General features: G+C 64.3%; 31 protein-coding genes. 17 read left to right on the top strand and 14 right to left on the bottom strand.

What is annotated here, in order from left to right:
- The first annotated feature begins 244 nt into the window (after positions 1-244).
- Both F2P45_RS29005 and F2P45_RS29000 read left to right on the top strand, forming a co-directional pair.
- Positions 245-874 (top strand): 2-hydroxychromene-2-carboxylate isomerase, encoded by a 630-nt coding sequence (locus F2P45_RS29005; RefSeq protein ID WP_166881684.1) that lies wholly within the window; start codon positions 245-247, stop codon positions 872-874.
- 38 nt (positions 875-912) lie between these two features.
- Complete coding sequence (locus tag F2P45_RS29000) at positions 913-1,425, top strand: hypothetical protein (protein ID WP_229505365.1); 513 nt, start codon at positions 913-915, stop codon at positions 1,423-1,425.
- Between the two features lie 58 nt (positions 1,426-1,483).
- On the opposite strand, the gene F2P45_RS28995 is transcribed toward F2P45_RS29000, so the two are convergent.
- The gene (locus tag F2P45_RS28995; protein WP_166881683.1) at positions 1,484-3,328 is read right to left on the bottom strand and encodes a glucokinase; all 1,845 of its coding nucleotides are present in this window, start codon (positions 3,326-3,328) and stop codon (positions 1,484-1,486) included.
- Positions 3,325-4,968, bottom strand: a complete 1,644-nt coding sequence (locus tag F2P45_RS28990; protein ID WP_166881682.1) for an alpha-amylase family glycosyl hydrolase — start codon at positions 4,966-4,968, stop codon at positions 3,325-3,327. The genes F2P45_RS28995 and F2P45_RS28990 overlap by 4 nt, the downstream gene beginning before the upstream one ends.
- Positions 4,969-5,313: 345 nt before the next feature.
- Here F2P45_RS28990 and F2P45_RS28985 point away from each other — a divergent pair, with 345 nt between their 5' ends.
- The 8 genes from F2P45_RS28985 (at position 5,314) to F2P45_RS28950 (ending at position 16,205) form a co-directional block, all read left to right on the top strand.
- Positions 5,314-6,876: a POT-type proton-dependent oligopeptide transporter gene (locus F2P45_RS28985; protein WP_166881681.1), complete on the top strand. Its 1,563-nt coding sequence runs from the start codon at positions 5,314-5,316 to the stop codon at positions 6,874-6,876.
- A gap of 66 nt (positions 6,877-6,942) precedes the next feature.
- Entirely contained in the window at positions 6,943-7,404 is a 462-nt protein-coding gene (locus F2P45_RS28980) for a cache domain-containing protein (RefSeq protein WP_166881680.1), read from the top strand.
- 202 nt (positions 7,405-7,606) lie between these two features.
- A complete protein-coding gene (locus tag F2P45_RS28975) occupies positions 7,607-8,575 on the top strand; it encodes an ABC transporter substrate-binding protein (protein ID WP_166881679.1) in 969 nt (322 codons plus the stop codon).
- Positions 8,576-8,588: 13 nt separating this feature from the next.
- On the top strand, positions 8,589-9,410 hold the full coding sequence (locus F2P45_RS28970; protein ID WP_166881678.1) for an ABC transporter permease: 822 nt from the start codon (positions 8,589-8,591) through the stop codon (positions 9,408-9,410).
- A gap of 1 nt (position 9,411) precedes the next feature.
- Positions 9,412-10,209 carry an ABC transporter ATP-binding protein gene (locus F2P45_RS28965; protein WP_166881677.1) on the top strand — a complete coding sequence of 266 codons (798 nt, stop codon included), beginning with the start codon at positions 9,412-9,414 and terminating at the stop codon, positions 10,207-10,209.
- A gap of 43 nt (positions 10,210-10,252) precedes the next feature.
- Positions 10,253-12,037 (top strand): sensor histidine kinase, encoded by a 1,785-nt coding sequence (locus tag F2P45_RS28960; protein WP_166881676.1) that lies wholly within the window; start codon positions 10,253-10,255, stop codon positions 12,035-12,037.
- Complete coding sequence (locus F2P45_RS28955; protein ID WP_370663324.1) at positions 12,034-13,374, top strand: sigma-54-dependent transcriptional regulator; 1,341 nt, start codon at positions 12,034-12,036, stop codon at positions 13,372-13,374. Before F2P45_RS28960 ends, F2P45_RS28955 begins: the two co-directional genes overlap by 4 nt.
- A 113-nt stretch (positions 13,375-13,487) precedes the next feature.
- Positions 13,488-16,205 (top strand): alpha-1,6-glucosidase domain-containing protein, encoded by a 2,718-nt coding sequence (locus tag F2P45_RS28950; RefSeq protein ID WP_166881675.1) that lies wholly within the window; start codon positions 13,488-13,490, stop codon positions 16,203-16,205.
- A gap of 7 nt (positions 16,206-16,212) precedes the next feature.
- Here the strand turns inward: F2P45_RS28950 and F2P45_RS28945 are convergent, their stop codons facing one another.
- The 4 genes from F2P45_RS28945 to F2P45_RS28930 all read right to left on the bottom strand — a co-directional run bounded on the left by F2P45_RS28945 (position 16,213) and on the right by F2P45_RS28930 (position 22,857).
- Positions 16,213-18,066: a glucokinase gene (locus F2P45_RS28945; protein ID WP_166881674.1), complete on the bottom strand. Its 1,854-nt coding sequence runs from the start codon at positions 18,064-18,066 to the stop codon at positions 16,213-16,215.
- A 93-nt stretch (positions 18,067-18,159) separates the two neighbouring features.
- Positions 18,160-19,812 carry an alpha-amylase family glycosyl hydrolase gene (locus tag F2P45_RS28940; protein WP_166881673.1) on the bottom strand — a complete coding sequence of 551 codons (1,653 nt, stop codon included), beginning with the start codon at positions 19,810-19,812 and terminating at the stop codon, positions 18,160-18,162.
- A 24-nt stretch (positions 19,813-19,836) separates the two neighbouring features.
- The gene (locus tag F2P45_RS28935) at positions 19,837-21,468 is read right to left on the bottom strand and encodes an alpha-D-glucose phosphate-specific phosphoglucomutase (RefSeq protein WP_166881672.1); all 1,632 of its coding nucleotides are present in this window, start codon (positions 21,466-21,468) and stop codon (positions 19,837-19,839) included.
- Positions 21,469-21,525: 57 nt separating this feature from the next.
- Positions 21,526-22,857 carry an MFS transporter gene (locus F2P45_RS28930; RefSeq protein WP_223164850.1) on the bottom strand — a complete coding sequence of 444 codons (1,332 nt, stop codon included), beginning with the start codon at positions 22,855-22,857 and terminating at the stop codon, positions 21,526-21,528.
- A gap of 166 nt (positions 22,858-23,023) precedes the next feature.
- Between F2P45_RS28930 and F2P45_RS28925 the strand changes: the two genes are divergently transcribed.
- Genes F2P45_RS28925 through F2P45_RS28915 form a run of 3 tightly spaced genes read left to right on the top strand, consistent with a single transcriptional unit; the run spans position 23,024 to position 25,311 of the window.
- Positions 23,024-24,301 carry an MFS transporter gene (locus F2P45_RS28925; RefSeq protein WP_229505364.1) on the top strand — a complete coding sequence of 426 codons (1,278 nt, stop codon included), beginning with the start codon at positions 23,024-23,026 and terminating at the stop codon, positions 24,299-24,301.
- A gap of 25 nt (positions 24,302-24,326) precedes the next feature.
- The gene (locus F2P45_RS28920) at positions 24,327-24,752 is read left to right on the top strand and encodes a hypothetical protein (RefSeq protein WP_166881671.1); all 426 of its coding nucleotides are present in this window, start codon (positions 24,327-24,329) and stop codon (positions 24,750-24,752) included.
- Between the two features lie 49 nt (positions 24,753-24,801).
- Complete coding sequence (locus F2P45_RS28915; protein ID WP_166881670.1) at positions 24,802-25,311, top strand: hypothetical protein; 510 nt, start codon at positions 24,802-24,804, stop codon at positions 25,309-25,311.
- Between the two features lie 137 nt (positions 25,312-25,448).
- Here F2P45_RS28915 and F2P45_RS28910 read toward each other — a convergent pair whose 3' ends face one another.
- Positions 25,449-27,293, bottom strand: a complete 1,845-nt coding sequence (locus F2P45_RS28910) for a DEAD/DEAH box helicase (RefSeq protein ID WP_166881669.1) — start codon at positions 27,291-27,293, stop codon at positions 25,449-25,451.
- Positions 27,294-27,535: 242 nt separating this feature from the next.
- Positions 27,536-30,271, bottom strand: coding sequence for a TonB-dependent receptor (locus F2P45_RS28905; RefSeq protein ID WP_166881668.1), 2,736 nt, complete (start codon positions 30,269-30,271; stop codon positions 27,536-27,538).
- A 614-nt stretch (positions 30,272-30,885) separates the two neighbouring features.
- Here F2P45_RS28905 and F2P45_RS28900 point away from each other — a divergent pair.
- From F2P45_RS28900 to F2P45_RS28885, 4 genes are read left to right on the top strand one after another with little or no spacing between them, the layout of a single operon-like run.
- The gene (locus tag F2P45_RS28900; protein ID WP_166881667.1) at positions 30,886-32,766 is read left to right on the top strand and encodes a glycoside hydrolase family 13 protein; all 1,881 of its coding nucleotides are present in this window, start codon (positions 30,886-30,888) and stop codon (positions 32,764-32,766) included.
- Positions 32,763-35,069 (top strand): amylo-alpha-1,6-glucosidase, encoded by a 2,307-nt coding sequence (locus tag F2P45_RS28895; protein ID WP_166881666.1) that lies wholly within the window; start codon positions 32,763-32,765, stop codon positions 35,067-35,069. The genes F2P45_RS28900 and F2P45_RS28895 overlap by 4 nt, the downstream gene beginning before the upstream one ends.
- Positions 35,069-37,915, top strand: a complete 2,847-nt coding sequence (locus F2P45_RS28890; RefSeq protein ID WP_229505363.1) for an early set domain-containing protein — start codon at positions 35,069-35,071, stop codon at positions 37,913-37,915. The genes F2P45_RS28895 and F2P45_RS28890 overlap by 1 nt, the downstream gene beginning before the upstream one ends.
- A gap of 13 nt (positions 37,916-37,928) precedes the next feature.
- The gene (locus F2P45_RS28885) at positions 37,929-38,987 is read left to right on the top strand and encodes an alpha/beta hydrolase (RefSeq protein ID WP_166881665.1); all 1,059 of its coding nucleotides are present in this window, start codon (positions 37,929-37,931) and stop codon (positions 38,985-38,987) included.
- A 7-nt stretch (positions 38,988-38,994) separates the two neighbouring features.
- Here F2P45_RS28885 and F2P45_RS28880 read toward each other — a convergent pair whose 3' ends face one another.
- From F2P45_RS28880 to F2P45_RS28855, 6 genes are read right to left on the bottom strand one after another with little or no spacing between them, the layout of a single operon-like run.
- The gene (locus F2P45_RS28880; protein WP_229505362.1) at positions 38,995-40,515 is read right to left on the bottom strand and encodes an ATP-binding response regulator; all 1,521 of its coding nucleotides are present in this window, start codon (positions 40,513-40,515) and stop codon (positions 38,995-38,997) included.
- 8 nt (positions 40,516-40,523) lie between these two features.
- Entirely contained in the window at positions 40,524-41,915 is a 1,392-nt protein-coding gene (locus F2P45_RS28875) for an ATP-binding protein (RefSeq protein WP_166881664.1), read from the bottom strand.
- Complete coding sequence (locus F2P45_RS28870; protein ID WP_308613833.1) at positions 41,915-42,931, bottom strand: ATP-binding protein; 1,017 nt, start codon at positions 42,929-42,931, stop codon at positions 41,915-41,917. Before F2P45_RS28870 ends, F2P45_RS28875 begins: the two co-directional genes overlap by 1 nt.
- Complete coding sequence (locus F2P45_RS28865; RefSeq protein ID WP_370663323.1) at positions 42,928-43,344, bottom strand: anti-sigma regulatory factor; 417 nt, start codon at positions 43,342-43,344, stop codon at positions 42,928-42,930. The genes F2P45_RS28870 and F2P45_RS28865 overlap by 4 nt, the downstream gene beginning before the upstream one ends.
- Positions 43,345-43,372: 28 nt before the next feature.
- Complete coding sequence (locus F2P45_RS28860) at positions 43,373-43,729, bottom strand: STAS domain-containing protein (protein ID WP_099875418.1); 357 nt, start codon at positions 43,727-43,729, stop codon at positions 43,373-43,375.
- Between the two features lie 3 nt (positions 43,730-43,732).
- A complete protein-coding gene (locus tag F2P45_RS28855) occupies positions 43,733-44,599 on the bottom strand; it encodes an STAS domain-containing protein (RefSeq protein WP_166881661.1) in 867 nt (288 codons plus the stop codon).
- Between the last annotated feature and the right edge of the window lie 334 nt (positions 44,600-44,933).

The raw sequence follows: 44,933 nt of genomic DNA, 5'->3' as shown, positions 1-44,933 counted from the left end.
CCACGCGCCCTCCTCCCCCCCCCCCCGTGGTCCGGGCTGCCACCCGCCCCCGCGCGCGGCCGCCGCCGGCGCGGGCGCATGTGCATAGCAGAGGCCGTGTCCGAATGTCAGACCTGACACCGGCGGGAAGCAGGCGACTGCGCATGTGCATAGCAGAGGCCGTGTCCGAATGTCAGACCTGACACCGGCGGGACACCGGCGCGACACGCTGGGGCACCGGCGACGACAAGACAAGGAGACGTCCATGACGAGCAATGTTCCGCAGATCGAATTCTGGTTCGATTTCGGCAGCAATTACAGCTACCTGAGCACCATGCGCATCGAGGCGCTGGCCGCCGCACACGGCGTGCGCGTGCTGTGGAAGCCGTTTTTGCTGGGACCGATCTTCAAGGCCTTCGGCTGGAGCTCGTCGCCCTTCGTGCTGCAAAAGGAAAAAGGCGCCTACGTGTGGCGCGACATGCAGCGACAGTGCGATAAATACGCCTTGCCTTGGACACAGCCGAGCGCGTTTCCCCGGCGCGCGCTGCTGCCGCTGCGGGTGGCCCTGCTCGGCGCCGCCGAACCATGGATCGGCGCCTTCTGCCAGCGCATCATGCATTGCAATTTCGCCCTCGACCGCGAAATCGACGACCCGCTCCTGGTCGGCGACGTCCTCACCGCGCTCGGCCTCGATGCAAGCGCCCTGCTGGCCGCCGCCAACACCGAACAGAACAAACTGGCCATGCGCGCCCAGGGTGAGCAAGCCCTGCGGCGCGGCATTTTCGGGGCGCCGATGTTCTTCGCCGGCGACGACATGTTCTGGGGAAATGACCGGCTGGAGGATGCCGTGGCCTGGGCCGCTGGCCGTGTTGCCGCACGTATAGATTTGGCGTAGTATGGCCGCATCATCCACTTGCTTTGCCGCCTACAACCATGACCGGATCGTCGAAAAAACTCGTGCTGTTGCTTGCCATGGTCGCCTTTGTCGCCGCCGGGGCCGCGCTGTACCACAACCATCACGAAGAGAACCTGGCGCCAGCCGCGTCCAGGACTGCGGGCACGCCCAAGGCGGCGCAGGCGGCGCGCACCAAAGCACAGGCAATCGACGCCCTGATGGCGCTGCCGGAGCTGAAAGCCTGGTCAGCGCACATCGACAAGGCCTCGGGCGGCAAAGCCCACGGCGCGGTGCTCGACGATGAGGAGGATGGCACGAAGCTCATCGGCGGCAAAAACTACTGGAGCCTGTCCTTCGTCGAAAACGGCGACGAGGCCGCGCACCGCTGGGAGACCTTCCTGGTCGCCACCAGCGGCGACGAGATCCTGGTCGACGACACCAACGACGACCGGCAACTGACCCTGGCCCAATGGCGCGCCGAAAAGCGCCCGCTCGAACGCATCGTCAAACAAGCCGACAGCGCGCCGGCCGCAGCCGCCCCGCCGCCATAACGATACGGGACGGGCGTCCCGTAAGGGCGTTCCGTAAGGGCGTCCCGTACGGGCGTACCTACCCGCCCAGATGCGAAATCTGCGTGTGCGCGCTGGCCCCATCGGGCTGGCCATCGGCGCCCAGCGAAATCCCGACCGACAGAATATCGATCAGCAGCAGCTGCATGATCCGCGAGATCATCGACAGGAAGCTGGTGCTGTCCTCGGCATGGTCGACCGCCAGGCACACCGTGGCCTTCTTGGCCAGGGGCGTGCCGCTGCCGGTCATCGCAATCACGTCCGCCCCGGCCGCGCGCGCCGCGTCCACCGCCGCCAGCAGTTCGGGCAAGCGCCCGGAATTGGAAATCGCAATGACCACATCGCCCGGCTTGAGCAGTTCGGCGGCCAGGGTGAACAGGTGCGAGTCGCCGTACGACGCGGTCGGAATGCGGAAGCGGAAAAACTTGTGCTGGCCATCCAGCGCCACCACCCGCGAATTGCCCATCGCGTAAAACTCGACCCGGTGCGCGCGGGTCAGCAGCTCGATGGCGCGGTCGAGCGCGCGCACGTCGAGCTGGTCGCGGAATTTGAGGATCGCCGACACGGTATTGTCGATCACCTTGGCCGAGACATCGTGCGTGCTGTCGCCGCCGCGCACCTGGCTGTGGCGCACGGGGATGGCGCCGGTCAGGCTGCTGGCAAAGCGCAGCTTGAAGTCGGCCAGGCCCAAAAACCCGAGCGAGCGGCAGAAGCGGATCACGGTCGGCTGGCTCACTTCGGCCAGGCGCGCGATGTCGGCAATCGGTTCGCCCAGCACGAGGCGCGGCTGCTCCAGCACCAGGCTGGCCACGCGCTGCTCGGCGGGCGTGAGTTCATGCTGCAGGTGCTGGACCCGCTCCATCAGGGTATTGGCGCCGCTGCGTCCGCGCAGGTGCTCCGACAAGATCGTCGCCACGCCGTGAAAGGCTGGATTGGGCGTGGTGATGACGTAGGTGGGAATGTCGGCCAGGTAGGTCGAGAAGCGCCCCTTGGCTTCGAAGCGGCTGCGAAAGGGCGATGCGGCAAACAGCTCGCCGATGCGCGGCACGATGCCGCCGCCGATAAAGATGCCGCCGAACGCGCCCAGGGTCACCGCCAGGTTGGCCGCGGCCCCGCCCAGCATGCCGCAGAAGCACTCGATCACCTCCAGGCACAGCGCATCCTTGTCGTCGAGCGCGCCGGCGATGATGTCGGGCGAGCTGCGTGGCGCGCCGGCGACGCCGTTGCGCAGCGCCAGCGCGCGGTAGATGATTTCCATGCCGGGCCCTGAGATCAGGCGTTCGTTCGAGACGTGCGGCCACTCCGTCCAGGCGAACCGCAGGATCGCAAATTCGCGCTCGTCGGCCGGCGCGAAATTGACGTGCCCTCCTTCGCTGCCGAGCGTGACAAAACCATCGAGCGTGGGAATCACGCCCGACACACCCAGGCCGGTGCCGGGACCGAGCACGCCGATCACCGCGTTGGCGGCGGCCTTGCCGGGGCCGACCTGCATCAGGTCGTCGGGCTTGAGGCCCGGCAGCGCCATCGCCAGTGCGGTGAAGTCGTTGACGATCAGGAGCGTGTGCAGCCCCAGTTCGCGCCGCACCGCATCGGTGGAAAACTCCCAGTCGCGGTTGGTCATGCGCACCTGGTCGCCGTTGACCGGATTGGCCACCGCCAGCGCGGCGTGGTTGAGGGTCATGCCGGCGTGGTCTGCCAGGTAGAAACGCAGCAGCGGAACGATGCCTTCGAAGTCGTCGCACTTGAGCACCCGCACCGAACGGAACACGCCCGGCGCGGTCTGCAGCGCGAAGCGCGCATGCGTGGCGCCGATGTCGGCCAGCAGGCGCGGGCCGTCGGCAAAGGCCGTGCGGCCGGATTTTTCGGCGTCGGGCTGGTCGTTCATCCGCGCTTGGTGCCGAACCAGGCGCCGTAGGCCGGCAGGGTGACTGTGCCTTCTTCGGCGTTGCCATGCAGGCCGTGGCCGATCATCGGTACCGCATCGACCGCGTCGGCGAATGCGTACGTCACCGGCTCGGGGCCAAGGTTGAATACGGCCAGCACGCTGGGGTGGCCGGCCAGGTCGCGCCGCAGCGCCAGCACCGGTTCGGGCGCATCGAAGAAGACGATGTCGCCGCGCGTGAGCTGCGGCTGCTGGCGGCGCCAGGCAAGGATGCGGCGCGCAAAATTGAGCGGGGAGTCGGTGTCGGTTTCCTGCGCGCTGGCGGCCGAGGCGATGTGCTCTTCGGCCACCGGCAGCCATGGGGTGCCGGTGGTAAAACCGGCGTTGGGCAGTTCGGCGGTCCAGGGAATCGGCGTGCGGCAGCCGTCGCGGCCCTTGAACTCGGGCCAGAAGGTGATGCCGTACGGGTCCTGCAGCAGTTCGAACGGCACGTTTGCCTCGGTCAGCGCCAGTTCGTCGCCCTGGTACAGGCACGGCGTGCCCTTGAGCGAGAGCTGCATCGCCAGCACCAGCTTGGCCAGCGCATGGGTCGGCGCGGCGCCGCCCCAGCGCGTCATGACGCGGATGCTGTCGTGATTACCGACCGACCAGGAAGCCCAGCCGCCCTTGACGCGCGCTTCGAATTGTTCGACCTGGCGGCGCACGTGGCCCGCCGAAAATTCGGGCGTGAGCAGGTTGAAGCTGTACGCCATGTGCAGCTTGTCGCCGTCGGCGGTGTAGTCGGCCATGACGCCGAGCGCATCGTCCGCGCCCACTTCGCCGATGGCGACCGCGCCGAATTCGTCGAGCAGCACGCGGATCTTCTGCAGGAAGGCGATGTTCTCGGGACGCGTCTTGTCGTACACGTGCGCCTGCATGCCGTACGGGTTCACATCGGTGACGGTGGAGGTGTCGCGGCTGGTGGCGGCCGGATTGCTGCGCAGTTCGGGATCGTGGAAGTGGAAATTGCAGGCGTCCATGCGCACGCCGTCGACGCCGCGCGCCAGCCAGAAACGCAGGTTGTCCAGGTGCGCCTGCTGCACGTCCGGATGGTGGAAGTTCATGTCCGGCTGGCTGACCAGGAAGTTGTGCAGGTAGTACTGCTTGCGCCGGCTGTCCCACTGCCACGACGAGCCGCCGAAGACCGACAGCCAGTTATTCGGCGGATTGCCGTCCGCCAGCGGATCGGCCCACACGTACCAGTCGGCCTTGGGATTGTCGCGGCTCTTGCGGCTCTCGACGAACCAGGGATGGATGTCGGCCGTGTGCGAGAGCACCTGGTCGATCATGATCTTCAGGCCAAGGCTGTGGGCTTTGGCGACCAGCGCGTCGAAGTCGTCCAGGGTGCCGAACATGGGATCGACGCCGCAGTAATCGGCCACGTCGTAGCCGAAGTCCTTCATCGGCGACGTGAAGAACGGCGAGATCCAGACGATGTCGGCGCCGAGTTGCGCGATGTAGTCGAGTTTTTCGGTGATACCCGGCAGGTCGCCGATTCCGTCGCCGTTCGTATCACGGAAACTGCGCGGATAAACCTGATAAATGATGGCCTCGCGCCACCATGGCGTATTTTGTTCGGAGTGCAGCGAAATATCGTTGTTCATGATGGGCGTCCAGGTTAGATTTTGTACATAATATACATCAATTTAATCGATTTTACAATTTGGCGCAAAGCCCCGCGAACAGGCTAAAATCGTCTATTTTTCAATAACTTACATACCAAACGAGAATATGCTTCCCACTATCTCGGTAGTCAAACTACAGACATAATCGCAAACACGCCTGCCTGTCCATACACGCCGGCGCCGCGGCCGCCGTGCCGGCGCGGGTTGTACCGTCCATCCTGAATATACCTATTGCCAGCCCCGGGCCTTGGGCTTAGCATCCCATCTGTTTAAATAGCAGGAGTACCCATGTCGCAGTTGGATAAAGAAAGCGGAAACGGGCCAATGCCCCGACAGATTCCGTACATCGTGGGCACCGAAGGATGCGAGCGATTCAGTTTTTACGGGATGCGCAACATCCTCACCCCTTTTTTGATCAGCACCCTGCTGCTGTTCATGCCGGTCGCCGACCGCGCCGGCGAAGCCAAGCACATATTCCACACCTTCGTCATCGGGGTGTACTTTTTCCCGCTGCTGGGCGGCTGGCTGGCCGACCGCTTCTTCGGCAAATACGACACCATCTTCTGGCTCAGTCTCGTGTACTGCGCGGGCCACGCCTGCCTGGCGATCTTCGAAGATAGCCTCAAGGGCTTTTACTTCGGCCTGTTCCTGATCGCGCTCGGCTCGGGCGGCATCAAGCCCTTGATCTCGTCGTTCGTGGGCGACCAGTTCGACCAGACCAACAAGAACAAGGCCAAAGTCGTCTACGACGTGTTCTACTGGATGATCAACTTCGGGTCCTTCTTCGCCTCGCTGCTGATGCCTTACTTCCTGGCCAAGCACGGACCGGCGATCGCCTTCGGCATTCCGGGCATCCTGATGTTCGTGGCGACCGTCGTGTTCTGGCTCGGGCGCAAAAAGTACATCCATGTACCGCCAGCCCCGCCGGACCCGGACTCGTTTACGCGCGTGGCGCGCAGCGCCCTGCTGGCGCACAAACCGGGCCAGGCCCGCACCGGTCTGGCGGTCGCCCTGTTCGGCGTGGCCGGCGCGGTCGCTTCGCTGGCCATGTCGCTGCAGTGGGGCTTCGTGATCGCCGCCTGCACGGCGCTGGTCCTGCTGCTCGCTTTTGGGGGCATCGGCACCTCGATGCAGCTCGAACGCGCGCGCGGCGTGCATTCCGATGTGGCGGTCGACGGCGTGCGCGCCGTGCTGCGCATCCTGATCGTGTTCGCGCTGGTGACGCCGTTCCACTCGCTGTTCGACCAGAAGGCGTCGACCTGGATCGTGCAGGCCAATTCGATGGTCCCGCCGACCCTCAATATCTTCGGCAACGAATTCTCCTTCGTGGCGGCGCAGATGCAGGCCCTCAACCCGCTGCTGGTGATGATCCTGATCCCGTTTAACAACCTGGTGCTGTACCCGGCCCTGCGCAAAATAGGCGTGGAGCCGACGCCGCTGCGCCGCATGACGACCGGGATCGTGTTCTCGGCGCTGTCGTGGATCGTGATCGGCACCCTGCAAGTGCAGATGGATGGCGGCACCCCGACCTCGATGCTGTGGCAGGTCCTGCCGTATGCGCTGCTGACCTTCGGCGAAGTGCTGGTCGCGGCCACCGGGCTCGAATTTGCCTACAGCCAGTCGCCGCCGTCGATGAAGGGCGTGATCATGGCCTTCTGGTTCCTGTCCATCACCGTGGGCAGCCTGTGGGTCCTGATCGTCAACGCCAGCATCAAGAACGATGCGGTGATCTCGAATATCGCCACCAGCGGCTTTAGCGTCATCGCGTTCCAGATGTACTTCTTCGCCGGCTTTGCGTTCGTGGCCGCCGCCGTCTTCGGCTGGTATGCGACGCGCTACAAGATGATGGATAACTACCGTTCCGACGCCGCACCGGCCAAGGCGTAAAACCGGCCGCACCAAAGGCGGGGAAGCAGCCAGCTTTCCCGCCCCCACAACGATAAGGGGATCATCATGCGTAAATTGTTCCAGATAGCGTTAATGTGCTGCGCCGCCGTATTTTGCACCAGCAGTTTCGCCGCCAGCGACCATGGCAGCGCCGAGGAAGCCAAGGCGCTGGTGCAGAAGGTGATCGCCTACATGAAAGCGAATGGGCGCGAGAAAACCATCGCCGAAATCAACGACATGCAAAGCACGCGCTTTCGCGACCGCGACCTGTACGTGACCATCAACGACATGACCATGAGGAACCTGGCCCATGGCGCCAACGCCAAAATGCAGGGCAAGGAGCTGATTGACCTGAAGGACGCCGACGGCAAACCGTTCATGCGCGAACGCCTCGCCCTGCTCAAGACCAAAAACAACGGATGGCAGGACTACAAATTCGTCAACCCGGTCACCAAGCAGATCGAACCGAAGTCGATGTACTTCGAAAAATACGAAGACCTGGTCATCAACTGCGGCATCTACAAGTAAGTACGCCATCCGGGCGCCGCAAGCGCGGCGCCTGTTCCCCTCCTCTTCGCGCGGTTTTCCGCACGCCGCAACGGCTCTATTCCGGTTTTCCGCCATTTTTCATCCTCCTGCCAGCCCCTTTGCCCCTGCGCGCGGCGCCAGCGGCGCTGGCACGAAAGATGCAATGAGCATGGTGTAGTTAAACCATAACGGAGACCGTCGCATGAAAACCATCCACCACCTCGTCCTGGCGGCTGCCGCCCTGTCCGCGTCCGCCCAGGCGGCCGACAATGTCGTCAGGCTCGGCAACCTCAAATTCGCCCACTACGGCGCCGTTTCGTACATCAAGGAGATCGCGCCCAAGTGCGGCATCAAGGTCGAAGAAAACATGTTCGCCAAAGGCCCGGACGTGATGCAGGCGATCCTGTCGGGCGACCTCGATGTCGGCGCCACCGCATCGGAAGCGGCCATCTCCGGCCGCGCCAACGGTGCGCCGATCTACATCGTGGCCGGTTTCGCCAAGGGTGGCGCGCGCCTGGTCGCGCGCCCCGACGGCGGCATCAAGTCGGTCAAGGACCTCAAGGGCAAGAAGGTCGGCGTGACGCGCGGCGGCATCCATGAAGTTCTGCTGTACGCGCAGCTGGCCAGGCATGGCCTCTCCTGGTCCGATTCCGCCGGCAAGGACGTGCATGTCATCTACCTCGCCTTTGCGGACCTGAACCAGGCGCTGCTCGGCAAGAACCTGGACGCGATCATGCAAAGCGAGCCGCAATCGTCGCAGGCGATCAACAAGGGCTTCGGGATGGAAGTGATGAAGCCCTACGACACCCCGATCGGCGAGCCGGTACGCACCCTGGTCATGAGCGAAAAATTCTACAAGGAGAACCGCGCCACCGCCGCCAAGTTCATGAACTGCTTCGTGCAGGCCACCAAGCTGTTCATCGATAACAAGGCCGCCGGCGAAAAATACGTGCGCGAGTCGATGTTCAAGAACCAGATCACCAAGGACGACTTCGAGGACGCGATCGCCAACTCGCCCTACACCTACGACGTGACCATCGAGCATATCCAGACCACCACCGACGTGATGGCCAAGACCGGCACCGGCAAGATGCGCGTGCCGCCGGTGGCCAAGGACTGGGTCAAGACCGACCTGCTGGAGCAGGCCAAGAAGTCCCTGTCGGTTCAATAAGCGGAGGGCCTTCATGACTCAAGCTAAGTGGCGCGAAAGCGCCGTTGGATTCGTCGCGCCGGTCGTCATCATCGCCCTGTGGCAGGCTGGCGCCATGCTCGGATTGATCAATCCGCAGGTACTGCCATCGCCCTGGGCGGTGCTGCTCAAGTGGATCGAATACGCCCTGCCGCTCACCGCGTTCGACCCGGCCGCCGGTTCGCGCCTGGCATGGATGTTTTCCGGCGAACTGCTGATCGACACTGCCGGCAGCATGTACCGCGTGGTGGTCGGCTTTGTCATCGGCGCCGGACTGGCCCTGCCGCTCGGGCTGGCCATGGGATCGAGCCGCACCATGTACAACTGGCTCAACCCCCTGATGCAGGTGCTGCGCCCGATTCCGCCGATCGCCTACATTCCGCTGGCGATCCTGTGGTTCGGGCTTGGCAATGCGCCGGCCGTGTTCCTGATCGCCATCGGCGCGTTCTTCCCGGTGCTGATGAATACCATCGCCGGCGTGCGCCAGGTCGACAGCATCTACATCCGCGCCGCGCGCAACCTGGGCGCCAGCCAGAGCACCATGTTCCTGCGCGTGATGCTGCCGGCCGCCGTGCCGTACATCCTGTCCGGCGTGCGGATCGGGATCGGTACCGCCTTCATCGTCGTCATCGTCTCCGAAATGATCGCCGTGAACAACGGGCTCGGTTTCCGCATCCTGGAGGCGCGCGAATACTTCTGGTCCGACAAAATCGTCGCCGGCATGATCAGCATTGGCCTGCTCGGCCTGGCCATCGACATCGGCATGAATAAACTGAACAACCATTTGCTGCGCTGGCACCGCGGCCTGGAGACCTGAGATGACTTCCTCCCACATCGACGTTGCGAACGTCAGCAAAATCTTCAACGCGGGCGAGCGCGAAGTGACCGCCCTGCGCGACATCAACCTGCACATCCCCGACGGCCAGTTCGTCTGCCTGCTGGGGCCCTCGGGCTGCGGCAAGTCGACCCTGCTCAATGCGATTGCCGGCTTCTCGCTGCCATCGACCGGGACCATCGAAGCCAATGGCAAGCTGGTGACCAGTCCCGGACCGGATCGCGGCATGGTGTTCCAGGAGTACGCGCTGTTCCCCTGGATGACGGTCGAGAAAAACATCGGCTTCGGCCTCGGCATCAAGGGCATGCAGGCGGCGGAGATCGACAAGCGCGTCGGCGCCCTGCTCGAGATGCTGTCGCTGTCGGACTTCCGCCAACGGTTTCCGAAGGATCTGTCGGGCGGCATGCGCCAGCGCGTGGCGATCGCGCGCGTGCTGGCGCTCGACTCGCCCATCATGCTGATGGACGAACCGTTCGGCGCACTCGACGCGCTCACCCGGCGCAACCTGCAGGACGAGCTGCTGCGCATCTGGGCCGAGCTGAAAAAGACCATCGTGTTCGTCACCCACAGCATCGAAGAGGCGATCTACCTGGCCGACCGCATCATCGTGATGACCTACCGGCCCGGCACCGTCAAGCGCGACATCATCGTCGAACTGCCGCGCATGCGCGATCCCTCGTCGGCCGCCTTCAATGAGCTCAAGCGCGAGCTCGGGGCGCTGGTCATGGAAGAGCAGCAGCGCCACCACAACGACGAAATCCGGATGGCGGCTGTCGATTAAGAGCCTGTGCAGTAGAATCGACGCCACTCACCGTGGACCGCTCATGCACGTAAAACGACAACTCGCCTGGCTCCTCGCGCTGCTCGCCAGCGCGGGGCTGATTGCGGCCGCCTACCAGGTAGCGATGCGCCAGGGCGGAGCCGACGAACTCGAACGCGGCGCGCGCCAGTTGCAGCTGATGGCGCCCGAACTGGAGTCGGCGCTCGACAAGTTCGAGACCCTGCCCTACGTCGTCGGCCTGCAGGAGAACGTGGCCGCGCTCTTGACGCAACCGGGCGAGCGCGCGCGCATCGACCAGGTCAACCGCAGCTTGCAGGCGATCGCGCGCCAGTCGCGGGTCGGCGCGATCTATCTGATGGACCGCGACGGCAACACGCTCGCCGCCAGCAACTGGGACCTGCCGCTCACCTTCATGGGCCGCAACTTCGGCTACCGTCCGTATTTTCGCGAAGCGCTGGCCGGGCGCGCCGGCCGCTTCTACGGCATCGGCAGCACCACCAGCGAACCAGGTTACTTCATCGCCCAGCCGGTGATGCGGGGCGCGCGCGTGCTGGGCGTGGTCGCGGTCAAGATCAGCCTCGACGAATTCGCCCGGAACTGGGCCGGCAGCGAAGACACGATCGTGCTGGCCGACAGCGCCGACGTGGTGTTCCTGTCCAACCGGCCGCAATGGACGTACCGCAGCCTGCGCGCGCTCTCCGCCACCACCCAGCGCGAACTGGCCAGCACAGATCAATACGCGCGCCGTCCGATCGCGCCCATCGACGGCCAGGTGCCGCCGCATGCGGCGCGCCGGACCGGCCCCCTGGGCTGGCAGCTGATGCTGTTCCCGGCGCCGGACCGGGTGCGGCGCATGGCGGCCTTGTGGGCGCTGGCCGCCGCGCTGGTGGCGGCCAGCGCCGTCGTCGCCGCATGGGCCTTGTACCAGCGCCGTCGGCGGCTGGAAGAGCGCCAGGCCGCCAACGCAGCATTGCAGCGCGCCGCCGGCGAACTCGATCTGCGGCTGGCCGAGCGCACCGCGCTGCTGCGCCAGGCCAACGACGACCTGGAGGCGCGCTACGCCACGCTGAAAGAAACCGAGCACGTACTGCGCTCGACCCAGGACCAGCTGGTCCAGGCGGGCAAGCTGGCGATGCTGGGCCAGATGGCGGCCGGCGTCACGCATGAACTGAACCAGCCGCTGGCGGCGATCCGCGCGTTTGCCGACAACGCCCGCACCTTTCTCGAACGTGGCCAGCAAGCGCAGGCCAGCGCCAACCTGACCCACATCAGCGACGCCAGCGCGCGCATGGGCGCCATCATCGGCCAGTTGAAGGGTTTTGCGCGGCGCAGCGACGCCGTGGCGACGGTCGACATCGCCCAGTCGCTGGCCGCCTCGGCGTTTTTGCTGCAGGGCGAATTCAAGCGGCTCGGCGTTGCGCTGGCGCTGCCGCCGCCGCTGTCGTCGCCGAACCAGCTGCTGATCACCGGCGACGCCGTGCGCATCGAACAGGTGCTCATCAACCTGCTGCGCAATGCGCTCGACGCCGTCGACGAGGCCGACGTGCGCGAAGTGTCGGTCACGCTCGCGCAGATCGATGGTTACGCCGTGGTGCGCATTGCCGACAGCGGCCCGGGCTTGTCCGACAGCGTGGCCGCGCACCTGTTCGAACCGTTCTTTACCACCAAGCCGTCGGGCAAGGGCCTCGGGCTCGGGCTCGCGATATCATCATCGATCGTGCAAGCCATGAACGGACAGCTCGAAGGCAGCAACCGCCCCGGCGGCGGTGCCCAGTTCGAAGTGCGCCTGCCGCTGCCGGGCGGAGAAACCAACGAGGGAAACGAATGAAGACCATGCAAGCCATCCTGGTGGAAGACGAAGCCCCGCTGCGCCTGGCCACGACCCAGACGCTGGAACTGGGAGGCTTTTCCGTGAACGCCTACGCCAGCGCCGAGGAAGCGCAAGGCGCGCTCGATGCGGCGTTCGATGGCGTGATCGTCAGCGACGTGCGCCTGCCCGGGCGCTCGGGCCTGGACCTGCTGGCGCAAGTGGTGGCGCTGGACGCGGAACTGCCCATGATTATGGTGACCGGCCATGGCGATGTGGCGATGGCGGTCGGCGCCATGCGCGCCGGCGCCTACGACTTCATCGAAAAGCCGTTCGGCGCCGAGCGCCTGCTCGATGCGGTCCGGCGCGCCCAGGAACGGCGTTCGCTGGTGCTCGAAAACCGGCGCCTCAAGACCGCGTGGGCGCTGCATCCCGATACGCCGCAACTGGTGGGACGTTCCGACGCCATCGAACGGCTCAAGGTATTGGTGCGCAATATCGCGCCGGCCGGCGTCGACATCCTGATCAACGGCCAGACCGGCACCGGCAAGGAAGTCGTCGCCCGCCTGATTCATGCGGCCAGCGCGCGCAAGGGGAATTTTGTCGCCATCAATTGCGGCGCCCTGCCCGAGTCGGTGTTCGAGAGCGAGATGTTCGGGCACGAGGTGGGGGCGTTTACGGGCGCGCACAAACGCCGCATCGGCAAGCTCGAATACGCCAACGGCGGCACCCTGTTCCTCGACGAGATCGAGAGCATGCCGATGGCGCTGCAGGTCAAGCTGCTGCGCGTGCTGCAGGAACGCCAGCTTGAGCGCCTGGGCGGGAACGAGGCGATCGCCGTGAACTTTCGCATTATCGCAGCCAGCAAGGCCGACCTGCTGGAACTGAGTAACGAAGGGCGCTTTCGCGAAGATCTGTACTACCGGATCGGCGTGGCCACCATCGATTTGCCGCGCCTGAACGAACGGCGTGACGACATTGCGCTGCTGATGGCGCATTTTACGCAGGATGCGGCGCAGCGCTACGGGCGCGCGGCGCCGCAGTGGAGCAGCGAGCAAATGCGTCAGTGGCAGGCGGCCGAGTGGCCGGGCAATGTGCGCGAGCTGCGCAACTTCGCCGAGCGGCTGGTGCTCGGCATCGTCGCCACGCCAGCGCCGGCGCCGGCCGCCACCCCCGTTCCTGGCGCCGCCTTGACCCTGCCGCAGCAGCTCGACGCGTATGAGCGTGATCTGATCGCCAGAGCGCTCGACGCGGTCGACGGCAACGTCTCCACCGCCGCCGACCAACTCGGCGTGCCACGCAAAACCCTGTACGACAAGCTGAAAAAATATCAGCTGGCGCCCGGACGAAAGATGTAATTTCACTACAAAGTCGCCGGAAATGTGTGAAAATCGGTGGCTTGGGCAAAAAGATGGTGTAGCAAAGATACCTCTTGCCCGGGCACTTCTCTCACGACGATACCGGACGCCAGATGAATTTTGCACTTTTCGGGGCCGCGATTCTCGCCGGCGCAAACGCCACGGCCTCAAACGCCGGCGTGGCGGCGGTCTGCGACAGCGACGCTTTTCAAACCGTCTTGCAGCCGTCACACGGCAGCATCGAGGCGCGCGCCGTCTGGCTGGACCGGCGGCTGGCGCAATGGCCCGGCATGGAGAACACGGGGCGCTTCAAGCTGTATCACTCGCCCCATGGGCGCATCGTCGCGCCGGCCGGCGGCACGGTCGGCGGCGCTTCCGGCGCACTCTCGCTCGCCGCGCTCAGCGACGCCCTGGCGCCCGAGCTGGCGCAGCGCTTCAAGTATGTGGGCAAAGGCGTGCTGCTCGCCGTGGCGGCATCCGACCTGGCGCGCCTGCCCGGCCTGCACCGCCAGCAGCTGGTACTGGTGCAGGAAGACGCAGACGGAAAAGTGCGCGCGGCGACAAGGCTGCAAGCGGCCGGCGCGCTCGACGATCTGTATGCCGCTGCCGAATCGGCGGGCGATCTTGGCGCCGTGCCGGCGCGCCGCGGCACCACCTTCAGGCTGTGGGCGCCGACTGCGCAACGCGTATCCCTGTGCACCTACGACAGCGGCAGCGGACGCGCACAGGCGCTTGATGCGATGCGGTTCGACCACGCCACCGGCATCTGGAGCGCCACGCGAAAAGGCGACCTGTCCGGCAAATACTATACCTATGCCGTCGACGTGGTGGCCGACGGCACGGGCCTGGTCCGCAACAGGGTAACCGACCCGTATTCGGTCAGCCTGACGACCGACTCGAAGCGCAGCTATATCGCCGACCTGTCGTCGGCGCGGCTCAAGCCGGCCGGCTGGGACACCTCGGCGCCGCCCGCGAGCGTGAAGGCGCAGACCGACATGGCGGTCTACGAGCTGCATGTGCGCGATTTTTCGATCAACGACGCCACCGTGCCGGCAGCGCAGCGCGGCAAGTACGCCGCCTTTTCCCAAGCCGGCTCGAACGGCATGAAGCACCTTGCCGCCCTGGCTAGCGCCGGCATGACCGACATCCACCTGCTGCCGGTGTACGACATCGCCAGCATCCCGGAGCGCGGCTGCGCGCAGCCCGTTCCCACGGGCGCGGCCGATGGCGAAGCGCAGCAGGCGCTGGTCATGCAGACGGCGGCGACCGACTGCTTCAACTGGGGCTACGATCCGTATCACTACAACGCGCCGGAGGGCAGCTACGCCAGCGATGCGTTCGACGCCGCCACGCGCATCGTCGAACTGCGCGGCATGGTCATGAACCTGCACCGGGCCGGCCTGCGGGTCGGCATGGACGTGGTCTACAACCACACCTTCGCCTCCGGCCAGAAAGAAAAATCGCTCCTCGACCGTATCGTGCCCGGCTACTACCAGCGCTTGAACGCGGCCGGCGGCGTCGAGCAATCGACCTGCTGCGACAACACCGCCACCGAAAACCGCATGATGGGCAAACTCATGATCGACTCGGCCGCCTTGTGGGCGCGCGAGTACAAGATCGACTCCTTCCGCTTCGACCTGATGGGGCACCAGCCGCGCGCGGCGATGGAGCGGCTGCAGGCGCGTGTTAACGCGGCCGCCGGACGCCACGTGCAATTGATCGGCGAAGGCTGGAACTTCGGCGAAGTGGCCGACGGCGCGCGCTTCGTGCAAGCGTCGCAACTGTCGCTCAACGGCAGCGGCATCGGCACCTTCAGCGACCGCGCACGCGACCATGTGCGCGGCGGCTCGGCGGCCGATGCCGGAGCGGACATGATCGGGCGCCAGGGTTTCATCAACGGCCTGGTGTACGACCCGAATGCGCTGGCCGGGGAGCGTCCGCTGGCGGACCTGATGCAGGCGGCCGACATGGTGCGGGTGGGACTGGCCGGTTCGCTGCGCAGCTACGCCATGCAAACGTACAAGGACAGCACGCTGCCACTGGCCGCCATCGACTACAACGGCCAGCCGGCGGGGTATGCCAGCGAACCCGGCGAGGCGGTCAACTACGTCGAGAATCACGACAACCAGACCCTGTACGACATGAATGTGTTCAAGCTGCCGCTGGCGACAAGCAGCGCGGAGCGCGCGCGCGTGCAGGTGCTGGGGGCGGCGATCAATGCGTTCAGCCAGGGCGTGGCCTACTTCCATGCCGGGATCGATACCTTGCGTTCGAAGTCGATGGACCGCAACAGCTTCAATTCCGGCGACTGGTTCAACCGCATCGACTGGACCTACCAGGACAACTACTTCGGCACCGGCGCTCCGCCGGCCGGCGACAACGCCAAAGACTACGCGCTGATCAAACCCCTGCTGGCCAATGCCGCGCTCAAGCCCGCGCCGGCCGATATCGCCTTTACGCGCGATGCGTTTCGGGACCTGTTGACAATCCGCGCCAGCTCCACCCTGTTCCGCATGCGCAGCGCGCACGATGTTGGCAAGCGCCTGCGCTTCCACAACACCGGGTCGAAACAGGTGCCCACCGTGATTGCGGCGCACATCGACGGCACGGGCTACGCCGGCGCCGGTTTCGCGGGCGTGGCGTACTTCATCAATGTGGACAAGATGGCGCACACCCTGGATGTGGCGGAACTGCGCGGCAAGCGCCTGCGCCTGCATCCGGTGCATGCGGCGCCCACAGCGGCAGACCAGCGCGCCGCTGCCAGTACCTACGACAGCGCGACGGGGCGGTTTACCATCCCGGCACGCAGCGCCGTGGTGTTCGTGGAGTGAACCTGGCTTAGATGTCCAGGTGCGAGATCAGCGAGCGCTTTTTATCGTGATCGGACGCATCGTCACCCTGCGCGCCGAGCGAAATGCCCACCGACAGAATGTCGATCAGCAGCAGCTGCAGCACGCGCGAGATCATCGACAGGAAGCTGGTGCTGTCCTCGCTGTGATCGACCGCCAGGCAAATGGTGGCGCGCTTGGCCAGCGCCGATTTGCTGCTGGTGATGGCGATGACGTCGGCCCCGGTGGCGCGCGCCGCATCCACCGCCGCCAGCAGTTCCGGCAACTGGCCCGAGGTGGAAATGGCGATCACCACATCGCCCGGCTTGAGTAGTTCGGCCGCCAGGCTGAAAAGGTGCGAGTCGCCATACGACGACGTGGGAATGCGGAAGCGGAAGAACTTGTGCTGGCCGTCCAGCGCCACCACGCGCGCATTGCCCATCGCGTAGAACTCGACGCGGTTGGCCTTGCGCAGCAGCGCGATGGCACGGTCGATCGAGACCACGTCGAGCTGGTCGCGGAATTTCAGGATCGCCGAGACGGTGTTGTCGATCACCTTGGCCGACAGGTCGTGCGTACTGTCGGACACGCGCACCTGGCTGTGGCGCACGGGAATGGTGCCGGTCAGGCTGCTCGCGAACTTGAGCTTGAAGTCGGCCAGGCCCAAAAAGCCCAGCGAGCGGCAGAAGCGGATCACGGTCGGCTGGCTCACATCGGCCAGGCGCGCGATTTCCGCGATCGGTTCGCCCAGCACCTTGCGCGGGTGTTCCAGCACCAGCGTGGCCACGCGCTGTTCGGCGGGCGACAGTTCGTGCTGCAAATGCTGCACGCGCTCCATCAGCGTGTTGGCGCCGCTGCGTCCGCGCAGGTGTTCCGACAGGATCGTCGCCACGCCGATGAAGGCCGGGTTGGGAATCATGATCACGTAGGTCGGGATCTGGCCCAGATAGGAGGAAAAGCGCCCCTTGGCTTCGAAGCGTGCGCGAAACGGCGATGTGACGAACCACTCGCCCATGCGCGGCACGATGCCGCCGCCGATGAAAATGCCGCCGAATGCGCCGAGCGTGACCGCCAGGTTGGCGGCGGCGCCGCCGAGCATGCCGCAAAAGCACTCGAGCACTTCGAGGCAGAGCGCGTCCTTGTCGTCGAGCGCGCCGGCGATGATCTCGGGCGAGGTGCGTGGCGCGGCCTGCACGCCGTTGCGCTGGGCCAGCGCGCGGTAGATCAGTTCCATGCCGGGGCCGGAGATGAGGCGCTCGTTCGATACGTGCGGCCACTCCTTCCATGCGTACTGCAGGATCGCGAATTCGCGCTCGTCGGCCGGGGCGAAATTGACGTGGCCACCTTCGCTGCCGAGGGTGACGAAGCCGTCGACGGTCGGGATCATGCCCGAGACGCCAAGGCCGGTGCCCGGCCCCACCACGCCGATGACGGCGTTTGCCGCCGGGGCGCCGCCGCCGACCTGCATCAAGTCGGCGCCGGACAGGCCGGGCAGCGACATCGCCAGGGCGGTGAAGTCGTTCACGATCAGCAGCGTGTTCAGTCCCAGTTCGCGGCGCACTTCATCGGTGGAGAATTGCCAGTCGCGGTTGGTCATGCGGATCAAGTCGCCGCTGATCGGATTGGCGAGGGCGAAGGCGGCGTGATTGATGCGAATGCCGGCGTGGTCGGCCAGATAGGTATGGAGCAGCGGGACGATGCCGGGGAAGTCGTCGCATTTGAGCACGCGCACCGAGCGCAGGACGCCGGGGGCGGTTTCAAGGGCAAAGCGCGCGTGGGTCGCGCCGATATCGGCCAGCAGACGGGGACCGTCGGCGTAGGCGGTACGGCTGTACTTTTGTTCTGATTCGTTTTCTTTGGTCATCGCGGTCGCTTCGGACAGTTCGGGCAATCGCGCGTAGCATACCCTATTGCGTGAAATGTATGAAATGCCCCTGCCCAGGCAGGGGCGCGCGCATCAGTTGGCGATCAGCACAATGCCGTTCCTGGTGTGGAAATCGACCTTCCCGCCCGCCACCACGGCCTTCTTGCCCGAGTAGTAATCGGTCACCGACTCGCCATCACGGAAAATCGGCGCCACCACGATCGGCGCCGACTTGTCGGTCGGCAGATCAAGCCCCACCACCACCCGATCCTTCTCGTACGTGCGCGCAAAAACATACGGCACCGCTTGCAGCTTGCGGTGCTCGCCCGCACCCACCGCCGGATGCATCTGGCGGAAGCGGCCGATGATGCCCCAGTGCTTGCGCACATCCGCAATACGATAGCCGTCGCGCTGCGCATTACTGGCCAGTTCTTCCCAGTTCATGAATGAGCGCAGCACCGCGTCGCCCTTCGCACCCGCGTGCGTGAGCAGGCGCGCAGTCTCGTCGCCGTAATAAATCTGCGCCACGCCGGGCGAGAGCAGCAGCTTCACCGCAGAATCGAAAGGACGCGTGCGCGCCGGATCGAACGGTGCCGCGTCGTCGTGCGAGCTCAGATAGTTGATCACCGAATAGCCGCGCAGTGGTCCCGCCAGCAGCGCGGCGTAGCGGCCGAACATGGCGTCGTAGCCGCCCTTGGCGTCGGACGTCATGCTGAAATTGATCACGCTGTCGAAGCCATTGTCGTAAAAGTCGACGAAGGTTTCGCCACCCATGTCGAACTGGTGCGCGTGGCGCAGCGAGTAGTTATAGACTTCGGCCGTCATGTAGAACTTGCCGTCGCCAAGGCGCTTGGACGGATTCTCGCGCTTCCAGTCTTCGAACGCCTTGCTGGCGACCTTTTTCAGGTCCTTCCACACGCGCGGTTCGACATGCTTGGCCGTGTCGGCCCTGAAGCCGTCGAAGCCGTACTTGCGCACCCAGTCCGCGTGCCATTTCATCAGGTAGTAGCGCGGCGCGCGCGGGTAACCGGTCTCCTTGAAAAAGGCGTCCAGGCTCGCCACTTCGCGTTCATAGCGCCCTTCTTCCTTCCACTTGGCCACCAGCGCCGGCGGCAGGGCGGCCGGGCGGTCGGTGTCGGTACGGAAGTCCGGCAGGTTCTTCACCAGCGTGCAGTCGATGGTGGTGCGCGCATCCTTGAAAGCGCACACCGGTGCGGTGCGTACCCAGTCCTTCGGCCATACAGGATCGAGTGCCGTCACCGGGCCGGTATGGTTCATCACCACGTCGAGAAGCACGCGGATGCCGTTGGCGTGGGCCGTATCGACCAGTTCCTGCAGGTCCGCTTCGGTGCCGAGGTTGGCGTCGACCTTGGTGAAGTCGCGCGCCCAGTAGCCGTGAAAGCCGTAGGATTTGCCGGTGCCTTCATCGGTGCCGGCATGAATCTGCTCGACCGGCGGCGTGATCCAGATCGCATCGACGCCCAGCTCCTTGAAGTAGCCTTCCTTGATCTTGGCCGTCACCCCGGCCAGGTCGCCGCCCATGTAACCGCGCAGCGGCGCCGCATCGGCCTTGCGCCCGTAGGCCAGGTCGTTGGCCTTGTTGCCGTTGTTGAAGCGGTCCGTCAACAGGAAATACACAGTCGCGTTTTCCCACACAAACGGGGTGCGCGCCGCCGGCGGGGCGGCGCTGACGTGGGCGGCGCCGAAGGTCAGCGCCAGTGAGACTGCAAGTGCGGAAAATTTCATGTATTCCCTGTGGGTTGTGGTGAATCAGGTTGTAACCGTCGGCCGGTCGCGCCCCGTACGCTGATGCAGGCCGGCCAGCCGGTCGGCAATCGCAGCCAGGCCAGCCAGCACTTCCTGCGCCGGCATGCCGTGCATGGCCAGGTCGGCCTCGTAACGTTCGAGGTAAAGACGGATGGTGGCGCCTTCGGTCCCGGTGCCGGACAGGCGGAACACGATGCGCGAACCATCTGTCATCACGATGCGCACGCCCTGCTTGCTGGCGATGCTGCCGTCGACCGGGTCCTTGTAAACAAAATCGTCGGCGAAATCGACAGTGTAGCCGTCGATGACCTGGCCGGCCAGTGCGGACAGCTGTTCGCGCAGGTGCGCCATCAGTCCTTCCGCCGCCTTGGACTCGACTGCTTCGTAGTCGTGGCGCGAGTAGTAATTGCGGCCGAAACGTGCCCAGTGCTCGCGCACCAGCGTCTCGACCGGTTTGCCGCCTGCGGCCAGCAGGTTAAGCCAGAACAGCACCGCCCACAAGCCATCCTTTTCGCGGATATGGCTTGACCCCGTGCCGTAGCTCTCTTCGCCGCACAGGGTCACCATGCCGGCGTCCATCAGGTTGCCGAAGTATTTCCAGCCGGTCGGCGTTTCGTGGCACGGCACCTTGAGCGCTTGCGCCACGCGGTCGGGCGCGGTGGAGGTGGGCATGGAGCGCGCGATGCCCTTGATGCCGCCGCGGTAGCCCGGTGCCACGCCCGCATTGGCGGCGATGATGGCCAGGCTGTCGGATGGGGTGACGGCGATGCCGCGCCCGACGATCATGTTGCGGTCGGCGTCGCCGTCCGACGCCGCCCCGAAGTCCGGCGCGTCCGGCCCCGACATCAGCGCTACCAGTTCGGCCGCGTTGACCGGGTTCGGATCGGGATGATGGCCGCCGAAGTCTTCGAGCGGGGTGCCGTTGATGACGGTGCCGGCTGGTGCGCCGAGCAAGCCTTCGAGAATCGCATGCGCGTACGGACCGGAGACGGCGTGCATGCCGTCGAAACGCATGGTGAAGCCGCCCGCGAACAGGGCCTTGATGGCGGCAAAATCGAACAGCTCGCCCATCAAGTCCGCATAGTCGGCCACCGGGTCGATCACTTCCACGTCCATCTGCTCGATGCGCGCGCTGCCGATGGCATCGAGATCGAGGTCGCCGGCGTCGCTGGTGCGGTATTCGGTGAGAACACGGGTCTGCTCGTAGATGGCGTCGGTGATTTTTTCCGGCGCCGGTCCACCGTTGGCGATGTTGTACTTGATGCCGAAGTCGCCATCGGGTCCGCCGGGATTATGGCTGGCCGAGAGCACGATGCCGCCCGACGCGCCACGCTTACGCACCACGCAACTCAGGGCCGGCGTGGACAGAATGCCGCCCTGCCCGACCAGCACCCTGGCAAAGCCGTGGGCCGCCGCCATGCGCAGGATGACCTGGACCGCGTGGCGGTTGAAATAGCGCCCGTCGCCGCCTAAAACCAGCGTCTGGCCGGCGCAGTCGCCGAGCGAATTGAAAATCGACTGCACGAAGTTTTCGAGGTAAGCGGGTTGCTGGAACTCGCTGACCTTCTTGCGCAAGCCGGAGGTGCCGGGGCGTTGTCCGGCAAAAGCCGTGGTGTTCACTGTATGGATGGTCATTTTTACTCCTGTCTGTTAACAATACGATACGACAGGTGGAAAAATTTCGACGCCACCTTAGGCGGTCTGCTCGCCTTTATCGGTCACGAAGACGGTCAGCAAGCCGCCGATGGCCATGCAGGCACCGGCCAGCAGCAGGGTCGCCACCGGACGCCCGCCCAGCAGGGCCGCGCTGATCGGACCAAGAATCAGGCCGCCGATGATCTGCGGGATCACGACGAAGAAATTGAAGACGCCCATGTAGAAACCCATGCGCTCCGCCGGCAGCGCGCCGGCCAGGATTGCATACGGCACGGTGAGAATGCTGGCCCACGCGATGCCCACGCCGACCATTGGAATGAGCAGCATCTCTTTTTGCGTGATGAAGAAAATGCTGGCCAGGCTGATGCCGCCGATGACCAGGCAAGCCAGGTGCGTCATCTTGCGGTTGGTGCGGCGCGCGATCACCGGCAGGATAAAGGCGGCAATGGCCGACACGCCGTTATACACGGCGAACATCACGCCGACCCAGTTGCCGGCGCTCTGGAATGCGGCCGACTGCGCGTCGACCGTGCCGAAGACGTTTTCGGCCACGGCCGGGGTGGTGTTGACCCACATTGTAAACAGCGCCAGCCACGAGAAAAAGCTCACGCTCGCCAGCTGCACCATGGTGCGCGGCATGGTGGTGAAGCCTTTGAAGATTTCGCGCAGCGCCGTCAGGGTGCCCTTGCGCTGCTCCACCTCGGCGCGGAAGGCCTTCATGTCTTGCGGCGCCGTTTCGCGCGTGGTGATCACGGTCCACGACACCGCGCCGATAAAGGCCAGGCCGCCGGCATAGAACGAATAGCGCACCGTGTCCGGAATGCCGCCATTCACGGGGATATTGCTGACGTTGAACCACTCGGTGAAGATGGTCGGCAGCAGCGAGGCGATCACCGAGCCGCAGCCGATGAAGAAGGTCTGCATCGCGAAGCCCGAGGTCTGCTGGGCCGGATGCAGCTTGTCGCCCACGAAAGCGCGGAACGGCTCCATCGACACGTTGATCGACGCGTCCATCATCCACAGCACGAACACCGCCATCCACAGCGACGAGGAATTGGGCATCATGAACATGGCGACGGTGGCCAATATCGCGCCGAGGAAGAAGAACGGACGGCGGCGTCCCCAGAACGGATGCCAGGTGTTGTCGCTCAGGTAGCCGATGACCGGTTGCACCAGGAGGCCGGTGACCGGCGCGGCGAGCCAGAACAGCGGCAGGTCGTCGGCGTTCGCGCCCAGGGTCGAGAAAATGCGGCTGGTGTTGGCGTTTTGCAGGGCAAACCCGAACTGGATGCCAAAGAAGCCGAAGCTCATGTTCCACAACTGCCAGAAGCTCAGGCGTGGTTTGATCGGCGGGAATTGCATCTGCATCGGGAGTCTCCAGGCGTTTGGCTACGCATTCTATTTGTAGGAAAATAACATGGCGATTTCTAAGTGTCAATCTAAACAGTTCCATAGTAGAATCCCCGCAGGAAGCCGGTTGAATCACACAACAAATTCATGATTTTGTAGTCAAATAACAGAACAAGATGGGGACATGATGCTGGACATGCAGAAGCGCCTGAACAAGCTTTTTTACGCGACCCTGAGTTTGCCGTCGACGGCCATGGGATTCGCGCTGAGTATCCAGATTTCGGCGCTGAGCTGGATTTTGAGCACGCGCTTCAACCTTCAGATCCATGAAATCGGCATCGTTTGGGCGGCCGGGCCGGTGGCCGGCATTTTTGGCCAGGTGATCATCGGCTTGATCAGCGACGATGCCTGGTTCTGGGGTGGACGGCGCCGGCCTTTCATCCTGATCGGCGGCACCCTGGCCGCGCTGATGGTGTTCCTGCTGCCGCGCATCGACATAGTTGGCGATTTTTTGGGCATCAAGAATATTCTCATCGTGGCGGTCATCGTCGCGCTGACGCTGGACCTGTCGATCAACATCAGCTTCAACCCGACCCGCTCGATTATCGCCGACGTGACGCCGGAAGGCGAAGCGCGCACGCTCGGCTACACCTGGATGCAGACCATCTCGGGCTTCTTCGGCGTGATGGCCTACCTGATCGGCGCGACCGTGGGCAACGACGTGCTCATTTCGGTCGGCGCGGGCATTGTGTTCGTGTTCTCGGTGGTGCCGATGTTCTTCATCAAGGAAGAACGCGAGATGGTCAAACAGAGCGAGACCGCAGCCGCCACCAAGGCCGACTGGGGCCAGCTGTGGCGCATCTACATTGCACACGGCTTCGCGTGGCTTGGCGTGCAGTCGATGTTCGTCTACACCTATGGCTTTATCCAGCAGCAGCTGGTGCCGGCGGGGTTGGCCACCAAGGCGGCCAACGAGATGAGCGGGCAGATTATCGGCTACGCCTTCGCGGTCATGAATACGGTAGGCTTCCTGTTGCCGGCGCTGGTGCTCGCGCCGCTGGCGCGCAAGATCGGACGCGTACACACGCAGGCAGGCTGCATCGCCATCATGGCGGTCGGGTACTTTTTGATCGCTAACATGGCGCGCACGCCGATGATGCTGTACGCGCTGATGGCGGTGGTGGGCATCGGCTGGAGCGCGGTCGTCAGCCTGCCGTTTGCGATCATGAGCGACAAGGTGGACAAGAGCCGCATGGGGTTTTTCATGGGTGTGTTCAACCTGTCGGTGGTACTGCCGCAGCTGATGTCGACCGGTGTGGGCTTTGTGCTGAAAAAGGCGCCCGACCAGAGTACCTTGTTTACCATTTGCGGCGTCTCGCTGGCGATATCGGCAGCCTTGTGGTGCCTGGTGAAGGACGAGGCGCCGGCTACGCACGCTGCGATGCCCGCTCCCGCACACTGATCCTCAACATTGTCCGCACTTCGCCTTGTCGTCCCGCCGCTTCACCGAAAGCGCTTCACCGAAAGATATACAGATCAATATGGGCTATACAATTGAGCTTGAAGAAATCATCGATTATCCACCGGCCAAATTACGCGAGTTCCATGCGTACGGCTATGAGTACATCGATAATCGCCAGTTCGCACTCACGCCCGAAGCCGTGCTGGGAAGCAGCGAGAAGGCGTTACCCTATATCGAGGAAGCGAAACGTCTCTTTCGCGAGATGGACTGGCCAGGCGATGGCGAGGTCGAACTACTCTGGATTCCACCATTCGCGTTTCCGTACGCCTCGCGGGTTGCGCCGGTTGGCGTCGCGGTCTGGCACGTCAAGCAGCACGAGGATGGTATCTCCTACCTGCTCTCTCCGATTGCGCTGCCATTTGAAGAATTCGCTTATGCCAACGACGCTTGATGGCGGCATGGCTGGCCGGCCGAAGTCACGCACAGGAAAACGCATACGCATGAAATCCATCGCGAGAAACCTGAAAGCCTGGGCGGCCTTGATCGCCATGACGCTCGCTTCACTCTCCGGTGCGCACGCGGCCGACAGGGTGGATATGGGCAGCTTTTCGATAGCGCCACTGCCTGGGTGGCATACCGAGTCGGATAAAGGACGGCGCCTCTTTTCGATCAAGACAAAGCTGGCGCAGCTCCCGATGCTGATCCTTGAGACATGCAAAGTGGGAAGCGGAGATTCCTGTCCGTCGAAGTGCGACTTTGCAGAGATCGAACGGTCGGGAATCGCGGCCGATCCACCGCTCGCGTTGACACCGGTCCAGCGCCAGGGTGCTTACCTCGAGTATGAGGCATCGAACCAGGCGACGACCTCCGAAGGAACAGTTTACACATCCGTTCGCCTGCTATGCGCGCCTGCCGCGTTCATCTATGCAGCGCAACTGGACACGGGTTCCGCGCAACAGGCACGCCGGGATCTGGAAGCAGTCCTCAGCACAATCAAATGGAGCAAATAGGAGCCCCATTCGATGGCGGCTGCGCGGCAAGCCGTCGCTGGCAATGCGCTTGCGCGCCAGTCACCGGGTTCGCTGCGAGGTAACACCCAAACAAAATGGGCAGCCGAAGCTGCCCATTGTTTTACCCGCCTGCCGCTTTACTCCGGCTTGGCCAGCTTGCGTGCTTCCTTCTTGGCCTTGGTGGCCGCGTCGTACGGCTTTTTAGGTCCGAGCTTTTTCTCTTCAAAACGACGGTCGCCCGCTTTTTTCGGAGCCGCCTTCTTGACCGCCGGCGCTTCGCCATCACGGGTAATGTTGAGCTGCTGGCCAGCGACCCACACACCCTTGAGGTGGTCGATCAGGTCGGCCGGCATGTCGACCGGCAGGTCGAGCGTGCTGTAGTCGTCGTAGATCTCGATGCGGCCGATGAACTTGGACTCGATGTTCGCTTCGTTGGCAATCGCGCCGACGATGTTGCCCGGCTTGACGCCATGCGCATGACCGACTTCGATGCGGAAGGTACCCATGCCTTCTTCCGACGGACGCGAAACGCGTTCGCGCTTGAACGCCGGCGCATCGCCACGGTCGCCGCGCTCGCTGCGCATTGGCGCGTCGGAACGCGGTGCGCGCGCGGCAGGCGCGTTTTCTTGCCACGAAGGCGCGTTCTTGGCGTCGCGGTTCGGTTTTTCCAGCAGCAGCGGAATGTCGCCGCGCGCCAGCTTGGCCAGCGCCGCTGCGATTTCGACGGCGGGCACGTTCTGCTCGCGCTCATACTCTTCGATCAGCGAACGGAATACATCGAGTCCGCCGGCGGCCAGCATTTCGGTGATCTGGTCCTTGAATTTGGCGATCCGCACGTCGTTGACGGCTTTCACGGTTGGCAAGGTCAGTGGCGCCACCGGCTGGCGCGTGGCGCGTTCGATCGCTTTGAGCAAACCCTGCTCGCGCGGGGTGATAAACAAAATCGCTTCGCCGCTGCGGCCCGCGCGGCCGGTACGGCCGATACGGTGGGTGTAGCTTTCAGGGTCCGACGGCACGTCGTAGTTGATCACGTGGCTGATGCGTTCCACGTCCAGGCCGCGCGCGGCGACGTCGGTGGCGACCAGGATGTCGATCTTGCCGTTCTTGAGCTGCTCGATGGTGCGCTCGCGCTGCGTTTGCTGCATGTCGCCGTTGATGGCGGTGGCCGCGAAGCCGCGTGCCTGCAGCTTGGTCGCCAGTTCTTCGGTACCGAGCTTGGTGCGGGCGAAAATGATCATGCCGTCGAACGGTTCGGCTTCGAGGATGCGGGTCAGCGCTTCGAGCTTTTGCATGCCGCTCACCATCCAGTAACGCTGGCGGATGTTATCGGCGGTGCCGGTTTTTGCGGCGACCGTCACTTCAGCCGGATCGCGCAGGTAGGTCTTGGCGATGCGTTTGATCGCGGACGGCATGGTGGCCGAGAACAGCGCGGTCTGGCGCGATTCAGGAGTTTTTTGCAGAATCTGTTCGACGTCGTCGATAAAGCCCATGCGCAGCATCTCGTCGGCTTCGTCGAGTACCAGCGTCTTGAGCTTGGACAGGTCGAGCGAACCTTTTTCGAGGTGGTCGATGACGCGGCCCGGGGTGCCGACGATCACGTGCACGCCGCGGCGCAGCGCCTGCAGCTGGGGACCGTAACTCTGGCCGCCGTAGATCGGCAGGACGTGGAAATCCTTGATGTGGGTTGCGTACTTCTGGAACGCTTCGGCGACCTGGATCGCCAGTTCGCGGGTTGGAGCTAACACCAGCGCCTGCGGCGACTGCTGCTTGATGTCGATGCGCGACAAAATCGGCAGCGCGAAGGCCGCGGTCTTGCCGGTTCCGGTCTGGGCCTGCCCCAGCACGTCGCGATTGGCCAGGAGCAGCGGGATGGTGGCAGCCTGGATCGGCGACGGCGTTTCGTAACCGACCTCTTTCATGACCTTCAGCACTTGGGCGCTCAGGTTGAGTTCGGAAAACAGTAATACAGGGGTTTCAGACATAGGACACTCACAATTTGACTAGCTAGCCCGACGGGAAAGCATCCTGCAGTTTACTCTCTTGTAGTCCAGAATGCGATTTTTTGTAACGGAGTTGCGTGCAAGTGGGGCGTAATTGAGGCTATTCGTGCAATCTGGCGTTGTTGGCGCCCGTCGCCGCTCATCCCCCAAAACGACACAACCCCGCCACACTCGCGTGCAACGGGGTTGTTTTCAGCGCCGGGATCGCCCCGGCAGCCTGGGCATCAGAACTTGTAGTTGGCGCCCATCAGGAAGGTGCGGCCATACTTCTGGTATTCCAGCGGCTTGTTGCGGTCGCCGCCGTAGGTTTCGTACGCGGTGTCGCCAACGTTATTGACCTGCAACACCACGCCCAGGCCCTTCAAGCTGCCTTCGGTGAAGTTGTAACCAATCTGGAAGTCGACCACATCTTCACCGACCACATAGCGCAAGGTGCGGTCATTGGCAAAGTTGCCGATTTCACCAACGAAATCAGAGCGCTTGCGCTGGCTGACACGGGTCTCGAAACCATTCTTTTCATAGTACAAGGTCAGGTTGGTCACGCGCTTCGACAAGCCCGGCAGCGGAATATTCTTGCCGATGCTGCTGTCCGGATCTTCGATCGCAATCGTGCTCTTGCTGTGCGTGGCGCTGGCCGATACGCCGAACCCATCGAGGACCGGCGTGATCAGGGACAGTGGCAGCGATGCCGACAGTTCCAGGCCCTTCAGCTTGCCGCCATTGCCGTTGTAAGGCGCCTTGTAGTTACCAATCGCAGTAATCGCATTGGTTCCAGGAATGTATTTGGAGAAATCGTAGTCCAGGGTCTGCGTGAAGATGTAGGTATCGAGCTTTTTGTGGAAAGCCGCGACCGCAAAATACGCCTTGTTACCGAAATATTTCTCGTAAGACAAGTCAAGTGCCTTGGCGCGCCATGGATCGAGGCGCGCGTTGCCGCCGTTGGCGCTTGGCTTGAAGTCGGTGGTGCCCACGTTGAAGTCGAGCGCCGAGCGCAGCTGGTCGATGCGCGGACGGGCCAGTTGCTTGGCGGCGGCAAAACGGATGGTTTGCTGCTTGCTCAAGCCAAACGACAGATTCAGGCTCGGCAGGTAATCGGTATACGTCATGCCGTCATGGACGGGTTTGACCTGGCTGCCGACCGGCGCAGTGCCATCAAAATAGTTGGCTTGCGACGACTGCTCGGTGCGCTGCACCTGCACGCCCACATTGCCTTTGACCGTGACCGAACCGATTTCGCTGTCGATATTGGCCTTGATGAAGCTGGTCGTGATCTTCTCGTTCACTTCCCAGGCCTTCGAAATCAGGAAGGACTCGGTCGAGCTCGGCTTGAAGTTCATGTGCTGGCCGACCACGCCTGGCACATTCCATGAAGGAATCATGCCGGTGCCGGCAAAGCCGAGGTCGACCTGGCCGTACAGAAACTCGCTCGGAATCGGCCCCGGCGCGCCGCGCAGGGTGATCGCGCCTTCCGGCTGCACCTTGTTCTTGCTGCGGTCGGCGTAATTCACCCCCACGTCCACGCCCGAGAAATAGCTTTCGAGCACAGTCGGCATCGGCATCGAGACGACCAGCTTGAAACCCTTGAGTTCGTCTTCGATCTGCGGCGTCTTACCGTAGCCCGAACCGTAGATCGTGTTGCGCAGATACAAATTCTTCGCATCGGTGTAGTTCAGGCGGCCGGCGATGTGCGAAAAGGTGCCGGTAGCGAACTTCAGGTCGACAGTGTCGAGGAAAGGATCGGCGGCAGCGTTGCTCAGTTGCAGGTTGTTTTCCAGACTGACTTCATCGCGCGTGGCCTTCGAGAAACTGGCGTCGGCAAACACCGACCAGCCGCCATCGAAGCGCAAGGTATTGCTCCAGCCAATCGCCTTGATCTCATCCTTGCGGTCGTTGTACATGCCGCGCACCAATGGATACACGCCGCTGGCCGAACCGCCCGTCAGCACGCCGTTGGCCGTGGTGGCCGGCGAATACAGCAAGCCCGGCTGGTAGCCGCCGTTGTAGTCGTTCAGGGCCACTTCGAACTGGTTGGCGGTTTCTTCACGCTTGAATTTCGATGCGTACACATCGATCATGCTGGTCCAGCTCTTGTTCGGGCGATATTGCAGCACGCCCATGACGCCGTCGCGCTTGTTGGTGCCGCTGCGCGCCACCGACTTCAAGCCATCCATCAAATAGGTGCCGCCCGGCACGCCAGGACGCGCGACGGTTTTCCACGGCTCGTACAAGCCGGTTTCGTTCGACAGCACCGGCGAGTCCAGGTGCGCGTAGCCGATTGCGATACCGATCGTGCGGTCGGCGAACTGGTCGATATAGCTGACGCTGAAGCGCTTGCCCGTGTCTTTCGCATTGGCGATGCCGCCGAGCGAGTTTTTCTCGCCGCGCACGTTCATGGCGATTGTGCGCTTGCCGAACGACAGCGGACGCACGGTCTGCATGTCGATCGTGCCCGACAGGCCCTGGCCGACCAGGCCGGCGTCCGGGGTCTTGTAAATGGTAACGCCGCTGAGCAACTCGGACGGATACTGGTCGAACTCGACGCTGCGGTTATCGCCCGTGCTGACCTGTTCGCGGCCGTTGAGCAAGGTGGTGGAGAAATCCGGCGACAGGCCGCGCACGCTGATCACCTGGGCACGGCCGCCGACGCGCTGCGCCGCCAGCCCTGGCAGACGGGCGATCGACTCGGCGATACTCACGTCAGGCAACTTGCCGATATCTTCCGCGGAGATCGCCTCGACGATGGAAGAAGAATCCTTTTTCACCGAAATCGCGTCCTCGATACCGCGGCGAATGCCCGACACCCTGACGGTGGCAATCGCTTGCTCGCTCGCTTGCGGGGCCGCGCTCGCTTGCGCGTACACATTGCCCGACATGGCCGAAACGAACAAGGCGCAGCCGGCGGCGACCGGGCTCAGTGGAAATGCGGCACTCCTGGTACGGGTATTGGCGAAAAATTTCATTCTGTCCCCTCATCTCATCATTACTACACAATTCCCGTATCTTCAGTATGGCGGCGACTGCACGGGTTCCAAAGGCAACGTTCTAAGGACGTCTGAGCCCGATTCTGTACTAAAACTAGATGCACTGTCAACGGGAGTTGCGTACGACTACGGAAAAGTGCGGTTTTTACATTCAATGCCCAGTATGAGGGGCTAGCTCGTTGTATTTCGGCTACAGAACACTGTATCGCTAGCTGTAGTCCGACTACATATGCCGTAATTTTCACTGCAGCAGACCAATTTTGCACCAGCGCAGTGCGATTTTGCATTTCAGAAATTTATCCTTACTACATTTTTGTAGGAGTTTCGTAGTAAAACCAACAGATGTGAACCGCCTCCTCATTGCCCTGTGTGGAAAATAGCGCGGATGCAAGGCGGCGGCGGCCGCAGCGGGGCACATTGTGTGCGTATTGACGATCAATGTAGCAAAACTAGCAGTCGAAATGCATACCCGGCAGTGCCGCAGCGAGCGCTTTGATCGGTATCCTCATCTGTAGTATCCTTTATCGATAACAAGACCATGTAGCCATACTACGAGACTGCGACCGCAGCCATCCTTGACCATCGGAGACCGCATGACCCCAACAGGCCGCCGCACACCCGTCCTCGGACTGATCGCCGCCGTTGCCCTGGGAAGCGCCGCCGCGCTTGCCGGCGCAGCCCCCGCCCCGCCGGGCCGCATCACCCATCTGGAACCGCCCTCATGGTGGGTCGGCATGCGGCACAACAAGCTCCAGCTGATGGTCCACGGCGAGCGGATCGCCGACAGCACGCCCGCCATCGACCATGCCGGCGTGCGCATCGAAGCGGTCACCCATGTCCCGAACCGCAATTACCTCTTCATCGACCTGCTGATCGCGCCCGACGCCAAGGCCGGCACATTCGACATCGTCTTCAAACACGGCGCGCGCACGATCCGGCACGCCTACCAATTGCAGGCGCGCGAAGCCGGATCGGCGCAGCGCCCGGGGTTCGCCAGTCACGACGCGATCTACCAGATCATGCCCGACCGCTTTGCCAACGGCGACCCGGCCAACGACAACATCGCCGGCATGGCCGACAAGGCCGACCGCGCCGACGGCAAGGGGCGCCACGGCGGCGACCTGCGCGGCCTGGCCGGCCATCTCGATTACATCGCCGCCATGGGCTTCACCCAGATCTGGCCCACGCCGCTGGTCGAAAACGACATGCCGGCCTATTCGTACCACGGCTACGCGGCCACCGACCATTACCGCGTCGACCGCCGCTACGGCAGCAACGAGGACTACCGCGCCCTGTCGGCAGCGGCGCGCGCAAAAGGCATCGGCATCATCCAGGACGTGGTGCTGTCGCATATCGGCAGCCATCACTGGTGGATGAAGGACCTGCCCGGCCCCGACTGGACCACCAATGGCGGCAAGTTCACGCCCACGCAGCACCACCGCGTATCGGTGCAGGACCCGTACGGATCGCAGCAGGACCGCGACAACTTCACCAGGGGCTGGTTCGCCAGCAGCATGCCGGACCTGAACCAGGTCAACCCGCTGGTGGCCAACTACCTCATTCAAAACAATATCTGGTGGATCGAGTACGCCGGCTTGTCCGGCCTGCGCATCGACACCTACGGCTACTCCGACAGCGCCTTCCTCACCGACTACACGCGGCGCCTGATGGCCGAATACCCGAAGCTGAACCTGGTGGGCGAGGAGTGGCACAAGTCGCCGGCGGTGGTGTCGCACTGGCAGCGCGGCAAAGTCAACTTCGACGGCTACGTCAGCCATCTTCCCAGCCTGATGGACTTTCCGATGTCCGAGACGATTCGTTCCACGCTTGCCGCGACCGACGCCGCGGCGGGCTTCACCGACGTCTACGAAATGCTCTCGCAAGACTATCTGTATCCGGACGCGGGCAAGCTGGTGCTGTTCGAAGGGAACCACGACATCGCGCGCACCTTCAGCGTGGTCGGCGAAGACATCAATCTGTACAAGATCAGCCTCGCCATGCTCATGACCTTGCCGCGCATACCGCAGTTCTACTACGGCACCGAGGTCCTCATGACCAGCGAAACCGGAACGCGCGACGATGCCAGCTACCGGCGCGACTTTCCCGGCGGCTGGCGTGCCGACACGGCCAGCGCCTTCACCGGCCAGGGTTTGACAGCGCAGCAGCGCGAGGCCCAGGCGTTCGTCAAAAAGCTGGTCAACTGGCGCAAGTCGCACAGCGTCATCCACCACGGGAAGACCATGCACTACGGCGCCGAAAACGGCACCTACGTGTATTTTCGCTACGACGGCAAACACAAGGTCATGGTGGCGCTGAACAAGGGCGACAAGGACGCCGTGCTGCCGCTCGATCGCTTTCACGAAATGCTCAAGGGAGCCAGAAGCGGCGTGGACGCCATCACCGGCGCCACCCACGCACTCGCAACGACCTTGAACTTGCCGGCCCGCTCGGCACTGATCCTGGAGATTGAATGAAGTACCTCATTACCCTGGCGGCTGCCATTGCCATGCCGCTCGCCGCCGTCGCCGCCAAACCCGGCGTGGACGCGTTTTTCGACGCCATGGCGATCAGCGTGCCGCCGGGCCAGCAATCGCAGTTCGTGGTCGGCGACAACCTGGCCGGCTACTTCGAGGGCTACACGCAAAGCCATGACAGGGGCGCCGGCTACACCATCAAGAATGCGTCCGTATTCGACGGCTACGCCACCTTCGTGAACGGCGTGGCCAACGACCGCACCCGGTCAAGCGAGCAGGTCCTGCCCTACGGCCACCACGTGCGCCACGCCGGCGGCGCCCTTGAGGAAATGGCGCTGCTGTCGAAACAGCACGCGCTCGCGATCCGCCTGAGCAATCCGGACGATGCCATACTGACTGTGCAAACCCTGTTCAAGGCCCCCGGCGCCATCGCGCGCGACGGCGACGTGGTGCTGATCGCGCCCGCCGGCGGCAGCGGCCAGTTCACCGCCATCGCCGCCGACCGTCCCTTCGTGGTGGACGACGCGCTCAAGCTGCGCAGCACGCACGCCGTGCGCGGCATCACCGTGGTGGTGGCCTTTGGCGACAGCGCCGCCCAGGCCAGCGAGCGCGCGCAGGCGCTGGCAAAGGCCGACCCCATCGGCGCCGAACGCAAAGCGCTGTACGACGCGCTCACCAAAAGCTACCTCGCCACCAGCGACACCGACTACAACAAGGCGCTGAACTGGGCCAAGGCCGCCAGCCGCATGTTCGTGGTGGAGGAATTCGGCACCGGCATCTGGGCCGGCTTGCCATGGTTCCGCGACAACTGGGGCCGCGACACCTTCATCGCGCTGCCCGGCACCCTGCTGGTATCGGGCCAGTTCGACGAGGCCAGGGCCGTGCTGTCGAACTTTGCGCGCTACCAGAACCTGCGCGAACCGCGCGACAAGGAATACGGGCGCATTCCCAACCGCGTTTCCGCCAGCGACAAGACCATCTACAACACCGTCGACGGCACGCCATGGATGCTGCGCGAAGCCTTCGAATATATCCAGTACACCGGCGACAAAGCCTTTGCGCGCCAGATGTACCAGCTCGCCCTGCCCTACTTCGACGGCGCCATCGCCAACTACGCCGACAAGGACGGCCTGCTGGCGCACGATTCGGCCGACACCTGGATGGACGCGCGCATCGACAACCAGGACCCGTGGTCCGCACGCGGCCCGCGCGCCGTCGAAATCCAGGCCCTGTGGCACACCGCTCTCAAGACCGGCGCCTACCTGGCAACGCAGGCCGGCGACCATGCCAAAGCGCGCCAGTGGAACGCGCTGGCCGGCAAGGCGCAGCGCAGCTTCCTCAGGCTGTACTGGGACGGCAAGGTCATGGCCGACCGCTTGCGCGACGACGCCAGCCGCGACACCAAGGTCCGCCCCAACCAGCTGATGCTGGTGTCGATTCCGTTCGCCGATTTTGTTCCGCCCAAGGTGCAGGCGCGGGTAACGCGCAACGCGGTGTCCGAACTGCTCTACCCCTACGGTATCGCCTCGCTAAGCCAGAACGATCCCTACTTCCATCCGCGCCATGAAAACCCCGACTTCCACCACAAGGACGCCGCCTACCACCAGGGCACCGTCTGGGGCTGGAATGCCGGCTTTACCGTCACGGCCCTGAACAAGTTCGGCTACCAGGACCTGGCATGGAAGCTGAGCCAGAACCTGGGCCGGCAAATCCTCGGCCTGGGAACGCTGGGCAACATGAGCGAACTGCTCGACGCCCTGCCCGGCGACGACGGCAAACTCAAAGCATCGGGCACTTACGCGCAGTCGTGGAGCGTGGCCGAATATGCGCGCAACGGCTTCCAGGACTACGTCGGCTTCCGCCCTCGCCTGCTCGACAACACGCTGGCCTTCACACCGGCCATTCCCGCCGCATGGAGCGGGTTTCATGCGGCCCTGCCATTCGGCGCGGGCGACAGCATCGAGGTCGATTTCCAGCGCGTGGGCAAGCGGCAGCAGTGGCGGCTGCGCCTGCACGGCGCCACAAAACGCAAGGTCGCCTTCAGCATCCTGAACGACGACAAGAGCCGCTCGCGGCTCGCGTTCGAACTCGCTCCCGGCAAACCTGCCACGCTGGTAACGGGCGGCGGCAAGGCCACGGTCAACGGCAAGCCGCTGGCGCTGCGTGCGCAACAGGCCAGCTACGCCGGCGACATCGGCGAACTGGTTTTCCAGACGCCGAAGCGCTACCGCGCCGGCGACTTCCCCATGCTCGAATCGAAGGATGTCTTGAAAGGCATCGTCGAACGCAAGGAATACCGCTGATGATCACCACCTCCCACCTGCTGGCCGCAGCCGCCCTGTTCTCGGCCAGCGCCGCCTGCATCGCCGACAGCGGCACGCTGGCCGCGCCCATGTACCTGCGCGGCGGCTTCAATGGCTGGGGCATCGACCACCCGCTGGCCTACAAGGGCAAGGGCCTGTATGAAGCCGACATTGTGGTCAGCCCCGGCTACCACGGCTTCAAGGTCGGCAGCAAGGACTGGTCGGCCGAATGGGTGATCGACCCGACCGCCAGCGTCACCGTGGCCGCCGGCGCCAGCTACAAAATGCAAACCCGGTCCGGCCCCGAGGACTACCTGTTCGTCAAGAAGACCTCGACCTGGCGCTTTTCTGTCGACGCATCCGACCCGGCGGCGCCGCTGCTGCGCGTAACGCAGACCGGCATGGCGCCCGCCAGCACGGAAGACCCGCACAAGGGCCATGCGCTCAGCGTCGCCAGCGAGTACGGCGGCAACACCGTGCGCTGGTCGACGCCCGACCCCGCGGCGGCGCTGCGCAGCTACACCCAATCGACCACGATGCCGCTGCGCGATCCCGGCCCGCAATCGACGACCTACCAGGAGAGCGCAGACGCACCGACCGTGCGCAGCGGCAGCCTCGCGTTCGACGCCCTGTTTGCGCTGGCGCTCGATGAAATGAAGCAGAATGCGGTCGCGCAGATCAAGGACGGCAACTACAACGGCGGCGCCGCCATCGACTGCGCCTGTTTCGAAACCGGCGAGAAGTGGCATTACGTCTGGACCCGCGACCTGTCGTACGCGGCCGACCTTGGGCTGGCGATGCTCGACCCGGAGCGCGTGCGCAATTCGCTCGACTTCAAGCTCTCCGGCTACCGCGCCGGCATCGAGCGCGCGCCGAATGTGGCGGGCAGCGCCGACGGCCTGCAGATCATCCAGGATACCGGGACCGGCGGCAGCTGGCCGGTCAGCACCGACCGGGTGGCGTGGGTACTCGGCGCCGAAGCTGCGCTGGCCAGCCTGGCGCCGGAGCAGCGCGCGCCGTTCGCGGCGCGGGCACTGGCGGCGCTGGCCAACACGCTCGACAACGACCGCCTGGCCGCCTTCGACGCGGCCTCCGGCCTGTACATGGGCGAGCAGTCCTTTCTGGACTGGCGCGACCAAAGCTACGCCGCATGGATCGTCAATGATCTCGCTTCGCTGGCCAGCTCCAAAGCGCTGTCCACCAACGTCCTGCACTACAAGGCACTGACCCTGGCCGCCTCGCTCGCGCATGACAGCGGGGACGCCGTGCGCTCGGCCAGATATGCCGGCTGGGCCGCTTCACTCAAGCGCAGCATCAACGACCGCTTCTGGCTCGAGGATGCGGGCATGTACAGCAGCCTGAGCGCGCCCCACTTCGACGGCGCACCGCTGCATAAATTCGACTGGCTCGGACAAGCGCTGGCGGTGGTCACCGGCGTGGCCGACGCCAGGCGCGCGCGCCGCATCCTGGCCAGCTATCCGCATGGCCCGATGGGCGCGCCGGTGATCTACCCGCAGCAGCAAGGCATGCCGGTGTATCACAACCGCGCCATCTGGCCGTTCGTGACCGCTTACGGCCTCAAGGCCGCCGCCATGCACGCCAATGTCAGCGTGGCCGACGCCGCGTACGACACCCTGACACGCGGCGCCGCGCTGAACCTGTCGAACATGGAGAACCTGGAGTGGATTTCCGGCCAGCCGCTCCTGCTCGACGAACAGCAGCCGGCGCTGATCGGCCCCGTGATCAACTCGAAGCGCCAACTGTGGTCGGTCGGCGGCTACCTCGGCATGGTGATCGGGAACGTGTTCGGGGTGAGCGTGACCGACAGCGGCATCGACGTGCGCCCGTTCATCACCAGCAAACTGCGGCGCGAAATGTTCGGCGCGGCCAGGGTCATCAGCCTCGATAACCTGACCGTGCGCGGAAAACGCATCAATGTGCGCATCACGCTGCCCGATGCGACCAGCGATACAGGCTGGTTCCCTGTCGACGCCATCGCCATTGGCGGCGCCAGCGTGGCGCAGTCGATCCGCTGGCAGCAGTTGCCCGACAACGCAAGCATCGATGTCACGCTTGGCGCACTGCAAAAAGGCGAACAGCAAATCCACCGTGTTCACGCCGCGCCGTATGCCCAGGGGCCGGACGTATTCGGCCCGCGTGAACCGGCCATTGCCGGTATCACGGCACCAGCCACGCTGCACATCGATGCCAACGGCAATGGCGCCGGCACCGTGTACAACATCTACCGCGATGGCAAGCTGATTGCAGCGAAGGTCGGCGCCGGCGCCTGGACCGACCGCGGCGCGCCCACTGCCGCGTGCTATGCCGTCGAAGCGCAGTTTGCCGCGTCGGGCAACCGCAGCCACCACAGCGTGCCGCGTTGCACAGGCACGGCGATCGAGGTCCCGGTGACGGTCGACGGCGTGGCGCAGGCGCACATCAAGGACTGGGGCCAGCCGGGCGCGCGCCTGCGCTTCGGCACGGTGAACATCACCCAGGCCGGCGAATACGGCCTTCAGGTGCGCTACCATAACAGCGCCAACCAGATTAACCTGGGGATCAGCGGCGGCGTAAAATGGCTGGTCCTGAAAGAGGCTTCCGGCCGCATCGCGGCGCAGGGCGTGGTGCAGCTGCCGCACGCGCGCATCGACACGACCGGCGCGCCGCCGGTGATGTCGACGCCGCTGGTCGCGCGCCTGAAACCCGGCCGCTACCGGCTGGAGATGAGCGACTTCTATAATATGAGCTACCTGCAAAGCAACAGCACCTTCAGCGCGGCCGGCGGCGCCGGAGGGCCATCCAACAAGTTCGATGTGCATGGCGCGCGCCTGCTGCGCCTGAAGTAAAAAGGAATATGCAATGACACTGGCACGACTGGCGCTTGGCGCGGCAAGCCTGCTGCCCCTGGCCGCCGACGCCACCACGGTGCGCGTCCATTACGACAGCCCCAAAGGCGGCGTCGCCATCCGCGGCGACAAGGGGCCGATGTCGTGGTCCAAAGGCGCGCCGGCCAGCAGCGACGACGGCAAGGTCTGGACCTACACCTGGCCCGACGAACTGGGCGAGGTGGTCATGAAACCGGCCCTCGGCGACGACAAGGTGTCCATCGGCGGCACCTACCGGCTCGCTGCCGGCAGCACGCGCGACATCTATCCCTTCTTCGGCGCGCCCTTCGGCAAAGTGAAGATCATCCCCGACTTCGCCTCGCCCCAGCTCAAGAACAGCCGCAAGCTGCGCATTTACCTGCCGCCTAGCTACGACGAGAACCGCGCCAAGCGTTATCCGGTGCTGTACATGCACGACGGCCAGAACCTGTTCGACGCCCGGACGGCGGCCTTCGGCGTCGAATGGGGCATCGACGAAACGGTCAACCGGCTGGTGGCCACCGGCGTGATGGAAGAGATCATCGTGGTCGGCATCGACAACACGCCCGCGCGCATCGACGAATACACGCCCTGCTGCGATCCGCAGTACGGCGGCGGCCAGCTCGACACCTACCAGCGCTTCGTGGTCGATACGGTCAAGCCGTATGTCGACGGCGCGCTGCGCACCCTGCCCGGCAAGGAATCGACCGCCATCATGGGATCATCGCTGGGCGGCATCGCCTCGGTCTGGATCGCGCAGAAAAATGCGGCGGTCTTTTCGAAGGCGGCGTCGGTATCGGGCTCGTTCTGGTGGAACAGGCAGGAACTGGTGACGGCACTGCCGCCGCGCCTGCCGGTGAAGTTTTACCTGGATGCAGGAACGGTGAAGGATGGCCTGGAAGAGACCATCAAGATGCGCGACGCCATGCTCAAGCAGGGCTACCGGCAGGATGCCGACCTGTTTTACCACGCCGCCGACGGCGCCACCCACAACGAAAAATCGTGGGCCGCGCGCGTCGACAAACCTTTGAGGTGGTTATTCTCCTGGCAGTGAACCAGTATCAGCGCTTGCGGCGCTGCAGGTCGAGCGAGGTGACCTTGGCAAAGTCGATCGGCTTGACGATATGGTCGTCGAAGCCCGCTTCCATGGCCTGCTCGCGGTCGCGCGCCTGGCCGTAGCCGGTCAGCGCAACGAGCACCGCATCGTCCATGGTAGGCAGCTCGCGCATCTTCGCCGCCACCTGGTAGCCGCTCATGTCGGGCAGGCCGATATCGAGGAACACATACGTGGGCTTGAACTCCGCCGCGCGGTCGAGCGCCTGCTGCCCGGTGTAGGCCACCTTCACATCGTGGCCGCCGATGCCGAGCAGCTCGGCCAGCATGTCGGCCGCATCGACGTTGTCGTCGACCACGAGGATGCGCGTGGCGGCGCTATCGCCGGCGGCGGGCACCTGCGCAACATCGTCGCTGCTGCCGACGGAATCGATCGGCAGGCGCAGTTCGAACACGCTGCCCTGGCCTACTCCGGCGCTCGCGGCGCTGACGGTCCCATGGTGCAAGGTGACCAGAGTGCGCACCAGCGACAGGCCGATGCCCAGGCCATCCTGCACCCGGTCGGGCGTAAAGCCGTCTTGCGCGAACAGGTCGAAAATCACATCGAGCTTGCTGGCATCGATGCCGATGCCGTTGTCCGACACGCGGATCAGGATCTCTTGCCCGGTCACCTCGGCGCTGAGCTTGACGATCCCGCCCGGCGGCGTGAACTTGAACGCGTTATGCAGCAGGTTGCCGACGATTTGCGCCAGCCGCACATGGTCGCCGCTGAGCCAGACTTCGTGCGCCGGCAGCGTCACTTCCAGGCGCTGGTTGCGGCTTTCGGCGATGTGCGCCACCGACTCGCGCGCGCTGCCAATGAAGGACTGCAGTTCGACCTGCTCTTCGTGCAGGGTGATCTTGCCCTTCGAAATACGCGCCACGTCGAGCAGGTCTTCGACCAGCCGCACCAGGTGGCCGGTGTGGCGCAGGATGGTCTGGCGCGCCTTGTCCTGGCGCTCCGGCACGTTCGGGTCGAGCCGGCACAAGAGCTCGACCGCGTTGCGGATCGGCCCGAGCGGATTGCGCAGCTCGTGCGCCAGCGTGGCCAAAAATTCGTCCTTGCGCCGGTCCACGTCGCGCAGCTCGCGTTCGACCTTCCCCAGGCGCAGCAGCGCCTTGACATTGGCGACCAGTTCTTCCGGTTCGATCGGCTCGAACAGATAGTTGTCGGCGCCGCCTTCGAGGGCCCTGATCTTGTCGGCCACGCCGATGTACGACGCCGACGTTTGGAGCACCAGCACGGCGCGCGTTTCCGGGTCGGCCTTGAGCAGGCGGCACACTTCGAAGCCATTGATGTCGGGCAGCTTGACGTCGAGCAGGACCAGGTCCGGCTTGTCTTCGCGCGCGCGCAACAGGGCCGAGTTGCCGTCGGCAGCCTCGATCACCGTGAAGCCGGCACGCGTGAGGATGCGCGACTTGGCGTAGCGCGCCCCTTCGCTGTCGTCGACGTTAAGGATCAGGGAATCGGCAAATGGCATGGACTGCATGGTGGACCTCAATCCGGTAAGTGTGAATGTGGCGGCGCGAGGGCGTCGCCTCCCTGCGCGGCATAGTTGAGCGGAACCGACACCCAGAACACGGAACCGGCGCCCGGCACGCTGTCCACGCCGACCGATCCGCCCAGCAGGTCGGCCAGCTTGCGGCACAGCGGCAAACCGAGGCCGGTGCCCTTGACGCGCGTCTGCAAGCGGTTTTCGATCTGGCTGAATTCTTCGAAAATGAACGCATGGTCGGAGGCGGCGATCCCCAGTCCGGTATCGGCGACGCTGATCTGCATCATACCCTTCCCGGGAACCAGGGCGGCGCGTACCGCGATCTCGCCCTGCTCGGTGTACTTGATCGCATTCGAAATGAAGTTGCGCAGGATCTGCGACAGCTTGCCCTGGTCGCTGAGCAGCGCCAGCCCGGCGTCCGGCTCATGGAAGGTCAGCGCGACGGCGGAACTGCCCAGCAAAGGCCGCAGCAGGCCGCGCAAGGTGCTGAACATGTCGGCCACCAGGAAGCGCTCGGCGCGCACATCGACCTTGCCCGCTTCGATCTTGGCCAGGTCGAGCAGGTCGTCGACCATCTCGTTGAGGGCGACGGTTCCCTGCAGGATGTACCTGACCTGCTTCTCCTGCTCTTCCGACAGCTCGCCGTCCGAGCGCGCCAGCAGCAGCTTGGCCAGCGCCCGGATCGAACTGAGCGGCGTGCGGAATTCGTGGCTCATGTTCGACAGGAAGCGCGTCTTGGCCTGGTCGGAGCGGCGCAGGTGCTCGGCTTTTTCGTCGAGCTCCGCATACAGCACCTTGACGGCGCGGTTGTTCTCTTCGAGTTCGCGGGTGAGGGCCAGCAGCTCTTCCTGGCGCGCCTTGAGCTCATCGAGGGTGCCGAGCAGTTCCTGGTTCTGCTGCTGCACTTCGCCCAGCATCGAGTCGGGCGCCTGCGCGCTGAGATGGGCGCACATGTCGCCCACCATGCGCGCCGTCATGCGCGGGGCGTCGCCGGCAAAGCGTTTTTGCAGCACGATCCGGGTCCCGCTGCCGGGCGCCGAGCGGATATCGCACAGGTCCATCAGGCGCCGCGCGCCCAGAATACCCAGGCCCATGCCGGTAGTCGACTGGTAGCGCCCGGACAGCACCAGGTCCAGGTCGGCGATGCCGGGACCCTGGTCCTCGATGCGGATCTGGAGCGACTGCACGCCGGCGCTTTCCTCGATCGAAAACTCGACCCTGCCGCCGTGCGCATAATTGAAAACGTTACGGACGAACTCCGACACCGAGGTGGCGATGCGTACCTGATCCTGCATGGCGAATCCGCACAGCACCGCGATCTCGCGCGCGCGCTGGCGGGCGCCGACCACATCGAGCTCGGTGCCGATGGCGATCTTGAGGATCCGCAGCGACATTACGCAAGCCCCCGCTCGCGGATCACCAGCACGCTGGCGTCGTCGCGCTGACGCGCAAAGTCGCGGTACAGCACCGCCGCGATCAGGGCAGGATGGCGGAACGCCAGGCCCGGATAGGCATCCAGGTCCCAGCGCGTTCCCAGGCCGTCGGAATGCATGATCAGCATGGCGCCGGGCGCCCACGGATGGGAAAACGTCTGCACCTTGCGCAGGTTGCTGCCGACGATGCCGTTGTGCGACATCAGGTGGCGGCGCGAGCGACCATCGACAATGCAGCCGGCGATGTTGCCGATGCCGGCAAACGTCAGTTCGCCGGCATCGCAGTCGATGGCCGCAATCGCCACCGCGGCGCCACGGGTGCCGCGCAGCGCGCCGTGCGCCAGCTGCATCAGTTCCGACACACCCACCGCCGGCCGCTCCACCACCAGCGCGACCGCCGCTTCGGAGGCGACCGCCGCCTCGGGACCGTGGCCCAGGCCATCGGCCATGCCGACCGTCAGGCCCCAGTTCGCGACACCGACGTCCCAGGCGTCGCCGCAGACTTCCTCGCTGGGAAGCGGCAGGCACACCGCGCCCACTTCCCAGTCCGACATTGGTGCGCCGGCGGCGCCGCTCCAGATGGTCATGAACAGCACCGTGCCCTGGCCTTCGGCAGAATAGATATCGAATTCCGGCGCCAGGCGGCCGATTGCGCCCAGGCCCACGCCGTAAGTGCCGGCGGTGGAGTTACCGTCTTCCATGCGCAGCGCCACGTTGGCCATGCCGGGACCGCGGTCGAGCGCGATCACTTCGACGCCGGCGCGCTCGCCCGCGTACAGTGCGCGCAGCAAAATCTCGCCTTCGCCTGCATGCTTGACGATGTTGGTGGCCGCCTCGGTAATGACGATGGCCAGCTGGCCGGCGCGCGTTTCGTCGAAACCCAGCTGGCGCGCCAGGGTGTTGCCGCCGCGCCGGGCCGCCGCGATCTCGCTCGATTCGCCTACATGAAACGTCGCCTGCCTGCCTAATCTGTTCAAAACAACTTCCATTTCGCGATGGTGACGGTGGTGCCCTTGCCTGGCGCGCTGTCGAGGATGAAATCGTCGGCCAGGCGGCGTGCGCCGGACAGCCCCAGGCCCATCCCGCCGCCGCTGGTATAGCCGTCGGTCAGGGCCAGGTCGATGTCGGCGATGCCGGGACCTTCGTCGATGAAGCTGACTTGGACCCCGCGCTTGCCCCCGCGCTCGACCAGTTCGAGTTCGGCGCGTCCGCCGCCGCCGTAGCGCAGCGTATTGCGCGCCAGCTCGCTGGCGGCGGTGACCATCTTGGTTTGTTCGATCAATGAGAATTTGAGCGCGACCATTTCATCGCGCACCAGCTTGCGCAGGCGGACCACATCTTCATCGGTGATCAAGGGTGCGTGGACCAGGCCCTGGCCGGCGGCGCTCACGGCAATCCCCGCCGCTGTACCACGGCAGTCATTCCCGTTCCTGCTGCAGCAGGGCCAGGCCGCGCTCCACATTGAGCGCCGTGCTGACGCCGTCGAGCGTCAGCCCCAGCTCCACCAGCGTGATCGCCACGGCCGGCTGCATCCCCACCAGCACCGTGCGGGCGTCGAGAATGCGGGCCATGGCCGCCGTGTGGCTGATCATGCGGCCGATGAAGGAGTCGACGATGTCGAGCGCCGAAATATCGATCAACACGCCGGTGGCGCGGTCCTTGACGATGCGCGCGGTCAGGTCGTCCTGCAGGGTCATGGCCAGGCGGTCGTGCATGTCGACCTGGATGGTCACCAGCAGCAGACGGCCCATTTTCAGAATCGGTATGCGTTCCATGGCTTAGCGCGCGTTTTGCGGATGGGTGATGGTCGAACCGGTGCGCTTGAGCGCCACCACGAAGGCGTCCGCCAGGGTGGCCTTGGTGACCACGTCTTCCAGGTTCACGCCGAGGTGCACGATGGTCTGCGCGATCTGCGGGCGGATGCCGCTGATGATGCAGTCGGCGCCCATCAGGCGCGCGGCGGCGATGGTCTTGAGCAGATGCTGGGCCACCAGCGTATCCACGGTCGGTACGCCGGTGATGTCGATGATCGCGATCGAGGCGCCGGTGTCGACGATTTTCTGCAGCAGGTTCTCCATCACCACCTGGGTGCGGGCGCTGTCGAGGGTACCGATCAGCGGCAGGGCCAGTACGCCTTCCCACAACTGCACCACGGGGGTGGACAGCTCCAGCAGTTCCTGCTGCTGGCGCAGGATGACCTGCTCGCGCGCCTTCTGGTAGACCTCGATGGTAAACAGGCCGAGGCGGTCGAACAGCGCGCTGGTGGTGGCGGTTTCCTCGACCAGCTCGATCGGGTTGTCGGCCAGCGCGGTGCGCAGGTAGGCGAACAGCGGCTCTTTCAGGGCGAAGATGAAGCTGGCCGTCTCGATCGACGAGAAGCCCTGGCGCACGCGCGCCTGCGACAGCTCGGTCAGCATGTGGCGGGTATCGTCCCAGGCCGCGCCTTCGATGTCGGTGGTGGCGCCGCGTTCGAGGGCGCGCACCAGCAGGGGCAGGAAACGGGTGGCTTGCTGGCGCAGTTCGGCCTCGGCGTTCTTGTCGCGGCGGATCATGCGCGTCATCAATCCCGACAGCCACACTTCCAGCAGTTCATGTTCGAACTTGGTGATAATCAGGGCTAACTGGGTGCTTTTGTCGGTGCTCATTGGATCCTTAGGGATAGTTCGGCTGAGATGGGGAAAGGCATAGGCGGACCGGTCCCGGTCACGGCGATACCCCTGACATTATATAGATACTCAACAACACCCCGTGCACAATTAGTAAACCATACGTAAATACAATATTCCAGCCAAGCGGGGGTAGGAAACTTCACTCCCCAAACCGCGCCAAACTCCCACAACCGGGGTCAGAGCTCTAACCTGGATGTTTCATAAACGTCATCCGCAATTCCGAATTGTCGCTCTCGACGCCGCTCGGTTCGAATTATCCTATTGTGGGCAATAGGCGCCCTACCCAATTGAACGGGGCAGGGTAAAGCGG

The organism is Massilia mucilaginosa (genome assembly GCF_011682145.1).
Lineage (GTDB): Bacteria > Pseudomonadota > Gammaproteobacteria > Burkholderiales > Burkholderiaceae_D > Telluria_A > Telluria_A mucilaginosa.
This window is presented reverse-complemented; position numbering and strand designations above follow the sequence as displayed.

Coding starts and splice junctions, on each gene's coding strand:
- F2P45_RS28985 (WP_166881681.1), top strand. CDS start 5,314: ATGCCCCGACAGATTCCGTACATCGTGGGCACCGAAGGATGCGAGCGA.
- F2P45_RS28915 (WP_166881670.1), top strand. CDS start 24,802: ATGAAATCCATCGCGAGAAACCTGAAAGCCTGGGCGGCCTTGATCGCC.
- F2P45_RS28885 (WP_166881665.1), top strand. CDS start 37,929: ATGACACTGGCACGACTGGCGCTTGGCGCGGCAAGCCTGCTGCCCCTG.
- F2P45_RS28940 (WP_166881673.1), bottom strand. CDS start 19,812: ATGAAATTTTCCGCACTTGCAGTCTCACTGGCGCTGACCTTCGGCGCC.
- F2P45_RS28880 (WP_229505362.1), bottom strand. CDS start 40,515: ATGCAGTCCATGCCATTTGCCGATTCCCTGATCCTTAACGTCGACGAC.
- F2P45_RS28965 (WP_166881677.1), top strand. CDS start 9,412: ATGACTTCCTCCCACATCGACGTTGCGAACGTCAGCAAAATCTTCAAC.
- F2P45_RS28930 (WP_223164850.1), bottom strand. CDS start 22,857: ATGCAGATGCAATTCCCGCCGATCAAACCACGCCTGAGCTTCTGGCAG.
- F2P45_RS28855 (WP_166881661.1), bottom strand. CDS start 44,599: ATGAGCACCGACAAAAGCACCCAGTTAGCCCTGATTATCACCAAGTTC.
- F2P45_RS28895 (WP_166881666.1), top strand. CDS start 32,763: ATGAAGTACCTCATTACCCTGGCGGCTGCCATTGCCATGCCGCTCGCC.
- F2P45_RS28905 (WP_166881668.1), bottom strand. CDS start 30,271: ATGAAATTTTTCGCCAATACCCGTACCAGGAGTGCCGCATTTCCACTG.
- F2P45_RS28970 (WP_166881678.1), top strand. CDS start 8,589: ATGACTCAAGCTAAGTGGCGCGAAAGCGCCGTTGGATTCGTCGCGCCG.
- F2P45_RS28925 (WP_229505364.1), top strand. CDS start 23,024: ATGATGCTGGACATGCAGAAGCGCCTGAACAAGCTTTTTTACGCGACC.
- F2P45_RS28875 (WP_166881664.1), bottom strand. CDS start 41,915: ATGTCGCTGCGGATCCTCAAGATCGCCATCGGCACCGAGCTCGATGTG.
- F2P45_RS28975 (WP_166881679.1), top strand. CDS start 7,607: ATGAAAACCATCCACCACCTCGTCCTGGCGGCTGCCGCCCTGTCCGCG.
- F2P45_RS28935 (WP_166881672.1), bottom strand. CDS start 21,468: ATGACCATCCATACAGTGAACACCACGGCTTTTGCCGGACAACGCCCC.
- F2P45_RS28860 (WP_099875418.1), bottom strand. CDS start 43,729: ATGGAACGCATACCGATTCTGAAAATGGGCCGTCTGCTGCTGGTGACC.
- F2P45_RS28890 (WP_229505363.1), top strand. CDS start 35,069: ATGATCACCACCTCCCACCTGCTGGCCGCAGCCGCCCTGTTCTCGGCC.
- F2P45_RS28910 (WP_166881669.1), bottom strand. CDS start 27,293: ATGTCTGAAACCCCTGTATTACTGTTTTCCGAACTCAACCTGAGCGCC.
- F2P45_RS28990 (WP_166881682.1), bottom strand. CDS start 4,968: ATGAACAACGATATTTCGCTGCACTCCGAACAAAATACGCCATGGTGG.
- F2P45_RS28955 (WP_370663324.1), top strand. CDS start 12,034: ATGAAGACCATGCAAGCCATCCTGGTGGAAGACGAAGCCCCGCTGCGC.
- F2P45_RS28900 (WP_166881667.1), top strand. CDS start 30,886: ATGACCCCAACAGGCCGCCGCACACCCGTCCTCGGACTGATCGCCGCC.
- F2P45_RS28945 (WP_166881674.1), bottom strand. CDS start 18,066: ATGACCAAAGAAAACGAATCAGAACAAAAGTACAGCCGTACCGCCTAC.
- F2P45_RS28995 (WP_166881683.1), bottom strand. CDS start 3,328: ATGAACGACCAGCCCGACGCCGAAAAATCCGGCCGCACGGCCTTTGCC.
- F2P45_RS29005 (WP_166881684.1), top strand. CDS start 245: ATGACGAGCAATGTTCCGCAGATCGAATTCTGGTTCGATTTCGGCAGC.
- F2P45_RS28960 (WP_166881676.1), top strand. CDS start 10,253: ATGCACGTAAAACGACAACTCGCCTGGCTCCTCGCGCTGCTCGCCAGC.
- F2P45_RS28950 (WP_166881675.1), top strand. CDS start 13,488: ATGAATTTTGCACTTTTCGGGGCCGCGATTCTCGCCGGCGCAAACGCC.
- F2P45_RS28980 (WP_166881680.1), top strand. CDS start 6,943: ATGCGTAAATTGTTCCAGATAGCGTTAATGTGCTGCGCCGCCGTATTT.
- F2P45_RS29000 (WP_229505365.1), top strand. CDS start 913: ATGACCGGATCGTCGAAAAAACTCGTGCTGTTGCTTGCCATGGTCGCC.